Annotated in this window: 50 protein-coding genes, 1 tRNA gene and 1 riboswitch (2 of these 52 cut by a window edge); of the genes, 27 read left to right on the top strand and 24 right to left on the bottom strand. The window is 73.0% G+C overall.

Going from position 1 to position 56172, the window contains the following annotated elements; all coding sequences use genetic code 11:
- From ACFYW3_RS02715 to ACFYW3_RS02695, 5 genes are all read left to right on the top strand, one after another.
- Positions 1-466, top strand: partial view of an acyl-ACP desaturase gene (locus ACFYW3_RS02715; protein ID WP_351751395.1) — the 3' portion only. Its footprint begins 506 nt before the window's first position; 466 of the gene's 972 nt are visible here — the last part of the coding sequence; the start codon falls outside the window, past its left edge; the stop codon is at positions 464-466.
- A gap of 72 nt (positions 467-538) precedes the next feature.
- On the top strand, positions 539-838 hold the full coding sequence (locus ACFYW3_RS02710; protein ID WP_351751397.1) for a hypothetical protein: 300 nt from the start codon (positions 539-541) through the stop codon (positions 836-838).
- A complete protein-coding gene (locus tag ACFYW3_RS02705; RefSeq protein ID WP_389385317.1) occupies positions 831-1961 on the top strand; it encodes a putative T7SS-secreted protein in 1131 nt (376 codons plus the stop codon). Before ACFYW3_RS02710 ends, ACFYW3_RS02705 begins: the two co-directional genes overlap by 8 nt.
- Positions 1958-2578, top strand: a complete 621-nt coding sequence (locus ACFYW3_RS02700; RefSeq protein ID WP_351751400.1) for a hypothetical protein — start codon at positions 1958-1960, stop codon at positions 2576-2578. The genes ACFYW3_RS02705 and ACFYW3_RS02700 overlap by 4 nt, the downstream gene beginning before the upstream one ends.
- Positions 2575-3162, top strand: a complete 588-nt coding sequence (locus tag ACFYW3_RS02695; RefSeq protein ID WP_389385316.1) for a hypothetical protein — start codon at positions 2575-2577, stop codon at positions 3160-3162. The genes ACFYW3_RS02700 and ACFYW3_RS02695 overlap by 4 nt, the downstream gene beginning before the upstream one ends.
- Here ACFYW3_RS02695 and ACFYW3_RS02690 read toward each other — a convergent pair whose 3' ends face one another.
- The 3 genes from ACFYW3_RS02690 to ligD all read right to left on the bottom strand — a co-directional run bounded on the left by ACFYW3_RS02690 (position 3163) and on the right by ligD (position 5056).
- Positions 3163-3420, bottom strand: a complete 258-nt coding sequence (locus ACFYW3_RS02690; RefSeq protein WP_389385315.1) for a WhiB family transcriptional regulator — start codon at positions 3418-3420, stop codon at positions 3163-3165.
- 71 nt (positions 3421-3491) lie between these two features.
- Complete coding sequence (locus tag ACFYW3_RS02685; RefSeq protein WP_389385314.1) at positions 3492-4001, bottom strand: HAD domain-containing protein; 510 nt, start codon at positions 3999-4001, stop codon at positions 3492-3494.
- A gap of 35 nt (positions 4002-4036) precedes the next feature.
- Positions 4037-5056, bottom strand: a complete 1020-nt coding sequence (ligD, locus tag ACFYW3_RS02680; RefSeq protein ID WP_351751406.1) for a non-homologous end-joining DNA ligase — start codon at positions 5054-5056, stop codon at positions 4037-4039.
- 75 nt (positions 5057-5131) lie between these two features.
- Between ligD and ACFYW3_RS02675 the strand changes: the two genes are divergently transcribed.
- Entirely contained in the window at positions 5132-6250 is a 1119-nt protein-coding gene (locus tag ACFYW3_RS02675; protein WP_389385313.1) for an ATP-dependent DNA ligase, read from the top strand.
- A 28-nt stretch (positions 6251-6278) separates the two neighbouring features.
- Here ACFYW3_RS02675 and ACFYW3_RS02670 read toward each other — a convergent pair whose 3' ends face one another.
- A complete protein-coding gene (locus ACFYW3_RS02670) occupies positions 6279-7670 on the bottom strand; it encodes an NAD(P)/FAD-dependent oxidoreductase (protein ID WP_389385312.1) in 1392 nt (463 codons plus the stop codon).
- A gap of 280 nt (positions 7671-7950) precedes the next feature.
- On the bottom strand, positions 7951-8958 hold the full coding sequence (locus ACFYW3_RS02665) for an NAD(P)/FAD-dependent oxidoreductase (RefSeq protein WP_351751409.1): 1008 nt from the start codon (positions 8956-8958) through the stop codon (positions 7951-7953).
- A 191-nt stretch (positions 8959-9149) separates the two neighbouring features.
- On the opposite strand from ACFYW3_RS02665, the gene ACFYW3_RS02660 reads away from it, so the two are divergent.
- Complete coding sequence (locus tag ACFYW3_RS02660; RefSeq protein WP_389385311.1) at positions 9150-9713, top strand: NUDIX hydrolase; 564 nt, start codon at positions 9150-9152, stop codon at positions 9711-9713.
- Positions 9714-9910: 197 nt separating this feature from the next.
- On the opposite strand, the gene ACFYW3_RS02655 is transcribed toward ACFYW3_RS02660, so the two are convergent.
- The 3 genes from ACFYW3_RS02655 to ACFYW3_RS02645 form a co-directional block, all read right to left on the bottom strand.
- Entirely contained in the window at positions 9911-12019 is a 2109-nt protein-coding gene (locus ACFYW3_RS02655; RefSeq protein WP_389385310.1) for an MDR family MFS transporter, read from the bottom strand.
- Between the two features lie 86 nt (positions 12020-12105).
- Entirely contained in the window at positions 12106-13455 is a 1350-nt protein-coding gene (locus ACFYW3_RS02650; RefSeq protein ID WP_389385309.1) for a 6-phospho-beta-glucosidase, read from the bottom strand.
- Positions 13456-13593: 138 nt separating this feature from the next.
- Positions 13594-14649 (bottom strand): helix-turn-helix domain-containing protein, encoded by a 1056-nt coding sequence (locus ACFYW3_RS02645; RefSeq protein ID WP_389385308.1) that lies wholly within the window; start codon positions 14647-14649, stop codon positions 13594-13596.
- Positions 14650-14803: 154 nt separating this feature from the next.
- On the opposite strand from ACFYW3_RS02645, the gene ACFYW3_RS02640 reads away from it, so the two are divergent.
- The 3 genes from ACFYW3_RS02640 to ACFYW3_RS02630 all read left to right on the top strand — a co-directional run bounded on the left by ACFYW3_RS02640 (position 14804) and on the right by ACFYW3_RS02630 (position 17272).
- Positions 14804-15472 carry a helix-turn-helix transcriptional regulator gene (locus ACFYW3_RS02640; protein WP_351751415.1) on the top strand — a complete coding sequence of 223 codons (669 nt, stop codon included), beginning with the start codon at positions 14804-14806 and terminating at the stop codon, positions 15470-15472.
- Positions 15473-15536: 64 nt separating this feature from the next.
- On the top strand, positions 15537-16094 hold the full coding sequence (locus ACFYW3_RS02635; protein WP_389385307.1) for a toxin-antitoxin system, toxin component: 558 nt from the start codon (positions 15537-15539) through the stop codon (positions 16092-16094).
- A complete protein-coding gene (locus ACFYW3_RS02630; RefSeq protein WP_351751417.1) occupies positions 16091-17272 on the top strand; it encodes an MAB_1171c family putative transporter in 1182 nt (393 codons plus the stop codon). Before ACFYW3_RS02635 ends, ACFYW3_RS02630 begins: the two co-directional genes overlap by 4 nt.
- Before the next feature lie 219 nt (positions 17273-17491).
- Here ACFYW3_RS02630 and ACFYW3_RS02625 read toward each other — a convergent pair whose 3' ends face one another.
- Together ACFYW3_RS02625 and ACFYW3_RS02620 are read right to left on the bottom strand one after the other, a co-directional pair.
- A complete protein-coding gene (locus ACFYW3_RS02625) occupies positions 17492-18268 on the bottom strand; it encodes a hypothetical protein (RefSeq protein WP_351763848.1) in 777 nt (258 codons plus the stop codon).
- Between the two features lie 45 nt (positions 18269-18313).
- A complete protein-coding gene (locus ACFYW3_RS02620) occupies positions 18314-18910 on the bottom strand; it encodes a hypothetical protein (protein WP_389385306.1) in 597 nt (198 codons plus the stop codon).
- A 317-nt stretch (positions 18911-19227) separates the two neighbouring features.
- On the opposite strand from ACFYW3_RS02620, the gene ACFYW3_RS02615 reads away from it, so the two are divergent.
- Positions 19228-20538, top strand: a complete 1311-nt coding sequence (locus ACFYW3_RS02615) for a sensor domain-containing protein (protein WP_351763735.1) — start codon at positions 19228-19230, stop codon at positions 20536-20538.
- Entirely contained in the window at positions 20526-21194 is a 669-nt protein-coding gene (locus tag ACFYW3_RS02610; RefSeq protein ID WP_351763733.1) for a response regulator transcription factor, read from the top strand. The genes ACFYW3_RS02615 and ACFYW3_RS02610 overlap by 13 nt, the downstream gene beginning before the upstream one ends.
- Here ACFYW3_RS02610 and ACFYW3_RS02605 read toward each other — a convergent pair.
- The 3 genes from ACFYW3_RS02605 to ACFYW3_RS02595 form a co-directional block, all read right to left on the bottom strand.
- Entirely contained in the window at positions 21112-22422 is a 1311-nt protein-coding gene (locus tag ACFYW3_RS02605) for a glycosyltransferase 87 family protein (protein WP_389385305.1), read from the bottom strand. The genes ACFYW3_RS02610 and ACFYW3_RS02605 overlap by 83 nt on opposite strands.
- A 156-nt stretch (positions 22423-22578) precedes the next feature.
- Complete coding sequence (gene metG / locus ACFYW3_RS02600) at positions 22579-24294, bottom strand: methionine--tRNA ligase (protein WP_351763680.1); 1716 nt, start codon at positions 24292-24294, stop codon at positions 22579-22581.
- Between the two features lie 293 nt (positions 24295-24587).
- Entirely contained in the window at positions 24588-26567 is a 1980-nt protein-coding gene (locus ACFYW3_RS02595; RefSeq protein ID WP_389385304.1) for a hypothetical protein, read from the bottom strand.
- A gap of 335 nt (positions 26568-26902) precedes the next feature.
- Between ACFYW3_RS02595 and ACFYW3_RS02590 the strand changes: the two genes are divergently transcribed.
- Both ACFYW3_RS02590 and ACFYW3_RS02585 read left to right on the top strand, forming a co-directional pair.
- Positions 26903-27424 carry a sigma-70 family RNA polymerase sigma factor gene (locus ACFYW3_RS02590; RefSeq protein WP_351763676.1) on the top strand — a complete coding sequence of 174 codons (522 nt, stop codon included), beginning with the start codon at positions 26903-26905 and terminating at the stop codon, positions 27422-27424.
- The gene (locus tag ACFYW3_RS02585; RefSeq protein WP_389385303.1) at positions 27421-29262 is read left to right on the top strand and encodes a hypothetical protein; all 1842 of its coding nucleotides are present in this window, start codon (positions 27421-27423) and stop codon (positions 29260-29262) included. The genes ACFYW3_RS02590 and ACFYW3_RS02585 overlap by 4 nt, the downstream gene beginning before the upstream one ends.
- Positions 29263-29305: 43 nt before the next feature.
- On the opposite strand, the gene ACFYW3_RS02580 is transcribed toward ACFYW3_RS02585, so the two are convergent.
- From ACFYW3_RS02580 to ACFYW3_RS02570, 3 genes are all read right to left on the bottom strand, one after another.
- Positions 29306-31039, bottom strand: coding sequence for a protein kinase (locus ACFYW3_RS02580; RefSeq protein WP_389385302.1), 1734 nt, complete (start codon positions 31037-31039; stop codon positions 29306-29308).
- A 46-nt stretch (positions 31040-31085) separates the two neighbouring features.
- Positions 31086-31173 (bottom strand) — tRNA-Leu (locus tag ACFYW3_RS02575).
- A 206-nt stretch (positions 31174-31379) separates the two neighbouring features.
- The gene (locus ACFYW3_RS02570; RefSeq protein ID WP_266950531.1) at positions 31380-32321 is read right to left on the bottom strand and encodes a beta-ketoacyl-ACP synthase III; all 942 of its coding nucleotides are present in this window, start codon (positions 32319-32321) and stop codon (positions 31380-31382) included.
- Between the two features lie 202 nt (positions 32322-32523).
- Between ACFYW3_RS02570 and fdhD the strand changes: the two genes are divergently transcribed.
- Positions 32524-33351: a formate dehydrogenase accessory sulfurtransferase FdhD gene (gene fdhD / locus ACFYW3_RS02565; RefSeq protein ID WP_389385301.1), complete on the top strand. Its 828-nt coding sequence runs from the start codon at positions 32524-32526 to the stop codon at positions 33349-33351.
- A gap of 119 nt (positions 33352-33470) precedes the next feature.
- On the opposite strand, the gene ACFYW3_RS02560 is transcribed toward fdhD, so the two are convergent.
- On the bottom strand, positions 33471-33896 hold the full coding sequence (locus ACFYW3_RS02560; RefSeq protein ID WP_351761297.1) for a (2Fe-2S) ferredoxin domain-containing protein: 426 nt from the start codon (positions 33894-33896) through the stop codon (positions 33471-33473).
- A 9-nt stretch (positions 33897-33905) separates the two neighbouring features.
- A complete protein-coding gene (locus ACFYW3_RS02555) occupies positions 33906-34946 on the bottom strand; it encodes a bile acid:sodium symporter family protein (protein WP_351761294.1) in 1041 nt (346 codons plus the stop codon).
- 190 nt (positions 34947-35136) lie between these two features.
- Here ACFYW3_RS02555 and ACFYW3_RS02550 point away from each other — a divergent pair, with 190 nt between their 5' ends.
- From ACFYW3_RS02550 to ACFYW3_RS02520, 7 genes are all read left to right on the top strand, one after another.
- Complete coding sequence (locus ACFYW3_RS02550) at positions 35137-35988, top strand: LysR substrate-binding domain-containing protein (protein WP_351761309.1); 852 nt, start codon at positions 35137-35139, stop codon at positions 35986-35988.
- 482 nt (positions 35989-36470) lie between these two features.
- On the top strand, positions 36471-38294 hold the full coding sequence (locus ACFYW3_RS02545) for a long-chain fatty acid--CoA ligase (RefSeq protein ID WP_351761291.1): 1824 nt from the start codon (positions 36471-36473) through the stop codon (positions 38292-38294).
- Positions 38295-38416: 122 nt separating this feature from the next.
- Entirely contained in the window at positions 38417-39685 is a 1269-nt protein-coding gene (locus ACFYW3_RS02540; RefSeq protein WP_389385300.1) for an ABC transporter substrate-binding protein, read from the top strand.
- Positions 39686-39694: 9 nt separating this feature from the next.
- The gene (locus ACFYW3_RS02535) at positions 39695-42616 is read left to right on the top strand and encodes an ATP-binding cassette domain-containing protein (RefSeq protein ID WP_389385299.1); all 2922 of its coding nucleotides are present in this window, start codon (positions 39695-39697) and stop codon (positions 42614-42616) included.
- The gene (locus ACFYW3_RS02530) at positions 42613-43386 is read left to right on the top strand and encodes an ABC transporter ATP-binding protein (protein WP_389385298.1); all 774 of its coding nucleotides are present in this window, start codon (positions 42613-42615) and stop codon (positions 43384-43386) included. Before ACFYW3_RS02535 ends, ACFYW3_RS02530 begins: the two co-directional genes overlap by 4 nt.
- A gap of 121 nt (positions 43387-43507) precedes the next feature.
- Positions 43508-44356: an aldo/keto reductase gene (locus tag ACFYW3_RS02525; protein WP_351761278.1), complete on the top strand. Its 849-nt coding sequence runs from the start codon at positions 43508-43510 to the stop codon at positions 44354-44356.
- Between the two features lie 19 nt (positions 44357-44375).
- A complete protein-coding gene (locus tag ACFYW3_RS02520) occupies positions 44376-44801 on the top strand; it encodes an RICIN domain-containing protein (protein ID WP_351761275.1) in 426 nt (141 codons plus the stop codon).
- A gap of 81 nt (positions 44802-44882) precedes the next feature.
- Here the strand turns inward: ACFYW3_RS02520 and ACFYW3_RS02515 are convergent, their stop codons facing one another.
- Positions 44883-45635, bottom strand: coding sequence for a class I SAM-dependent methyltransferase (locus ACFYW3_RS02515; RefSeq protein WP_389385297.1), 753 nt, complete (start codon positions 45633-45635; stop codon positions 44883-44885).
- Positions 45635-45940: a 4a-hydroxytetrahydrobiopterin dehydratase gene (locus ACFYW3_RS02510; RefSeq protein WP_351761269.1), complete on the bottom strand. Its 306-nt coding sequence runs from the start codon at positions 45938-45940 to the stop codon at positions 45635-45637. The genes ACFYW3_RS02515 and ACFYW3_RS02510 overlap by 1 nt, the downstream gene beginning before the upstream one ends.
- A gap of 178 nt (positions 45941-46118) precedes the next feature.
- Between ACFYW3_RS02510 and ACFYW3_RS02505 the strand changes: the two genes are divergently transcribed.
- Positions 46119-46907: a helix-turn-helix domain-containing protein gene (locus ACFYW3_RS02505; RefSeq protein ID WP_389385296.1), complete on the top strand. Its 789-nt coding sequence runs from the start codon at positions 46119-46121 to the stop codon at positions 46905-46907.
- Here ACFYW3_RS02505 and ACFYW3_RS02500 read toward each other — a convergent pair.
- A complete protein-coding gene (locus tag ACFYW3_RS02500) occupies positions 46893-47318 on the bottom strand; it encodes a hypothetical protein (RefSeq protein ID WP_351761263.1) in 426 nt (141 codons plus the stop codon). The genes ACFYW3_RS02505 and ACFYW3_RS02500 overlap by 15 nt on opposite strands.
- 387 nt (positions 47319-47705) lie before the next feature.
- On the opposite strand from ACFYW3_RS02500, the gene ACFYW3_RS02495 reads away from it, so the two are divergent.
- Positions 47706-48737 carry a hypothetical protein gene (locus tag ACFYW3_RS02495; RefSeq protein ID WP_351761260.1) on the top strand — a complete coding sequence of 344 codons (1032 nt, stop codon included), beginning with the start codon at positions 47706-47708 and terminating at the stop codon, positions 48735-48737.
- A 361-nt stretch (positions 48738-49098) separates the two neighbouring features.
- Positions 49099-50532 carry an NAD(P)/FAD-dependent oxidoreductase gene (locus ACFYW3_RS02490; protein WP_389385295.1) on the top strand — a complete coding sequence of 478 codons (1434 nt, stop codon included), beginning with the start codon at positions 49099-49101 and terminating at the stop codon, positions 50530-50532.
- Positions 50533-50673: 141 nt separating this feature from the next.
- Here ACFYW3_RS02490 and ACFYW3_RS02485 read toward each other — a convergent pair whose 3' ends face one another.
- Positions 50674-51480, bottom strand: coding sequence for a bifunctional 5,10-methylenetetrahydrofolate dehydrogenase/5,10-methenyltetrahydrofolate cyclohydrolase (locus ACFYW3_RS02485; RefSeq protein WP_389385294.1), 807 nt, complete (start codon positions 51478-51480; stop codon positions 50674-50676).
- A 28-nt stretch (positions 51481-51508) separates the two neighbouring features.
- Positions 51509-51604: riboswitch (ZMP/ZTP riboswitch) on the bottom strand.
- A 79-nt stretch (positions 51605-51683) separates the two neighbouring features.
- Between ACFYW3_RS02485 and ACFYW3_RS02480 the strand changes: the two genes are divergently transcribed.
- Together ACFYW3_RS02480 and ACFYW3_RS02475 are read left to right on the top strand one after the other, a co-directional pair.
- On the top strand, positions 51684-52445 hold the full coding sequence (locus tag ACFYW3_RS02480; protein WP_351761253.1) for a methyltransferase domain-containing protein: 762 nt from the start codon (positions 51684-51686) through the stop codon (positions 52443-52445).
- 225 nt (positions 52446-52670) lie between these two features.
- Entirely contained in the window at positions 52671-54245 is a 1575-nt protein-coding gene (locus ACFYW3_RS02475; protein ID WP_351761250.1) for an RNA polymerase sigma factor, read from the top strand.
- A gap of 82 nt (positions 54246-54327) precedes the next feature.
- Here the strand turns inward: ACFYW3_RS02475 and ACFYW3_RS02470 are convergent, their stop codons facing one another.
- Together ACFYW3_RS02470 and ACFYW3_RS02465 are read right to left on the bottom strand one after the other, a co-directional pair.
- Positions 54328-55695 carry an amino acid permease gene (locus ACFYW3_RS02470; protein ID WP_389385293.1) on the bottom strand — a complete coding sequence of 456 codons (1368 nt, stop codon included), beginning with the start codon at positions 55693-55695 and terminating at the stop codon, positions 54328-54330.
- A gap of 74 nt (positions 55696-55769) precedes the next feature.
- Positions 55770-56172, bottom strand: the end of a protein-coding gene (locus ACFYW3_RS02465; RefSeq protein WP_389385613.1) for a phage holin family protein. It continues 1718 nt past the right edge of the window; the window shows 403 of its 2121 coding nt (coding positions 1719-2121); its start codon lies beyond the right edge, outside the window; it ends in the stop codon at positions 55770-55772.

The following is a 56172-nucleotide window of genomic DNA, read 5'->3' as shown; positions in this document are numbered from 1 at the left end:
CCAGGAGCTCGCGACCCGCATCTCCCACCGGAACACCGGCCACCAGTCCGGTGACCCGGTCTGCGACCGGATGCTGGCCCGCATCGCGCAGGACGAGAACCTGCACATGATCTTCTACCGCAACCTGCTGGGCGCCGCCTTCGAGCTGGCCCCGGACCTGACGATGCAGGCCGTACGGGACGTCGTGGTCGGTTTCCGGATGCCCGGGCACGGCATGCCCGGCTTCGAGCGGATGGCCGCGCAGATGGCGATCGGCGGGGTCTACAACCTGCGGATCCACCACGACGACGTACTGAGCCCCGTGATCCGATTCCTGAAGATCATGGACATCGACGGTCTCGGCCCCGACGGACAGAAGGCACAGGAAGAGCTCGGGCTCTTCATGGGCGGCCTGGACAGCGAGGCCCGCAAGTTCGACGAGCGCCTGGCCGCCCGCGCGGCGCGCATCGCGGCCCGCAAGGGCTGACCGATTTCCGCTCGCTCGGGCGAGTGACGCCGATTGCCCTGGCAGAGCACCGCTCTGCCAGGGTTTCGCGTCATGACCTTGCTCCAGGTGGAAATCGACCAGCTGACCCGTCTGACCCGGGCACTGGACTCCTCTCTGGTCTCCCTGCGGGAGGCGCGGAAAGCCCTGGACCACGTCCGGGCCGACCAACTGGGCACCCGCGACCTCGACGCCGCCTGCGACGACTTCCAGGAGAAATGGGCGTACGGCACGCGCGAGCTGACCAAACGCGTCAAGAACGTACGGGCGGGCGTGGACCGCAGCGCCGCCGAGTACGCGGAGCTGGACAAAGCCATCCGCGACGCCTTCCGCCAGGCCGCGGCCCGTGGCTGACCACCCCGCGCTGGGCTTCGACCCCGCCCCCGGACAGCCCGCCTCCGTTCTTGCCCTGGCCAAGAAGCTCAGCACCTCCGCGACCTCCCTCGGGGAAGCCGGGCGGGTCGTCGGAGCCCTGGTCTCGCACAGCGCGAGCTGGCAGGGCGAAGCCGCCACCGCTTTCCGTGCCTCCCTGTCGAGCGAACTCCCCCGCTACCTCAACGCGGCCCACACCTCCCTGACGGACGCCGCCCGACAGCTCAACTCCTGGCACGACACCCTGGTCGCCCACCGCGCCCTGGCGGCCCGCTACGAATCCCAGGCCGCCGCCGCCACGACCGACGAGGCCCGCGCCGACGCCCGCCGCCTGGCACACGAACTCGCCTCCGACCACACGGCATCGGCCCGCGCCATCGCCAAGACCCTGAACTCGGCGGCCGCCAAACTGGCCCCGACCGAACCGGGCATGTTGGCGTCACTGTGGAACAAGATCACGGAAGACCCGGGCGACGCCCTGTCGAACGCGTCGGCGATCCTGGGCGCGGTGGGTGCGGGTGTGGCCCTGTTCTGCCCGCCGGCCGGCCTCGCCGTGATGCTTGTCGCCGGAGGTCTCTCGCTGGCCGCCCTCGGAACGCACCTCGCGGACCCGAGGTTCCGAAAGCCCCTGACCGACGGCTTCACCAAAGGGAAGTTCGACGCGGACTTCTGGAAGAGCAGCGTGACGTTGCTGGGCGACAGCCTGGGCGCCGTACCGGGCGTGGCCGCCGTCGCGACCGGCGCCAAGGCCGGCACGGTCGCCGCCCGCGCCGCGATGGCCGTCCCCGAAGCCAGCGCCCTCTCCGGCCTCTCCCCGGGCGCAGGCACATTCGCCCGCACCACGTGGACCGCGGCCGAGGACCTCAGGCAGGTGGAGAATCCCCTTTCCACCTGGGCCCTGCGCTCGTCGACTCCCGAGGTCAGGGAGCGGGTCGGCGTCGGTGTGGCGGCGGTGGGTGCGGTGACCGCCGGAGTTGGCTACGCGACGGACAACGAGACGGTCAACCAGGGTTCCACGGCAGTCGACGGCGCCCGGGCCGCGATCGAGGACGGCCCCTCCGCAGCCGCGAAGTCAGCCCACTTCTGGACGGCGATCAGGTCATGACGAGCGACACCGACATGCCGCCCCTGTGGTTCCGGTTGCCTCCCGGCTTCCATGACATCGGGCCCGGCGACCGGACCCTGCTCGACGCCATGGCAGAGGCCCTGAACAGCCCCGATGCGCAGAGGGAACTCGGGCAGCTCATGGATGGACTGCGCGAACTCACCGACCACCAGGTGGTGCACACTGCCATCGGTCTGCATCCGGACGAGACCAACGGGGTCGCCACGTCCCTGTTCTCCCTGACCGCGAAGCCGTCTCCGGATCCTCATCCGCGGCTGGACGTGGCACGGGCCGCACTCGCGATCACTCGATCTGGTGTGTGGAGCAGTTCGGCCGGCCGAGCCATCGATCTCCCCTCGTCGCTCCCCTGCTGTCTGATCACCGGCACCATCGCGTTGCCCGACACGGGGCAGGAGATGTTTCAAGCGAGAGTGGTGACAACCCACGCGTGCGCGTCGTACGTGCTCGTCTTGGACATCACGAGCGCGGCGACCCACTACGCCGAGGCATACGGCGACATCCTCGAAGCGATCGCCCACACCCTCACCTTCTCGGACCCCACACCGAGCAGTTCGAGTGGACCGCAGACCTCACGCCTCCTGGAGGTGCTCTCGTGACGCATCTGCTGACCAAGGTCGCATGGGACCATCCGCCCACTGCCGCCGGTTACGGGCGGTTGGTGACACGACGAACCAAGTGGGCTGCCTTGCTGGGCGGCTCGATGCTCGTCTCCGTCGTGTGTCTCTGGTTCGGGCTGATCCCCCAGGCGAGGCTCGCGTTCATCGCCGTCATCCTGGTCGTGGTGCCCTACCTCCCGGTGGTACTCATCGCCTACCTCCGGCGCCACCGCGTCGCCGCAGTGCTTCGGTCCTATCCATGGCGCGAGCACGCTTGCTCGTATGCGCCTCGTGCCACCGGTGTTCAGGCGACCATCAGGATCCCGTTCTCGGAAACGTACTCGTCCGCCTACCGCCTCATCCCGTTTCCCATGGATCTGGCCACCATCGAGAACAGCCATCCGGATCGGATCTGGTTCGCGGGCGACCCCCGTTTCGGTGGGGTCGTATCTCCCGTCGGCGGCCACTACCCGGTCCGCGCCGTACCCGCCAAGGTGCCCGCCGACGGCTGGCTCGGTGGGGATGACGTGCTGGCTTCGCGGGTGGGGTTGCGGCGGCGGAGTGGGAAGGGGACGCAGACCTGATCAGTGGCGGGGGCGGAGGGCGAGGCGTTCGGATTCCGAGAGGCCGCCCCAGACTCCGAAGCGTTCGTCGTTCGCCAGGGCGTACTCCAGGCATGCGACCCGCCCCTCGCACGCCCCGCACAGCCGCTTCGCGTCGCGCAGCGAGGAGCCCGGCTCCGGGAAGAAGAAGCCCGGGCCCGTCTGGGCGCACAGGGCGAGTTCGTACCAGGCGGGGGCGGCTACTGCGGTGGTCGGCCGTTCACTCGTGTTCATCGACATGACGGAGATACTCATCGCCACCGATGGACGTCCGATCAACGCCTGATCAACACCGGTGCATCATGCATGATCTACGGGTGGTCGCGCACCCATCGCGCCAGCGTGGCGAAGTCCCGGTCGGTCAGCCCCGTACGGGGGTCGACACGGTGCAGCAGGGTGGGAGCCGGGTGGTGTGCGGCCACCCACGCCCGGTCCGCGGGGGTGATCTCGTCGTCGACCCAGAGGAAGGGGCGTCCGCTCGCCCATTCCACCAGGGTGCGGGTCTTCCAGTGGATCCCGGCCCGCTCGTCCTCCTCGGTCGTATCCGGCCAGGCCACGACGGGCAGTTCCGGAAGACCGATGCGTGGCGCGACGTACTCGTTCGCTTCGCCCATCCACGTCGTCGCCCACACCAGGTCGCACCTCAGCGCCGTGAGCCGCGCCCCGTGTCCGGGGTCGAGCCTGGCCAGGAGGGGGTTGCCTCCGGGGTCGCCTTCGTTCCCCCGCGGTACGGGAGCCTCGCGGTATCCGGTGCCGCCGAACGGGATGAGTGGACCGTCGACGTCGAGGAAGAGCAGGGTACGCCCCGTGGTGCCGGTCATCCTCGTACCGTATCCGGCGGCACGGGGCCGAGCGGTCAGTCCTCGTGCTTGGCCCGGCTGGGCTGGACGCGCTTGGGCTCGCCCGGCATCTTCGGGTAGTCGGGCGGGTAGGGCATGTCTCCCATCCCGTGCTCGTGTTCCTGCCGGTCCGCGAGTTCGAGCACGGCGTCCAGTACGAAGGCGTGCTCGTCCATGTCGGCGTGCAGGTCTCCGAGTTCGGCGAAGCGCGCCGGCATGGTGACGATGTCGAAGTCGCGCGGCTCCGCGTCGTCCACCTCGTCCCAGCGCAGCGGGGCCGAGACCGGGGCGTGCGGGCGCGGGCGGACGGAGTAGGCGGAGGCGATGGTCCGGTCACGGGCGGTCTGGTTGTAGTCGACGAAGATCCGCTCGCCGCGTTCCTCCTTCCACCAGGCCGTGGTGACCTTGCCCGGCATCCGTCGCTCCAGTTCCCGTCCGAGCGCGATGGCGCAGCGTCGGACCTCCGTGAACGTCCAGCGCGGGGCGATCGGTACGAAGACGTGCAGCCCGCGCCCGCCCGAGGTCTTGGGCCAGCCCCGCAGCCCCAGTTCCTCCAGCAGCGCGCGCAACTCGTGGGCGGCGGCGACCGCGTGGTGATAGTCGGTGCCCGGTTGTGGGTCCAGGTCGATGCGCAGTTCGTCCGGCCGGTCGGTGTCCTCGCGGCGCACCGGCCAGGGGTGGAAGGTGAGGCAGCCCAGATTGGCGGCCCACAGGACGGCGGCCGGCTCGGTCGGGCAGATCTCGTCGGCCGTACGGCCGCTGGGGAAGGCGATGTGGGCCGTCGGGATCCAGTCGGGCAGGTTCTTCGGGGCCCGTTTCTGGAAGAAGGACTCACCCTCCACCCCGTCCGGAAACCGCTCCAAGGTGGTGGGGCGGTCGCGCAGCGCGCGAGTGATCCCGGGGGCGACGGCGAGGTAGTACTCGGCGACGTCCCGCTTGGTGAGGCCGCGCTCCGGAAAGTAGACCTTGTCGGGGCTGGACAGCCGGACCGTCCGCCCTCCCGCTTCCAGCTCGATGGCATTGCCCGCAGCACCCATGTGCGCCACGTTAGGCGGGCCCGGCCGGGTGCGCATACCGGGCGGGTCCGGACGTACCACCGCAGAATCGAAGACATGGATCTGCCGGTGATGCCCCCTGTGAAACCGATGCTCGCCAAGTCCGTTGCCAAGATCCCGCCCGGCATGCAGTACGAGGCCAAGTGGGACGGTTTCCGGGCCATCGTGCACCGCGACGGTGACGAGGTCGAGATCGGCAGCCGCACCGGGAAGAGCCTGACCAGGTATTTCCCCGAGCTGGTGACGGCTCTCAGGGAGAATCTGCCGGAGCGCTGCGTCGTGGACGGCGAGATCGTGATCATCCACGATGCGCGGCTCGACTTCGACCGGCTGACCGAGCGGATCCATCCGGCCGCGTCCCGCGTGAAACTGCTCGCGGAAACCACCCCGGCCGGTTTCGTCGCCTTCGATCTGCTCGCGCTCGACGACCGGGCCCTCCTGGACACCCCGCTCTCCGAACGCCGTGAGACCCTCGCCCACGTCCTTTCCACCGCTCGGCCCCCCGTCCACCTCGCGCCCGCGACCACCGACCTCGCGCAGGCGCGGGAGTGGTTCGAGCTGTTCGAGGGCGCCGGGCTCGACGGGGTGATCGCCAAACCCCTCGATCTCCCCTACCGGCCGGACGCCCGCCTCATGTTCAAGATCAAGCACGAGCGTACGGCCGACGTCGTCCTCGCGGGTTTCCGTTTCCACAAGAGCGGTCCGATTGTCGGATCGCTGCTCCTGGGCCTGTACGACGGCCACGGCGCCCTCCAACACGTCGGCGTGTGCGCCGCCTTCCCCATGAAGCGCCGCGCCGAGCTCATCGACGAACTCGAACCGCTGCGCATGCCGGACCCCGAAAGCCACCCCTGGGCGGCGTGGGCCGAGGAGTCCGCGCACGAGAGCGCCCGGTTGCCCGGCGCGCAGAGCCGGTGGACCGGCAAGAAGGACCTGTCCTGGGTGCCGCTGCGCCCGGAGCGCGTCTGCGAGGTGAAGTACGACCACATGGAGGGGGATCGGTTCCGGCACACCGCGCAGTTCCGCCGCTGGCGGCCCGACCGGACCCCGCAGAGCTGTACGTACGCCCAGTTGGAGGAGGTCGTGCGCTACGACCTCGCCGAGGTGCTTGGAACCGGAACACCTCCTGCGGGGAGCGGGACCGGCACTGGCACTGGCACTGGCACCGGAGACTGACGCCGCTCCGTCCTTCCCGACCCCGCCCTCACCCCGCCGTCAGCCTCTCCCATGCGGCGCGATCCGGCCCGACCTCGTTCGGCGCGTAGTCCGGCCGTTCCGCCAGCCAGCGCGCCACCCGTGCCCTGATCTCGGGGTCCGCGTAGGCCCGTTCCGGCGGATCGGCCAGGTGACGCACGCGGGCCCGGGCCCGCATCACCTCCGGGTCCTCCAGCGCGCAGTCGAACAGCGCGGCCACCTCGCGCGCCGTCCCCGTACGACCCGCCCTGGTCGCGAACCGCTCGCCGATGGCCGCGTCGGCCAATACCTGGAAGTCGAACCACGGCTTCAGCGTCCGAACCGCCCAGGCGTGGTAGTCGGCGGCGAACCGGTACGATCCCGGGTCCTGGTGCGCCGTACGCGCCACCCGGCTCGCGGCCCACAGGGCGAGCGAAGTCCCCTGCCCCAGAGTCGGGTTGGTGTGGGTGAGGGCGTCCCCGACGGGTACCAGCCCGCTCACCACCGGCCCCTGCTCGTCGGCCGGCGCGGACCAGCGGTTGTCCAGGCTCGCGGCGGCCAGGACGTCGGACAGCGGTTCGCCGCCCAGGCCCAGCCACGCGGCGCCGGGCGGGAAGGCGCGCGCGGCGGCCTCGAACACCTCGGGATCGCGCAGCGCGGCGCGCGTGGGGTCCCCCGTGTGCACGAACAGCGTGACGGCGAAGACCCTGTTGTCGGCGGGGAAGACGGCGCACCCGGCGAACGCGCCGCCGGTGACCGCCCAGGGGCGGCGCGGGCCTTCGTCCATGCCGTCGGGCAACCGGTACCAGCGGCAGAAGTACGCCAACCCCGTACGGTGCCGTTCCACGGGGACGGGGCGGCAGCCCGCCTCGGCCAGGAGGCGTTCGACGCCGCCCCGCCGCCCGCCGGCGTCGACCACGAGATCCCCGGAGAACCTCCCGGTCGGCACGGTCACCCCCGTGACCCGGATCCCTTCGGGCCCGGCCACCGTGGTCAGCCCGATGGCCGGCTCTCCGTGACGTGCGACCACCCCGGTCTCGGCGCGCACGGCGGTGGCCAGCGCGCTCTCCAGGACGATGCGCCGGGCCTGGAGCATGACGAGGTCCTCGTCGCCGGGGCGCGTGGGCGGGCGGGCGTCGAACCAGTCGAGCTCGTGTCGTTCTCGGGCCCCGAGGCGCAGCATCTCAGCGTGGACGTCGGGCAGTTCGAGGCGCAGTACGTTCCGTGCGGCGCCGAGCAGCGCGTGCGGTTGGGTGGCCTGGGGCACGGCCGGGCGGTGCCAGCCGAAGAAGTCGCGGTCGAGCGCGGTACCGGGGGCACGGGTGTCCCGTTCGAAGAGTTCCACGGTGTGGCCGCGCCGGGCGGCGAGCAGCGCGGTCGACTGCCCTCCGATGCCTCCGCCGATGATCAGGACATGTGCCATTGCGCCCCCCTGAGCCAAGGAACCGTACGACGATCACACGGATCAGAGCCTGCACGGCCGGCTGGTGTCCGAAACCCGCACACATGTCCCCATGAGACCGCCCGATCACGCGGACGACCGGAACAGGTGCGCGCGGAACACGCGGACGACCGGAACAGGTGCACGCGGAACACGCGGACGGCTGGGACAGGTGCACGCGGAACACGCGGGCGACCGGAACAGGTGTGCGCGGAACACGCGGGCGCCCCGGACGGTCGTGGCCTCGCGGCCGGGGCGAAGGTCAGCCGGCGTCCCCCCGCCCGGCGCGCAGCGCACGGCGGGTCTCCTCCTCGATCAGGTCGGTGTTGATGGCGACCGCCGCCCGAACCCCTTGCGCGGCGGCGCCCGCCACCTGCTCCATCGGGGCCGTCACGTTGCCCGCCGCCCACACACCGGGCAGCGCCGTCGCCCCCGTCTGCGGATCCGAGTCCACACAGGTGCCGACCACCCGGCCGTCCCGCTCGACCGTGGCCACCGGCAGCCCCAGGCCGGTCAACACCCCGGACCGGGCGGTGAACCTCGGGGCCACCACCAACGCCCGACAGGCCACCGACCGGCCATCCGCCAGCACGACTCCGGCGAGCCGATCGTCCGTACCCACGTCCAGGCCCGTCACCTCGCCCTCGACCACCTCGACCCCCCGGGCCGCGAGCAGTTCGCGCTCCTCCGGTCCCGGCGCCCAGGTGTGGGTCAGCAGCGTCACCCGGTCACTCCACTGGCGCCAGAGCCCCGCCTGGTGCACGGCGAGGGGCCCGGTGGCCAGCACCGCGAGGGGCAGGTCGCGCACTTCCCAGCCGTGGCAGTACGGGCAGTGCAGCACGTCCCGCCCCCAACGGTCCCGGAGCCCCGGCAGGGGCGGCAGCTCGTCCAGCAGCCCGGTCGCGACCAGGAGCCGGCCCGCCCGTACGACCGAGCCGTCCCCGCAGCGGACCAGGAATCCCCCGCCCGGTACGCGGTCGGCGGCGACGACGGTGCCGGCGGCCCCGGACCGGATCCGAGCCCCGTACCCGAGCACCTCCGCCCGCCCGAGGGCCAACAGCTCGGCGGGGCTCGCGCCGTCGTGACCGAGGTACCCGTGCAGGTGCGCGGCGGGGGCGTTGCGCGGGCTGCCGGAGTCGAGCACCAGCACCGAACGCCGGGCCCTGGCCAGGGTCAGCGCCCCGGCGAGCCCGGCGGCCCCGCCACCCACGACCACGATGTCCGCGACATCCGCGTCGTCCGCCACACCGAGCTCACCCGTCGTACTCATCGCATCCATCACACCAGTCGCATCCGTCGTACCAGCCGCATCCGTCGTACTCATCGCACCCATCACACCCATCACATCCGGTCCATCCGCCACGCCCGTCTCGGGACTCGCGCCCGTCCGTTGCGGGTCCCGAGCGTCACCCCGACGCGCCCCGCTTGACAAACGTTCTTGCCGAATCGGCAAATGGAGCCATGGCCCCCGCACCCGCCGAATCCACCGGACCGACCGGACCGACCGGACCCACCGGACCCACCGGACCCACCGGACCCACCGACCCCGCAGCATCCGCCACCGAGCCCTGGGTACGCGCCGCTCCCCGGCCGAACGCCGTCGTGGGCGTCGGCCTCGTCGTGATCGACGCCGACGGCCGGGTCCTGCTCGGCCTGGCCCACGACGGCCGCTGGGAGCTGCCCGGCGGCAAGGTGGACCCCGGGGAGGGCTTCGAACGGGCCGCGGCCCGGGAACTCGCCGAGGAGACGAGCCTGCTCGCGGAACCCGAGGACATCTACGTCCTGGCCGTCCACATCGACTCCGCGGCCGGCGTGACGCGACTGACCGCGGCCGCCGTCACCCACACCGCCCAGGGCACACCGGCGGTCACCGAGCCCGAAAAGATCGCCCGATGGGCCTGGTTCGCCCCCACCGAGATCCCGACGGACCTCTACGTCCCCTCGGTGACGGTCCTGCGCACCTGCCTCCCCGAAGCACATGACCTGCCCGACGTCTCGACGTACGACTACACGACGCACGAGTAGGCGAGCGTACGACGAGGCGACGTACGACCACGCGACGTAACCACACGACCTACAACCACGCGACGTGACCACACGACCTACAACCACGCGACGTGACCACGCGACGTACAACCACGCGACGTACGACGAGGCGACACCCGACCCCACCGACCGCTCGGCAACGGAGCACCCGCCCGGATCGGCGACAGGCCCTTCGGTCAGGTCGCCGCCCCCGCGGTCGGCCTCGGCCTCGGCGCGAAGTTGCCGTCGCCCAGGTCCTCCGCCAGCAGCCGCTTGGCGATCGCGTCCGCGGCCGCCCGCAGTTCCGCGCTGCGCGGCCGGCCCCGGTCCTTCTCCAGTTGGTCGCCGAGCCAGTCGCCCCAGGCGCGTGAGATGACGCCCGCCTCCCGCTCCCCCGCCGGGGTCAGCGAAACGAAGTCGTTCTCCCGGGTCAGGTACCCCTCGTCCACCATCCGTTCGAAGACCGGCAGCAGCACTTCCGGCGGGAGCGAGCGCCGCGCCGCGACCAGGCCGAGGCTCGCGTACCCGACCGTCCGGATCAGCAGGTCCACCTGCATCACCGCCCACACCCCCGCGATGTCCAGGCGGGTGTCCGAGGCGTCGACGATCCCGCGCGCCGTGTCCGCCCCCATGTTCCGTACGAGTTTGCCGACGGCGAGCTCCAGCAGCTTCGCCGAGTCCCCTGAGGCCGTGGCCGGCGAGCCGAAGCCGTCGCCCATGTCGGTCGAGCCCGCCCGGGCGCTGTCGCGCAGCCGGACCTGCTTGAGGAAGAGGGCGACGACGAACCCGAACAGCGCGACGGGCACGGTCCACAGGAACACCGTGTGCAGGGCGTGCGCGTACGCCTCGATGATCGGCTCGGCCGTCGCCGGGTCCAGCCCGTGCACCCCCGCGGGGCTCTGCGCGGCCTCGGCCACCTGCGCCGGGTCCGCCCCCGTGGCTCGCGCGGCCTCCGGGATCGCGGCCTCCAGCTCGGGTCCCAGGGTGTTCGCGTAGATGGTGCCGAAGACGGCGGTGCCGAACGCGCTTCCGAGCGTGCGGAAGAAGGTGACGCCGGAGGTGGCCGTGCCGAGGTCCGCGTAGTCGACGGTGTTCTGCACGGCGATCGTCAGGACCTGCATGGACAGGCCGATGCCGGTGCCGAGCACGAACATGTACAGCGATTCCAGCCAGGAGGCGGTGCCCGGCTCCATCCGTGAGAGCAGGTACAGGCCCAGTGCCATGACGGCGCAGCCCACGATGGGGAAGATCCGGTAGCGGCCGGTCTTGCTGACGGTGTTTCCGCTGAAGACGGAGGCGATCAGCAGGCCGATGACCAGGGGCAGGGTGCGGACGCCCGAGATCATGGCGGAGTCCCCGTCCACGTACTGGAGGTACGTCGGCAGGAAAGTCATCGCGCCGAGCATCGCGAACCCGACGACGAAGCTCAGCACGGAGCACACCGCGAAGACGGGGTTGCGGAAGAGCCGCATCGGCAGCATCGGCTCCGCGGCCCGCGTCTCGACCAGGCAGAAGAGAGCCAGTGCGAGGAGACCGCCCGCGAACAGGCCGATGATGACGCCCGAGGTCCAGGGGTACTCGTTGCCGCCCCAACTGGTGGCCAGGATCAGCGCGCTCGCCCCGATGGCGATCAGGGCGATGCCCAGGTAGTCGATGACGGGCTTGCCCTCGGCGCGTACCGACGGGATGGTGCGGGCGGCCGCGATGACGACGAGGATCGCGATGGGGACGTTGACGTAGAAGCACCAGCGCCAGGTCAGCTGGTCGGTGAACAGGCCGCCGAGCAGTGGTCCGATGACGGTGGCGACACCGAAGACGGCGCCGATCATGCCCTGGTATTTTCCGCGCTCGCGCAGCGGGACCACGTCGGCGATCAGCGCCATCGCCGTGACCATCAGGCCGCCGGCGCCGATGCCCTGTACGCCGCGCCACACGATCAGCAGGGTCATGTTGCTCGCGAGACCGCACAGGAAGGAACCCGTGATGAAGATGACGGCGGAGAGCTGGAAGATCAGTTTTCGGCCGAAGAGGTCGCCGAACTTGCCGACCAGTACGGTCGAGACCGTCTCCAGCAGCAGGTACGAGGTGACCACCCACGACATGTGGTCGCCGCCGCCGAGGTCGGCCACGATCGTGGGCAGGGCGGTGCCCACGATCGTCTGGTCGAGCGCGGCCAGCAGCACGCCCAGCATGATCGTGCCGAAGACGACGTTGCGCTGCCGCCGGTCGAGCACGGGGGGCGCCGCGGCTACGGCGGGGGCAGTGGTCACATCTCGCACTCTCACAGCGCGCCCGGCACGGCGCATGCGGCGCTGAGCCGTACGGCTGACCTCGACGCGTCACGGTGCGAGCCGCCGGAGTACGACCCGCCGGGCTCACCCCCGGCGCCCCGTCAGCGCAGGTAGGCCAGCCCCGGGTGCTCCGCCGCGTACCCGTCGAGGAGGCGGCGGGCCACGCCCACCGAGTCCACGAGCGGGTGCAGGGCGAAGGCCTTGACGGCGCTCGCCCGCGAGCCGCTCGCCGCCGCGGCGAGGACCTCCCGCTCCACCGCCTTGACCGAGGTCACCAGCCCCACCGCGTGCAGCGGCAGGGGGGTGACGCCCACCGGGTGGGCCCCGTTGGCGTCGACCAGGCAGGGCACCTCGATGACCGCCTCGGCGTCGAGCACGGACAGGGTGGAGCCGTTACGGACGTTGAGGATCAGGGTGGCGCGTTCGTCCCGGGCGATGGCCCGCATCAGCGCGAGAGCGACCTTCTCGTAGCCGCCGGACTCCAGATCGCTCTCGTCGCGGTCGCCGACGCCCGCGGCCTCGCGGTTCTCGGCCATGTACGTGGCCTCGCGTTCGGCCCGGGTGCGGTCCCAGGCCGCGAGTGCCGCGCCGGCGGGCCGTCCGGGCAGGGCCGCCTCGGCGTAGAACCCGCGTTGCCGGTCGCGCAGGAAGGCCCCGCGGGTCTGCTCGACCTCCTGGTAGGCGCGTACGGTGTCGCGGTTGAAGTAGTAGTAGTGGAGGTACTCGTTCGGGATCGCGCCGAGCGAGCGCAGCCATGCGGCGCCGAAGAGCCGGCCCTCCTCGAAGGACTCCAGGGCCGCGTCGTCCGCCAGCAGGCGGGGCAGTTCGTCGCGTCCGCCGACGCGCAGCCCGCGGACCCATCCCAGGTGGTTGAGGCCCACGTAGTCGATCCACGCCTCCTCGGGTCGGGCCCCGAGCAGGCGTGCGATGCGCCGGCCGAGCCCCACCGGGGAGTCGCAGATGCCGATCACCCGGTGTCCGAGTTCCTCGGCCATCGCCTCGGTCACCAGGCCGGCCGGATTGGTGAAGTTGATGACCCAGGCCTCGGGGGCGATCCGTGCGATCCTGCGCGCGATCTCGCGTACCACCGGCACGGTCCGCAGGCCGTACGCGATCCCGCCCGCGCCCACGGTCTCCTGCCCCAGCACTCCCTCGGCCAGGGCGATCCGCTCGTCGACGGCGCGGCCGTCGAGGCCTCCGACGCGAAGGGCCGAGAAGACGAAGTCGGCTCCTCGCAGGGCCTCGTCGAGGTCCGTGGTGGTGACGACGTTCGGCGCGTCCGGTACTCCGGCGGCCTGGTCCGCGAGCACCCGCGCCATGGCGGTGAGCCGGCCGGAATCCTCGTCGTACAGGGTCACGTGGGTCACCCGGCCCTCGGCGTGGTCGCCGAGCAGGGCTCCGTGGACGAGCGGTACGCGGAATCCGCCCCCGCCGAGGATGGTCAGCCGCACGCTTCTACCGCCCTTCGCCAGCGCCACGATCGGCGACACGAATGCGGAGGCGCGTCCCGCGCGTCCCCGATCCGCGGCATCCGGGACGCGGCACACGATCAAGGACCCCAGTGTCCCCCGCCGGCGCCCCGCCGGGTATCACCGCGGCGGGGACGGCACGGCGCGCAGGCGCGCCCCCTGCTGGTAGGGGGACGTCGCCACGCCGCGGATCGGGCCGGTCGGCAGTCCCTGTGGCGCCGACAGGACGAGGGTGATCCGGGTCAGCCCCATCCCCTCCAGCATGCGGCTCGTTTCGGCCACCATCCGGCAGCGCACCAGACCCCAGCCGGGGTCCGGGTGGCGCACGGTCCGTACGGCCCCGTCCAGTTCGGCGGCGGCCGACCCGTGGGTGCTCAGCCAGTGGGGGACGCCGTACCGGTAGGCGGCCTCCATGAACGGGTCGCGGGCCACCTCCTGGCGGATGCTGCACAGCCCCTCGTCGTCGGGGGCGGCGGCCAGGGCGTTGGCGAACTGGGCCAGGAGCGGGACGCACCAGGCCGGTTCGTGGTCCTCCAGCACGGCGGCGGCGTCCGGGTGGAACAGGACGAAACGCAGGAAGTTGTCGTCCGGCAGGGCCGTGGGGTGCGGACGCACGGACTGGAAGAGCCGGTCGAAGGCGGAGTTGGTCAGGGCCACGTCCCAGCGGTGGTCCACCAGGAAGCTCGGGTAGGGCACGGCCTCCATGAGGGCCGCGTAGTCGCACAGGTAGTCGCGTTGGGCGGGGTCCTCGGGCAGCCGGTTCTCCTCGGCCGCGCGCCAGGTGGGGGGCGGGTCCCGGTCGACCATGACCCGGAACAGCCAGAAGCACTGCCGCTCGCTCATCTCCAGGGATTCGGCCAGGGCGAGCAGCTTCCGGTCGGGCCACTCCTTGACCAGGCCGCGTTCCCAGTTTCCGTACGCGCGCACGCTGATGCCCAGCCGTGCGGCGATGTCCTCCTGGCTCAATCCGAGTTCTTCGCGGCGCCGGCGCAAAATCTCCTTGCGTCGCTCCGACCGCACTGCGCCACGGGCGGATTCATCGTCCGCCAGGCGCTCCTCACCGGCTCGGGCGAGGCCATCGGACGGGCCCACCGCTGCGAGATGTAGCACCGAGAGCTCCCCCTCCTCACGGTCTGGATCTTCATTTCCGTGTGGCGATCCTGCTACCGACTTCATTCGAGTGTCAACTATTGTGGCAATTCCAGCCTCTTGGCAGCTCATTCCCGCCACAGCTGTGGCAAGTTCTGGCCCTGCCGCGAGAGACCGGATAGATTCCCTGAGGCCGACTCACGTGCCTGTACCGACCTCGCGCGATCTAGGAGAACCACTGGTGACAGACGGCTTCCCGGCTCCCGTCGCGGTGGCCAACGTGTCTCTGGCAGCCACCGTCACGCGGGTAGCCGAACTCGCGGGCAAAATGGGACGCGACCTGAACCAGGTCTTCGACCTGCGCAAGCTCTCGGACGCCTCCGGCGTTCCCACGGACGTGGTCAAGACCCTCCTCGACGGCCGGCGCGCCGGCGAACCCGATCTCCAGACCCGCTTCCTCCAGCGACTGGACCTGCTGCGGCGCACCCGCGTGAAACCCAACGGCCGCCGCTACACTCAGCAGGAGATCGCGGACGGCGCGGGCATGTCCCGACAGCAGGCGGGAGCCTTGATCAACGGCGACCGGCGGCCCACCATGGAGCACTGCGACGCCATCCAGCGCTTCTTCGGGGTACACGCGGGCTTCCTCACCGCCCACGACGCCGATGCCCTGACCGACGCGCTCCAGCGGACCGAACAGCAGTTGCTCCAGGACTTCGCCGGACGCGAACGGCAAAACGTACCGGCCGAAACCGCTTCGACGGGCGATCCGCTGGCAAGACTCCTGCAGAACCACGGAGTGCGGGGCATCGCCTGGCGCGCCGCCCAACTGCCCAGCGACAAGCACCGGGACAAAGTGACCGAATGGCTGGACATGCTCCTGGAAAGCGTCAAACCGAACGAATCATGACCCAGTCGAAAGTCTGGATCTGATCCTTGAGTCCTGATCCGGATCCGCGCCGACGGGGAGAACGGTGAGCATAGGCAGAGAGCAGCGGCGGTTGTGCGGGGAACTCGTGGCCGGCCTCAAGCTGACCACCCCCGTGGAACCTGTGGACCTCTACGCCGCCCTCTGCGAGGGCATGAGCAGACACCGCGGCCGCCCGGTGCAGTTCCGGATGGTCCCGTTCCCCCAGGGGACGGCGAGCGGTCTGTGGCTCGACATGGCCGACCGCGATCTCGTGGTCATCGAGGAACGCACGGCGCCGGACCACCAACTGGTGATCCTCGGCCACGAGCTGTGGCACATGAAGGCCGGGCACTGCAGTCACCACGTCGACGGAGCCGCCGTCGCCGCCCGCATGTTGACCGACGAAGCCGACCTGGGCGAGACGGTTCGCCGGGTCGCCGCGCGCACCCGCGCCGACGACCAGGAGGAGACCGACGCGGAATCCTTCGGCCTCCTTCTCGGCAGCCGGTGCCGGACGTGGCTGGCCGGGTCCTCCGGCCAGCGCGCACCCGCGCAGCGCGACCAGTTGGCGGGCCGTATCGAGACCTCCCTCGGCTACCGGGGGCACAGGAACGAGCATTGAACGGACAGGACTACTACATACCGGCCGTCGCGATGGCGATCTCCCTCGTCTTCAAACTGCCGGCACTGCGGACCAACTGGCGTGACCCACTGCTGCGCTCGGTCTGCTTCCTGCTGCTCCTGGCCGGATCCGTCTTCACCTTCGCCGCCCCGCCCACCATCGGGGCCGTCAACCGGTGGACGGGAATCACCAACTTCTCCGCCCCCTGGGTCTACTCCCTGATGACGGCCTTCAGCGCTTCCTGCCTGGTCCTCCTCCTCAACTGGCGGGGCGGACCGGCGCAGGAGATCCGGCGCGTCTCCCGCCTGTGGATCACGGGCTACGCCCTCGTGGTCGCCGTCATCATGATCCTGTTCGCCCTCGGTTCCACCCCCGTGGAACGGCTGCGGGACTTCGACACCCACTACGCGAACACCCCGTACATCAACGCGATGATCGCCCTCTACCTGGTGGCGCACTTCGTGGCCGCCATGACCATGGTGACGATGTGCTGGCGCTGGTCCCTCCAGGTGCACGGCTGGCTGCGCAGCGGCCTGGTCATCATCGTGTGCGGGTACGCGCTCAGCCTCACCTACGACGCCGCCAAGATGTCCGCGGTCGTGGCCCGCTGGACCGGACACGACCTCGACGACCTGAGCACCTACGTGGCCCCGCCGCTCGCCGCCGTGGGCGCGCTGATCAGCGCCGTCGGGTTCGTGGTACCGCTGCTCTGTCAGCGCGTGTCGGACAGCCTGCACGCCTGGTCGACGTACCGCCGCCTGGGCACGCTCTGGCACGAGGTCCAGCGCGCCGCGCCCGCCGGCGTCCCCGGCGTGCGGATGTCCTGGTGGTCACCGGCCGAGATCCGGGTGATCCAGCGCGAGTCGGACATCCACGACGGTTTCCTGCGCCTGGGACCCTGCTTCGACCGGCGGCACCGGGACCTCGCCTACGAACGGGCCCGCGCGGGCGGGGAGGACGAGGTGACGGCGCGCGCCGTGGCCGACGCCGCGATGGTCGCGGCGGCCGTACGCGCCGACGTCGGCGACGAGGGCGCCTGCGCCGGCGACGAGGGCGAACGGGTGCTGATCACCGCCGAAGGAGCCCGTGACCTCGTACGGATCTCCCACGCGCTGCGGCACTCCCCCGTGGTGGCGGCGACGCTCCGGCAAGCCGCCCTGTCCGGAACCGGCCCGTAGGCCGGCCCCGGACGCGCCCGACGAGACGGCCTGCGGCCACAGCACTAGGGCCTGTCGTCAAAGTGTCGTCCGCCTCGCGACGCCTGGCACGCACTCTCGCCGCACCGGGCGAAAGCCCAAGTACGTCCAGTACGCGGGCTTCCGCCCGGCACGCCGAGAGCACGCACCAGACGCCGCGAGGCCGCCCTTCGGGCGACGACGCCACTGTGACGACAGGCCCTAGCGGGAAGCCGCCACCGACAGCGCGGGGAAGAGGTCCTGGAAGGGCCCGGCGGAGTCGGTCCCGTCTCGGCCGTAGGGCGCGTCGAAGCTCCACACCATGAACAGCAGCATCACGATCAGCGCGCTGAACAGTCCCGCCAGCAGCAACTCCCGCCCGGAGCGGCGGATCTGGAGGGTGAAGATCAGCCCGACCGTGACCACCCCACCGACCAGCAGACCGAACCACACGACGCCCGGCAGCGTGGACTCGTCGCTCTGCAGACGCGAGTGGCGGGCGTCGTCGGCGGTCGCGATGTGGTCGAGCAGCGGCTGATAGGCCTGTGCCTGGAGTTCGGTGGTCGGGCTCTGGTGGGTGACGTCGCCGCGCAGCGTGCCGAGCAGCCGCGCGCCCTCGGCGGAGGCGGCCTCGCCCGAGGTCAGGAGCGGCCAGTCCACGGCGACGGTGTGGGCGACGTACGCGTTCACCTCGCCCCGGATCCGGTCGCGGACCGGGGCCGGGTAGACGTCGGCGCGCTGGGTCACCTCGTACAGCGACTGGGCCTCGCGGCGCACGCTGTCCTCGGCGGTGCCGCGCGCCTCCCAGACGCCCGCGATGGCCAGGCCCAGGACGATCGCGTAGACCACGCCGACCATCATCGTCATGTACTCGATGACGTCGGGGGTCTCGCTGGTGTCCTCGTCGGCGGCGACCCGGCGGTGCCGGATCGTGGTGATGGTGAGGACGAGGGCGCAGACGAGCGCCATGGCGATGGCCAGGACCAGCCATTCGGACACGAGGAATCTCCCGTTCGGGGGTCGGTGGGAAGGGGGGCAACAGCACTAGCCGCGGCCCTTGGAGCGGGGGCGCAGCGCGGCGGCGGCGAGCACGGCCGGGGTTCCCACGACGACCATGAGCATCATGGCGGACAGGCCGTCGGGGCCCCGGCGTTCGGACGCCGAGGGGTGGTACGGGCGCGTACGGAAGGCACTGGTGAACTCCGTGGCCGTCCTCGCCCGGACCGGAACGGGCGCGGCCGCGGGTTCGTCGGGGGCCGCGGGCGGGACGGCGGCGGGCGCCCCCGGCCGGGCCACGGCGGCCGGCGACCCGGCGGGGAGCGCGGGGGCGGCGCGCGGGCGCTCGGGGGCGGCGGGGAGGCCCGGGGCCCGGCCCGGGTGGTGCGCGGTCGGCCCGGCGCCGGGCAGGGTCACCCGTACGGGCGGCCGGACGGCGGGCGGCACGACGGCCGGCACGGACGGCGGTCGGACGGCGGGGGGTTCACCGGCGGGCGGCCGGATGTGCACGGACCCTCCCGGTACGCACACGTCCACCCGGGCGCCCCGCCCGTGGCCGTCCCCGGCGACGGCCACGTGCCCGTGCAGCGGACAGAGGGCGCCCACCAGGCCCGCCCCGGCGACGTACTGCCATGCGGTCACCACGCGGCACGACCTCCCGATCCGTTCGTCAGCCAAGACCAGCGGCAGCGGGTCACGGCTGAAGAAACGATCACGGCGCGGCTTCGACACGCGGCAGACAGGTCAAGATCTTGTACGAAAGGTCACCTCGGGCTTCGGCGGCCCGGCCCGCCCTCACCCGCCCCGGCTCATCCCGTCTCGGCGTCCACCTCGGCGTCCACCTCGGCGTCGACCGATGATCGGCGGACCGATTCCGGCAGCCCGGCGGGGCGGTCCCGGTGTCGGGCCCGGCCGTGTGACACGTCCCGGGGACCGGCGGAGCGGTCGCATAGGCTGCCTGTATGTCCGCTTCCGCCGCCCTCCCGGAGCCGCCCCGGGAACCGCCCGTCGCCGTGTGGAGCGTGCTGCGGCGGCCGGGCCGGTTCCTCATGTCCTGGTGGCCCTGGCGCTGTTGGGGATACCTCGGCACCGGATCCGTCCTGGGCTACGCCGTGTTGCTCGCCCTGCTCGGGCTGGTCGGTCTGGGGCTGCTGCTCGCCGTCGTCGGCGTCGGGCTGCTGCTGCTGACCGCGGCCGCGACGCTGGGCGTGCCGCTCGGGCGCCTGGAGCGGCGGCGGCTGCGGTGGGTGGAACCGGCGCCGGTCGCCGACCCGCACGCCCCGCTCGCCGGCGCCCGGATGTCCGCCCGGCTGCGCACCCGACTGCGGGAACGGTCCACCTGGCGGGAGTTCGGGTACGCCGTGCTGCTCGGGCCCGTCTTCGGGGCGGCCGGCTTCGGGGTGCTCGCACTGCTCGCGTTCTCCCTGATCCTCGTCGCGACCCCGGTGTTCGTGTGGGCCGTCGCCCCGGACCACGTCATGCTGATCCCCGGCCGGGCGGTGTCCGGCCCGCTGGAGGCCCTTGGCGGCACCGCCGTCGGACTGTTCGGGCTGGCCGTGTCCGGGTACGCCGGGGCGCTGCTCGCCGGGGCGCAGGTGAAGACCGTACGGCTGCTCCTCGGCCCGCGCGAGGAGGACGCCCGGGTGTGGGAACTGACCCGCTCGCGGGTCCGTCTCGTCGACGCCTTCGAGGCAGAACGGCGGCGCATCGAAAGGGACCTGCACGACGGGGCGCAACAGCAGTTGGTGGCCCTGAGCATGACGCTGGGGCTCGCCGAGATGGAGCTGCGCGAGGTCCCGGGGGCCGCCGACGCCGCCGCGCTCGTGGCCCGGGGGCGCGGCGAGGCGCGGCTGGCCCTGGAGCAACTGCGCGACCTCGTACGGGGAATCCACCCTCGGGTGCTCACCGACCACGGTCTGGCCGCCGCCGTCGCCGAGGTCGCGCAACGTCACCCGGCGGCCGTGACGGTGGACCTGGACCTGCCCCGGCTGCCCGAATCCGTCGAGATCACCGCGTACTTCACGGTCACCGAGGCCCTGACGAACGCGGCCAAGCACAGCGGGGCCGCGCACATCGGCATCGCCGGTAGGGTCGAGGCGGACCGGCTCACTCTCACCATCACCGACGACGGCCGCGGCGGGGCCGATCCCGGCGCGGGAGCGGGCCTGGCGGGTCTCGCGGACAGGGTGGCGATGTTGCAGGGCAGGCTGGTGGTGTCCAGTCCGGTGGGTGGACCGACCGAACTCCGGGTGGAGGTGCCGTGCTCCGGCTGATCCTCGCCGAGGACTCCGTGCTCCTGCGGGCCGGTCTCACCGAGTTGTTGACCCGCGGCGGCCATCAGGTGCTCGCCGCCGTCGGCGACGCCGATCAGTTGGTGCGGGCCGTGGAGGCGGAGCGGCCCGACGTGGTCGTCACGGACGTGCGGATGCCCCCCGACTTCCGGGACGAGGGGCTGCGGGCCGCGCTCGAACTGCGTTCCCGGGACGCCTCGTTGCCGGTTCTGGTGCTGTCCCAGTACGTGGCGACCGCGTACGCGACCCGGCTCCTCACCGGCGGCGGGCGCGGGCACGGCATCGGTGGGCTGGGCTACCTGCTCAAGGACCGGGTCGGCGAGGTCGGCGAGTTCCTCGACGCGCTGGAGCGGGTCGCCGGCGGGCAGACCGTCCTCGACCCCGAGGTGGTGCGGGTCCTGCTGAGCGCCCGGACGGCGGACCTGCCGCTGTCGCGCCTCACCCCGCGCGAGCGCGAGGTCCTGGCCCTGATGGCGGAGGGGCTCAACAACCAGGCGCTGGCGGCCCGGCTGTTCGTGACCGAGGCGGCCGTCGTCAAACACGCGAGCAGCATCTTCATGAAGCTGGACCTGGACCCGACGGAGGGGAACCGACGGGTCCTGGCCGTACTGGCCCACCTGCGGGGCGTACAGGCCTGACCGCGCCCGGCGCCCCCGCGCCCGGGCAGCCGCCGGTACGGGTCGGGGGCGGCGATGCCTGACCGGCCACCGACGGCCGCCCGGAGCCCGCGACGACGAGGGAGCGGGACGGGAGGGTCATCGAGCGGGCCCACAGGGAGAGCACCAACGGCAGCGCCAGGTACCCGAAGCGGCCCGCCGGAGCCAGCAGGAAGGCCGCGGTGAAGCCGATCGCGAGGCGGTCGGCGGCGGCCCGCAGCGTCCGGGGCGGCCGCGTCACCAGCGAGGCGGCCACCGCGAGGCCGCCCGCCGCGAGCAGAGCCATCGTCAGATACCAGCCCCATGGGCCGAGTTCGGCGAGCAGACGACCCGGCAGGGGGCTGCTCGCCGGGGTCGGCACCTCGGCCCGGCCCGTCGGGAAGGCGAACACCTGCCCCCACATCTGCGCCGGTTGGAGCAGCGCGCTCGGCAGCACCAGCGCGGCCGTCCCCAAGGCCGCCACCAGGGCGCAGCGCACCGCGGCCCGCCGGCCCCGAGCGGCCGCGAGGACGGCGACCGCCACCGCCACGGCGGGCAGCGCCGTCCACTTCAGCGCGCACGCCCCCGCGAGGGCCGCCCCGGCGAGCACGGGCCGGCCGGCCACGGCAGCCGCCAGGGCCAGACAGCACAGCCCGGTCAGCGGCAGGTCGACACCGCTCACGACCAGCGGCAGCGCAAGGACCGGCGAGGCCACCAGCACGGGCAGCAGGGCCCCGGACTCCGCGCCCAGCACCCGGCGCCCCGCCCACCACCCGCCGAACAGGGCCGCCGCGCACCACGGGCGGGCGTCGCCCGTCGGGCCGGGCAGCACGCTCGGGACGCCGAAGGCCGCCATGCCCGGCAGGTACGGGGTGTAGTCCTCGACCCGCACGGGCCGGTCCACGTACATCCGCCCGGAGTCCAGGAGGAGGCGCCCGGACCGCTCGATGACCGTCACCTCGCTCTGCCCCTGCCCGGTCAGCACCAGCCACAGCAGCGGGACGGCCACGGCGCCCGTCAGGGCGACCGCGACGGCGGCCCCCGGCCGGCGGGCGGCGAGGCAGGCCGCGCCGAGGTAGCCGACGGCGGCGCACCAGCCCCAGAGCCGGTGCGGGGCGAGGGTGGAGAACAGCGGGAAGCCCAGGGCCCACGTGGCCGCGAGCAGCCACAGGGCGGTCATCCGGGGCGCGGTCCACCAGGAGGCGGGGGAAGGGGGCGGGGAAGGGGTCATGGGTCCATTGGAGCCGCGCGCCCCCGGTGGGGTCCGCACGCCCAAGTGGACACTTCGGGGTGGGGTTTCCCCTACCCTCCCCCGACCCGCGCCGGACACGGGTGAGGGGCGCGACCCTCACGGGTCGCGCCCCTCACTCGGGTGAAGAGGTGGGCCTCAGGCCTCCGGAGAGCCGCCGAAACGCTCCCGGTACGACTCCAGGTCCTCTTCGGTGATCTTCGCGAAGAGCACCGGCGGCACCGTGAACGGCGTGCCGGCCGGAACCGCGTCCAGCGACCTGGCCTGCTCCGGGGTCACCCACGTCGCCGTGTCCTCGGCGAGCGTGAACGCGGAGCGCATGGCGCGCGCCGAGGACGGGATGAACGGCTCGGAGACCACCGAGTAGAGGTGGATGAGGTTCATCGCGGTCCGCAGGGTGAGCGCCGCGCCCTCGGGGTCGGTCTTGATCTCCAGCCAGGGGGCCTTCTCCTCCAGGTAGGAGTTTCCGGCCGACCACAGGGCGCGCAGCGCCGCCGCGGCCTTGCGGTACTGGAGGGTCTCCATGTGGCCCTCGTACTCGGTGAGCAGTTCGGCGATCTGCCCGCCCAGCTTCGCCTCTGCCTCGCCGGCCGCGTTGCCCGCGGGGACCTCGTCGCCGAAGCGCTTGCGCGAGAAGGACAGCACGCGGTTGACGAAGTTGCCGAGGGTGTCGGCGAGGTCCTTGTTGACCGTGGCGGTGAAGTGCTCCCACGTGAAGGACGAGTCGTCCGACTCGGGCGCGTTGGCGATGAGGAAGTAGCGCCAGTAGTCGGCCGGGAGGATCTCCAGCGCGTGGTCGGTGAAGACGCCGCGCTTCTGCGAGGTGGAGAACTTGCCGCCGTAGTACGTCAGCCAGTTGAAGGCCTTGACGTAGTCGACCTTCTTCCACGGCTCGCGGGTGCCGAGTTCGGTGGCCGGGAACATCACCGTGTGGAACGGGACGTTGTCCTTGGCCATGAACTGGGTGTACCGGACGTCCTCGGCCTCGTACCACCACGCCTTGTAGTCGCGGTTGGCCGGATCGGCGTCCGCCCACTCCTTTGTGGAGGCGATGTACTCGATCGGCGCGTCGAACCAGACGTAGAAGACCTTGCCCTCGGCCGCCAGCTCGGGCCAGGTGTCGGCGGGGACGGGAACGCCCCAGTCGAGGTCACGGGTGATGGCGCGGTCGTGCAGGCCCTCGGTCAGCCACTTGCGGGCGATCGAGGAGGCCAGCTGCGGCCACTCCTCCTCGTGCTCCGCCACCCAGGCCTCGACCTCGACCTGGAGCTTGGACTGGAGGAGGAAGAGGTGCTTCGTCTCGCGGACCTCCAGCTCGGTGGAGCCGGAGATCGCGGAGCGGGGCTCGATCAGGTCCGTGGGGTCCAGGACGCGGGTGCAGTTCTCGCACTGGTCGCCGCGGGCCTTGTCGTAGCCGCAGTGGGGGCAGGTGCCCTCGACGTAGCGGTCCGGCAGGAAGCGGCCGTCGACCGGCGAGTACACCTGCCGGATCGCCCGCTCCTCGATGAAGCCGTTCTCCTGGAGCCGCCGCGCGAAGTGCTGGGTGATCTCGGCGTTCTGCCGCGAGGAGCTGCGGCCGAAGTAGTCGAAGGACAGCTCGAAGCCGTCATAGATCGCCTTCTGGGCGTCGTGCGCCTGCGCACAGAACTCGGAGACCGAGATGCCGGCCGCCTTGGCGGCGAGTTCGGCGGGGGTGCCGTGCTCGTCGGTGGCGCAGATGTAGAGGACGTCGTGGCCGCGCTGGCGGAGGTACCGGGAGTACACATCCGCCGGAAGCATCGACCCGACCATGTTGCCCAGGTGCTTGATCCCGTTGATGTAGGGAAGCGCGCTGGTGATCAGGTGTCGAGCCATCCTCGGATGCTCCATTCGTTTCATTTGTACGGATTTACGCGTGACGACCCGTCGTGACGGATCGTGATGCTGTTCATCGTATCGAACCGCCGAAAGGCGCCGTCCCGCATTTTCCACGGGTGGACCGAACACAAAAGCGAGGACAGTGACCTCTCCGTCACGGCCCTCGCGATGGGGCCATGCTACAGCCGGAGGGCCGGGGCCCCGACCGGCGGCCGCGGGGTGGACGGCCGCACGCCGCGGGGTGGACGGCCGCACCCGAGAGGGCCGGGGGCGGCGTCCGGCCCGGGCGTTCAGTCCCGGCCGCCGGCCGCCCCGTCGAGCGCGGTGATCCCGGCGCCGCTCGCCAGCCTCCCGGTCAGCGTGACCGCGGCGCCCCGGACACCGGCCGGCGCGGCGAGGCTGCGTCCCTTGCTCTCCGCGCGGACCGCGCCGGTCGCGGTGATCGACGTGACCTCCCGGCTGCCGGCGGCGAGCTGGTACCAGCGGCCGGCCGGGGAGCGCCAGCGGGTGCCCGCGAGAAGGTGCTGCCCGAAGCGTCCGCAGGCGGCGGTGGCCCGCGCCCGCGCCACGTCCTGGGGCGGGCCCGCGGGCGGTCGCAGTTGGACGAGCACGTCCCCGGGGCCGGCCCGGCCGGAGGCTCGGGTGCAGGACCAGACGGCCCGGCCGCCTCCGTCGGGGAGCTCCGAGTCGGCGAAGTCCCAGATGTTGACGGCGCGCACCCCGGCGCCGGGGAGTTCCCGCAACCGGCAGGCGACCGGCGCCCAGGCGGCCCGGGCGGCCGTTCCGGTGGCCTCGCGCGGCTGGCGTGCGGAGACCGCGCCGGGTCCGGTGGGCAGTGGTGTGTAGGTGAGGTGCACGGGGGTGAGCGCGCCCAGGTCGGCGAGGACGAAGGCGTGCTTCTCCACGATGCGGGCGGACGAGGTCAGTTCCAGTGCGGGCCAGTTGTCGCAGGCGCCCTCGGCGCGGGGCACCGCGGTGGGCGCGGTGACCCCGTCGGCGGCGACGTCCAGGGGTTTCGCCGGGTCCCCGGCCCGCGTCAGGTCGCGGGTGCCCGCCTTGGCGATCCACGGTGCGAGCAGGTACCGGGCGGCCGTCCCGGTGCGGCCGAGGCTGAGCGCGGCGGCCGTGGTGACCCCGGACTCGTCGGTACGGGCGAACGCGAGCTCCCGGGCTCGCGGCCCTTCGGCGGCTTCGGCGTAGCGGACGACCCGGTCCGCGTCGAACAGGAGCACCACGGCCCGGCCGTCACTGTCCCCCGCGTACAGCAACTGGGGAGGGCGGGCCGGCGGGTCCGTGGGCGTCCCCGGCGCGGCCGTCACCGGCACCTCGCGCGGTCGGGCCGCCCACGTGCCCAGGGCCCGGGCGAGCAGGGCCCGGTCGGCGGCGCGGGCGCCCCGCGCGGGCCAGGCGGTGAAGTCGACCCGGGCGGTGTCGGCCCAGGCCTCGGCCGGCACCCTGACCAGCCGGGCGGGATCCAGGGCGCCGGCCGCCACCGGCCCGGCGAGCGGCCGGGCGTCGGGGGCCCTCGACGCGGTGTGGGCCGCCAGGAGCCCGCCGACGACGGCGAGCGCGGCCGTCGCGGCCCATACGGCCCGGACCCTGCGGCGGCGACGCAGCAGGTCCGTGGGGCGGGCGCTGACCACGCTGGCGTCGAACTCCGGGTTCCGCAAGGCCCCCGGGAGCGCCTCCCCCGCGCGGGGCCCGCCGTCCGGGTCGGCGGTGTCCGCGTCGCCCACGTCCTCCACGGGCACCGCCACCGCCTTCCGGACGGCGTCCGCCGCGTCGCCGGCGCCGGCCGCGCGGAGCAGTCGTACGACGCTCTCCTCGGGCAGGCCGTCCAGCCGGTGCAGCACGAACGCGGCCCGCACCGGTGCGGACGCCCCGGCCAGCAGGCGGGCGGTCTCGTCGATCCCGCCGGCCGGGGGCCACAGGCGCAGCCCCCAGACGAAGGGCGGGGCGGGTGGCCAGGAGAGCCGGGCCAGGGCGGCGCGGGTCCGGCCGGCCCGGGCGAGGGAGGCGCGCAGGACGCGCACCCGCACGTCCTCCAGCGGGGCGCCGGGGCCGCCCGGCCCGTCGGCCCCGGTGCCCCCTCCCCCGGTGTGCGGGAGCGCGCGCTGCACGACCTTGTGCGCCAGCAGTACGCGCGCGTGCCGCCCCGAAGTCCCGGGGAGCGTCACGTAGGCGAGCCGTACCAGTCGGGGGTACTGCTCGACGATGGCCGCCTCGGCCTGCTCGACTGCGGTGGTACCGAATCGCTGTGATGTGCCCACGCTCCGACAAACGAGTGAATCTTGGGATGGTCACACGCGGTGCGCCGTCGACGCGGCGCCGGAGGGACCGGAGGGACAGGCAGGCGAACGGCATATGCGTATGCGCCGGTTGCGGGGCGGCTCGATCGAAGTTGGTCGCAAGTCGATCACCACTGTGCCGATTGCTTCCAGCTTTCTTCTCTACGCCCTCCGAGTGCGCCCGCGCTGACACGCTGGCGGTGCGAGCGCCCAGGGGATGAGGGCTCAGGGGATGGGGTGGAGCGGTGAACGATGGCGGACCGGAGGAGCCCGGCGGTGCCGTGGGACTGCCGAGCCGGCGACGGCAGCCGACTCCGATGACCCAGTGGGATCCGCCCGCGCGGCTGTCGTTCTGGGCCTTCCACACCAACCGGCGGCCCGCCTACATGCGGTTCGCCTACCTCCAACTGGGCTCCGACGCCGCCGCCGAGGACGCGGTCGACGCCACCTTCGACACGCTCATGGGCGACTGGCTCCGCATGCTGCACATGGACCGCCTCGACGCCTACGCCTGGACCGTCCTCAAACAACGGATCGTCGATCGGCAGCACCGGCGCGTCCCGTGCCCCCGGCCGATGGACATCAGCGCCTTCGAGGCGGCGCTCAAGGAAGCCCACTGCGATCAGTACGAGGTACTGACCGACACCATCCGCTTCTACTCGGCCGTCTCCCGGCTCGCCGAGCGACAGCGCGACACCGTGATCCTGCGCTACGGGCTCCAGTGCACTCCCGGCGAGGCCGCCTCGGTGATGGGGGTCGACGAGGCCACGGTCCGCTCGCAGCTCGGCCAGGCGCACCGTCGACTCGCCCGGCTGCTCGACGCGTCCGTCGAGTCATGAGGCCGCGCGAGAGCCGGGACCGCGACGGAACCCCTCGCTCCCTGGCCGAGTTCCTGGCCCGGGCGGGCGTCCCCGACCGCTATCCGCACTACGACCTCGGCGCGGCCGAGGCCCGGCTGCTGCGCTTGCCGCGCACGCCCGCCGGCCGCGCGCGGCGCGGTTCCCCCACGGGCTGGAGCGATCCGGCCCGGGACGTGCCGCTCGACGCGGAACGGGCACGGCGCGACCTGAAGTCGGCCTGCCTGGGCGCGGTATGCGATCCGAACGCGGAGGCCCGGCTCGCCTCCTTCGCCCGCGGCGGGCACACCGACCTGGCCGGCGCGGTGGTCTTCGGCTGCCTGCTGCACCTGTCCGGTCTCCGCGAAGGAGCCCGGTTCTGGTGGCAGTTCGCGGCCGGTTCCGGGCGGGCCCGTACCGCTGCGGCCGCCTACTGCCTCTTCCTCGACCACTCCCGGCGCGGCGAGCACCACGACGCCCGCGTATGGGCACGGGAGCTGGGCCGCCGCGGGTACCGGCCCGCCGGCCGGCGGGAGCTGCGCGAGGTCCGGCTGTGCGCGCAGGCGGCCGTCCTGCGCTACGTGGACCAGCTCGACGATCCCGACCTGGGGCCGGTGCCGCTGCCCAAGCCGGGGCTGACGGCCGTGCTGGCGGCGTTCCACCCCTCGCCGGCGGCGCCCGCACCGGCCGCCCCGGGCGTGGGCCCGCCACCCCGGCCGCCCCTGACCGGGGTCCCCCGTACCGGCGGATCCCTCGGCGCCGCGGCCGAGGCCCTCGCGCAGGCCCGCCGCGCGCTGGCCGTCGTACGCGTCCTGGAGCGTCGACCGCTGGGCGTACGGACCTCCCAACTGGGGCGCGAATCGGGCCTGGCCGAAGCCGAGCTCGCGCCACTGCTGTCGATGCTGTGCGAGGAGGGGTACGCCTGTCGGCCCGGTGCGGGGGTCTACGGCCGCGGACCGGCCCTGGACCGGCTCGCCGCCCCGGGCCTGGCGGGTCTCGGGGGCCTCGCGGGGCAGCTCCGGCGCGCCCTGGCGCGGGACGGCGTGCAGGCCGCCGTCCCCCTCGGCCGGTACCCGCACGCGGAGGTCGCCGTCCCGCGGTCGGCGGACGGGACCGGCACTCCGCCGGGGTGGCGGTGGCCGGACTTCCGCGCCGGCGCGCCCGCCGCCGGCATCGGGCCGTGCCCGTTCACCGGGCTCGACCACGAACTCGGCGCGGATCACGTGGCGTGGCGCCGGCCGGCCGCGCCGGCACCGCCGGCCGTCGTCACCGACGGCCGCGTCCTGTTCCATGCCCTCGACCCGATGGCGCCGGGTGTCCCGGTCTTCGACCTGCGCGCCTGCTCACCCGGGGCCGTCTGCCCGGTCGCGCCGATCGAGAGCGACGGGGCCGCCGGTTGCCTCGCGCTGTCCCTGCCCGGGCCGCACGCGCACCGGCTGCGGCGCGCCGGCGACGCACTGCGCCGCACGGCGGTCCCGGTGCTCCTGGCCCTCCTCCTGTCGGGCGCGCTCCCGGCGGACGCTCCCGCCGTGCGGGTGGACGTCACGGGCGCGGCGAACGCTCCGAGTCCCCCGGTCCCGCCGGCCTCGCCCGCCGGGATCACCCCGGAGACCCTGCGCCACCTGCGGAAGCTCTTTCGTACCCCGGTCGGCGGTGGCGCCGGCGCGGACGGCCCCCATCTGGTCAGCGACCCGGTCGCGGCGGCCGCGTACCTCTTCGCCGCCGTGCCGGAGGACGCCGAACGGCCGCGGCTGGCGCTCCCCCACACCTTCGCACCGCTCACCCCGGGCAGCCTGACCACGCCGGGAGGGCTGGTGGTCCTGGGGACGGACGAGACCTGACGGGACTCAGGCCGGGGGGGGGACGGACGAAACCTGACGGGACTCACGCCGGGGGGACGAAGGAGTCCAGCGCCGCGTCGAAGTGGCTCCGCGCCTCTCCGAGCCGTCCCACCGGGGCGGAGACCCAGACGTCGTACATGCCGCCGTTCTCGTCCCAGCAGAGGTCGAAGGTGTGGCGGGGGCCCTCCGCCGCGGTGAATCCGTTCCAGGTGAACTCCCACAGCGCGGCGGGCAGTCCGTTGTGGGTGGTCCGCACGACCGTGTTGTCCCGATAGCCGGGATTGGTGTCGGGGCCGCCCGCGTCGGAGGCCCGCATCGCCGCGGGCGGCCCGCCGGCGACCGGCGGTGTCGACTTGATGCCGATGCGGAAGGCCCCGTCCGGGGAGACGTAGAAGACCCGCTGGTCATCGGTGGTGCGCCGGTACCCCTCGGGCACGGCGAGACTGAACCCCTCCCGATCGACGACGGTGCGGTAGCCGGCGGGCGCGGGCTTGGTGGGTGCGGGCGTGGTGAGCACGGGTTTGGTGGGCACGGAACGCTCGGACCGCGGGGTCAGCGACCCCCCGGGGGTGGCGGGCGCCGTGGGCGAGGGGACGGCGTTCGCGGGGCTCGGGGAGGCCACGGCCCCGGCCGCGGAGCCGGGCGCCCCGGCCGGGGCCGTGGCAGCGGGGCCGGCCGTGTCGGTCCGCCCCCGCGACCCGCCGTCCAGCAGCGAGGTCACGGTCACCGTGGCGACGACCGCCAGGACGACCAGGGCCACGACCAACCCGATCCGCAGCGCCGGGCGGGCGGGGGCGGCGGTGGGGCCGGCCGGCCGGACCACGTGCTCGGTCGGGGAATAGCCGGGCGGGGCGGCGGTGCCGGGCGCCCCCCTCCGGCCCGAGGTCCCGGCGGGCGGGGTCGGGGCGGCGGCCCGATCGAGCAGGGGCACCGTGCCGGTGGCCACGTACGCCGACAGCAACCGCTTCGTCTCGGCGGCGTCCAACCGTCGCCCCGGATCCCGGTCCAGCAGGCCGCGGATGACCGGCAGCAGCGGCCCCGCCTTCGCCGGCGGGCGGATCTCGTCGTGGACGACGGCGTGCAACACCCCGCCGAGGGAGTCCCGGTGGAAGGGCGATTCCCCGGTCAGGGCGGCGCACAGCAGGGCGCCCAGGGACCACAGGTCGGATTCGGGTCCCGCCGCGGCGCCCTGCATGCGTTCGGGCGAGGTGTACTCGGGTGAGCCCACGAAGGCGCCGGTCTCGCTGATGGTCGTGGCGCCGGCCAGGTGGGCGATGCCGAAGTCGGTCAGGACCACCCGGTCGGTACCGGCCTCCATCAGGACGTTGGCGGGCTTGACGTCCCGGTGGAGCACCCCGCGCGCATGGGCCGCGGTCAGGGCGCCGAGCAGGGCGAGCCCGGTGCGGGCGGTCTCGGCGGGGTCCAGCGGGCCCGCGGCGGCGAGCCGGTCCGCGAGGGACCCACCGTCGACGAGTTCCATCACGATGTACGGCCGCCCGTCGTCCTCCACCACGTCGTGGACGACGACCACGTGCGGATGCCGGACCTGTGCGACGGTGCGCGCCTCGCGCAGGGCACCGGCGGCTTCCGTCCCGTCCCCGACGTGGAGTTCCTTGACGGCGACCGACCGCCCGAGCAGCTCGTCGGTCGCGCGCCAGACGGTCCCCATCCCGCCCCTGCCCAACCGCTCCTCAAGCCGGTAACGCCCGGCGACCACAGCCCTGTTGCGCGGATCGTGCTGCGACACGTTTCTCCCCCTCGCCCCGTTCAGGGCCATGATGCCGCACAACGCGAAAAGCCCCACCGAAGTGGGGCTTTCGTGCTGGTGTCCGAGGGGGGACTTGAACCCCCACGCCCGATAAAGGGCACTAGCACCTCAAGCTAGCGCGTCTGCCATTCCGCCACCCGGACCAGGTGGTCGGCCCCGGTTTCCCGCGGCGACATGGACAACAATAGCAGGGGATCGACGTGGTTCCGACCAGGTATTCGGCTCCGGTGGAATCCGACGCGCCGCTCTGACCTGCGGGCATACCCCGCAGGGCCTGGCGAGACGGACCGTCTCGCAAGTGGCCCGGGGGTGGACGGCCCCGCGTCTCCCGCGCCTCGGTCCCGGCCGGCTACGGGCAGTGGATGACCTGACCCGCGTACGAGAGGTTGCCGCCGAAGCCGAAGAGCAGGACCGGGGCGCCGGAGGGGATCTCGCCGCGCTGGACCAGCTTGGACAGGGCCATCGGAATACTGGCGGCCGAGGTGTTGCCGGAGTCGACGACGTCGCGGGCGACCACGGCGTTGACGGCTCCGATCTTCGCGGCGAGCGGTTCGATGATCCGCAGGTTCGCCTGGTGCAGGACGACGCCGGCCAGGTCCTCGGGGGTGATCCCGCTGTTCTCGCAGACCTTGCGGGCGAGGGCGGGCAGCCGGCTGGTGGTCCACCGGTAGACGGCCTGACCCTCCTGCGCGAAGACCGGGGGCGAGCCCTCGATCCGCACGGCGTGACCCATCTCGGGCACCGAGCCCCACAGCACCGGGCCGATGCCGGGCTGCTCGCTCGCCTCGACCACGGCGGCGCCGGCGCCGTCACCGGTCAGCACACAGGTGGTGCGGTCGCTCCAGTCGGTGATCTCGGTCATCTTGTCGGCGCCGATCACCAGGGCACGGGTGGCGGCGCCGGCGCGGATCGCGTGGTCGGCGGCGGCCAGGGTGTGGGTGAAGCCGGAGCAGACGACGTTGATGTCCATGACGGCGGGGCCGCCGCCCATGCCCAGTTTGGCCGCGACACGGGCGGCCATGTTGGGGGAACGGTCGATCGCGGTGGACGTGGCCACGAGGACGAGGTCGATGTCGTCGGGGGTGAGTCCGGCGTTCGCGAGGGCCTTGCCCGCGGCCTGGAAGGCCAGCTCGTCGACCGGCTCCTCGGGTCCCGCCATGTGGCGCGTCTTGATGCCGACCCGGGATCGGATCCACTCGTCGTTGGTGTCGACCATGGCCGCGAGGTCCTCGTTGGTGATCACTTTCGCGGGCTGGTAGTGCCCTAGCGCCACCACGCGTGAACCGGTCATGGGCGGGAATCCCCTCGTCGACAGTCAGGATCACCCAGCTTCGCCTGCTACCGGTCGGTACGTGTGCGCGTGACCCGACAGGATTAAGGCACCTGAATTTGGAGAATTCCGAGGATCCTCCTGCCGGGGGCGTCCGCGACGGCGGATCCGCGAGAATGGGCCCGTCAGGTGCACGACGAGGAACGAACGGTGGACTGATCACATGGGACGGGTCACCGAACGCCGTCGCGTCGTCCGGATCCGCGGCGGCGTGGCGGGGGCCCGCCCGGACACGCTGGTGGCCGAGGAGCCGCTGGAGATCCGGCTGAACGGCAAACCGCTGGCCATCACGATGCGCACGCCGGGCGACGATTTCGCGCTGGCGGTGGGCTTCCTGGTGAGCGAGGGCGTGCTGGCGCGCACCTCGGACGTCCAGGCCGTCACCTACTGCGAGGGGGCGACCTCGGACGGTTCGAACACCTACAACGTGGTGAACGTGCAGCTCGCGGCCGGGGTGCCGGTGCCGGACATCACACTGGAGCGCAACGTCTACACGACGTCCTCCTGCGGGCTGTGCGGGAAGGCGAGCCTGGACGCGGTGCGTACGGCGAGCCGGTTCCCGGGGATCGACGCCGACCCGGTCCGGGTGAGCGCGGAGCTGCTCTCCCTGCTGCCGGACCGGCTGCGCGCGGCCCAGAAGGTCTTCGACCGTACGGGAGGGCTCCACGCGGCGGGCCTGTTCTCCGCGGAGGGAGAGCTGCTCGACCTCCGGGAGGACGTGGGGCGGCACAACGCCGTGGACAAGATCGTCGGGCGGGCGTTGCAGGCCGGTCGGTTGCCGCTGACCGGTTCGGTGCTGCTGGTGTCGGGGCGGGCCTCGTTCGAGCTGGCGCAGAAGGCGGTGATGTCGGGGGTACCGGTCCTCGCGGCGGTCTCGGCGCCGTCCTCGCTGGCGGTGGACCTGGCGGTGGAGACGGGGCTGACGCTGGTGGGCTTCCTGCGCGGCCCGGACATGAACATCTACGCGGGCGAGCAGCGCGTGAGTCTGTAGCGGCGCGTCACCCGTCGCGGCCCCGGGCCCCCGCCGTCAACTCCCCCACCCCGGTCAACACCCCCGCCGTCAACTCCCCCACCTCGGTCAACGCCTTCGCCCGTCAACGTCCCCGGCCTTCAACGTCCCCGGCGGCCGCGTCGGGTCGGGGTCGGCTTCGGCTCCGGGGGGTCGATGCGGTGCAGGTCGAGGGTCGCCGGGATCGGGTTGGTCCCCGGGCCGCCGGCCTCGGCCCACGCGATGATCTCGTCGGTCGCGGTGTCGTCCAGGGCCCAGCCGAACCAGGCCGCGCGGGCGCCCTTGCGGCGGGCCTCGCTCGTGGGTTGGACCACGATGACGTTGGCCTGGGCGCAGGGGCCGAGGCAGTCGCTGGTACGGACGGCGAGGCGGCCCCCGGAGGCGGCGGCGGCCTCGCGCAGCCGGGCGAGTTGGCCCGCGTGGTCGGAGCCGGGGTTCTTGCGGGGGTCCCCGCAGCAGCAGCCCCGGCAGACCACCAGGGTGCAGGGTCGTTCGGCGTGGGCGGCGAGGGGGCGTATCCAGGTCACCGCCGCACGTTACCGGGCCCGCGGCGCGGGGTGTCGGCCCGGCCGGGAGACCTCCGCCACACGGTCGGCGGGGAGTTCGGGGGTCGCGTCACGGGCGCGTCGACGGGCCAGTACCGCACAGACCATCAGCTGCATCTGGTGGAACAGCATGAGCGGGAGCACGGCGAGGCTCGCGTGGGCGCCGAACAGCACGCCGGCCATGGGGAGTCCGGCGGCGAGGCTCTTCTTCGACCCGGCGAACTGGATGGCGATCCGGTCCTCGCGGCCGAATCCGAGGCGCTTCGCCCCGTACCAGGTGACCAGGAGCATCACCGCGAGGAGCACGGCCTCCACCGTCATCAGGGCGCCCAGCCGCAGGACGCTGACCTGGTGCCAGATGCCGGCGACCATGCCCGCGCTGAAGGCGGTGTAGACGACGAGCAGGATCGAGCCCCGGTCCACGCGACCCAGCACTTTCTTGTGGCGCTGGAGGAAACCGCCGAGCCGGGGTCGCAGCAATTGCCCGAGGACGAAGGGCAGCAGGAGCTGGAGGGCGATCTTCCACAGGGAGTCGGGGGAGAAGCCGCCCGCGCCGTTGCCCAGCAGCGCGGCGGCGAGCAGGGGGGTCAGGAAGATGCCGGCGAGGCTGGAGAAGGATCCGGCGCAGATCGCGGCGGGCACGTTGCCCCGGGCGAGCGAGGTGAAGGCGATGGAGGACTGGATCGTGGAGGGGACCAGGCAGAGGAAGAGCAGGCCGCTGTAAAGCGGGGGCGTCAGGACGCTCGGGACGAGGGCGCGGGCCGCCAGGCCGAGCAGCGGGAAGAGCACGAAGGTGCAGGCGAGCACGGTCAGGTGGAGCCGCCAGTGGCGCAGCCCGTCGAAGGCCTCGCGGGTGGAGAGCCGGGCCCCGTAGAGGAAGAAGAGCAGGGCCACGGCCGCGGTGGTGGCGCCCTGCGCGACGCCGGCGGCCTGACCGCGGGCGGGCACCAGGGCGGCGAGGCCGACGGTGCCCAGCAGGGCCAGGACGTACGGGTCCAGGGGCAGCCAGGAGGGTGGGTGGGGGCGTCGCATGCGCGCGGTGCTCATTCGCTCTCGGGGCCTGACCGCCTCGGGGCTCGGCGGGTCGCGGCGGAACGTCGGAAGGGGGCTCGGCGCGGGATCCCCGGCCTCCTTCATCGTCGGGTACCGAACGGTGATCGGGAAACCCGCACACCGAACTGACTGTCATCGCGAACGGCGATAGCCTGGGGCCATGAACGGCATGTACGACCCGGTTCAGTTGCGCACGTTCCTCACGGTGGCGCAGACACTCAGCTTCACGCAGGCCGCGGGACGGCTCGGCGTACGGCAGTCCACGGTCAGCCAGCACGTGCGGCGGCTGGAGGACGCAACCGGCAGGCCGCTCTTCGTCCGGGACACGCACAGCGTGGAGCTGACGGAGGACGGCGAGGCGCTGCTGGGTTTCGCCCGCACGATCCTGGAGGCGCACGAGCGGGCGGCGGCCTTCTTCTCCGGGACCCGGCTGCGGGGGCGGCTGCGGTTCGGGGCGTCGGAGGATTTCGTGTTGACGCGGCTGCCGGAGGTGCTGGAGGGGTTCCGGCACGAGCACCCCGAGGTGGACCTGGAGCTCTCGGTCGAGTTGTCGGGGACCTTGCACGAGCGGCTGGACGCGGGGCGGCTGGACCTCGTGCTGGCCAAGCGGCGCGGCCGGGGGGACGAGCGGGGTCGGCTGGTGTGGCGGGACCGGATGGTGTGGATCGGGGCGGAGGGACTGCGGGTGGACCCCGAGCGTCCCGTTCCGCTGATCGTCTTCCCGCCGCCGGGAATCACCCGGGCGCGGGCCCTGGAGGTCCTGGAGCGGGACGGGCGGGCCTGGCGGATCGCGTGTACGAGCGGCAGCCTGAGCGGTCTGATCGCGGCGGCCCGGGCGGGGCTCGGCGTGATGGCGCACACCCGCGGGCTGATCCCGCCGGGCCTGGTGCGGGTGGGCGGGCTGCCGGAACTGGGGCCGGTGGAGTTCGCGTTGCTCCAGGGGCAGCGGTCGACCCCGGCCGCGGAGGCGCTGGCGGCCGCGATCCTCTCGGGCGGCGACCGGCTGAGCCGGCCGGCCTGACCCCCGCGGACAGGGGCCGAGGTCCTCGCGGACACGGGCCGGAGTCCTGCGGACACGGCCGGGGGCCCTGCGGACACGGCCGGGGACCCTGCGGACGGGGGCCCTGCGAACGCGGGCCGGCGGTCCTGCGAACACGGGTCGGGCGCCCTGCGGACACGAGTCGGCGGCCCTGCGGACGCGGGCCGGCGGTCCTGCGGACACGGGTCGGGGGCGGGCCGGGGAGCCTGCGGGCACCGGCCGGGGCGGGGTGGTCGCGGTGCGGGGCTCGCGCAGATGTCGTGGAGATCCTCGCCCGTTCCTCCGTCGATCACCCATCGATCACCCATCGATCACCCGTCGATCTCCACGAGCCTCGCGCCCACGGCGCTGACCAGTGGTGATGGCTTCGCATCGGTTGTTCGGACCACCTCCCGCGGGGCCCCCGGGTGGGGTACCGTCACCGGCGCCGTGCGGAGCGAAACTGCGCGGAGAGGAGCGGGCCCTTGCGCGAATTCACCGTCCCACCCGTGGTCACCGACGTGCCGGTCGGCGGTCTGGCCGACGTCGTCTTCCAACATGCCCGGCAGGATCCGGACCGGGTGGTGCTCGGCCGCAAGACGGGCGGGGTCTGGCGGGACGTCACCTCCGGGGAACTCGCCGACGAGGTGCTGGCGCTCGCGAAGGGGCTGTTGGCCCAGGGCATCAGGTTCGGGGATCGGGTGGGCGTGATGTCCCGGACCCGGTACGAGTGGACGCTGTTCGACTTCGCGCTGTGGGCGATCGGCGCCCAGCCGGTGCCGGTCTACCCGAGTTCGTCGGCCGAGCAGGTGCACTGGATCCTGTACGACTCCTCGTGCACCGGCTGTGTCGTGGAGAACGAGGACCAGGCCATGACGGTGGGCTCCGTCATCGAACGCCTCCCCGACCTGCGCAGGCTCTGGCAGCTCGACGCGGGTGCGGTGGCGGAACTGGTCGAGGGCGGGCACGGGGTCGCGGAGGACGTGGTGCACCGCCACCGCCGCGCGGTGACGCCCGACGCGACCGCCACGGTCATCTACACCTCGGGGACCACGGGTCGCCCCAAGGGCTGCGTGTTGACGCACGCGAACTTCATGTTCGAGGCGGACACCATGGTCGACCGCTGGGAGTCGGTCTTCCGCGCCGGCCCGGGCGAGCAGCCCTCGACGCTGCTGTTCCTGCCCCTCGCGCACGTCTTCGGTCGGATGGTGGAGGTCGCCGCCGTCCGTGCCCGGGTGAAGCTCGGCCACCAGCCGGTGCTGGCGGCGGCCGAACTGCTTCCGGACCTGGCCGCGTTCCGGCCGACCTTCGTACTGGGGGTGCCGTACGTCTTCGAGAAGGTGTTCGCGGCGGCGCGACGCAAGGCGGAGGCCGAGGGGCGTACGGGCCCCTTCGACCGGGCGGTGGAAACGGCGGTGCGCTACGCCGAGGCCCGCGAACAGAAGGCCTTCGGCACCGGGCCGGGCCCGTCGGCCGCACTGCGCGTGGAGCACCAGGTCTTCGAGAAGCTGGTGTACGGGAAGGTCCGCGAGGCGATGGGCGGGCGGGTGCGGCACGCGATGTCGGGCGGGTCGGCGATGTCGCGTCGGCTGGGGCTGTTCTTCGACGGCGCCGGGATCACCGTGTACGAGGGGTACGGGCTGACGGAGTCCTCCGCCGCAGCCACGGCGAATCCGCCGGGGGCGACGAAGTACGGGACGGTGGGACCGCCCATCCCGGGCGGTTCGGTGCACATCGCGGACGACGGGGAGGTCTGGCTGCACGGGGGGCACGTCTTCTCCGGGTACCTCAACGATCCGCGCGGCACGCAGGAGGTGCTGCGCGGCGGCTGGCTGGCGACCGGGGACCTGGGGCGGCTCGACGCGGACGGGTACCTGACGATCACCGGGCGCAAGAAGGAGATCCTGGTGACGTCGAACGGGAAGAGCGTCTCCCCGACGGCGCTGGAGGAGCGGGTGCGCTCGCATCCCCTGGTGTCGCAGTGCGTCCTGGTCGGCAACGACCGGCCCTACATCGCGGCGCTGGTGACCCTGGACATGGAGGGGGTCGCGCACTGGCTGTCCATGCGGGGGCTGCCCCAGCAGGCGGCTGCGCGGGTGATACACGACCCGGAGCTGTCGGCGGAGGTGCGCCGTGCGGTGGTGGCCGCCAACACCCTGGTGTCGCAGGCGGAGGCGATCCGTACGTTCCGGGTGCTGGCCGAGCAGTTCACCGAGGAACGCGGTCTGTTGACACCGTCGTTGAAGTTGAAGCGGCGGGCGATCGAGCAGGCCTACGCCACGGAGGTGGCTGCCCTGTACCAGGGCTGACGGGTCGGGGTGATCCCGATCGACATGATCTGACGATCCGTCATTTCACTTGGTCGGCAATATTGACGGTGCGTCAGGTCACGCACAGAATGCGGGGATTCCGACCGGAGGGGATTCCACACATGCTGCGACCCATCCACGCCCTCGCCGCCGCGGCGGCGGCCCTCGCGCTCGTCACCGCCTGCAACTCGGCCTCGACCAACGGCACCTCGCCTGGCCGGACCGGGGACGCGCCGGGCACCACCCGCGGGGTCACCGCCGACTCGATCAAGGTCGGTGGCATCGTGTCGATGACCAGCGCGAGTGGGTACAGCAAGAAGGACACCGACCTCGGCGCGAAGGCCCGTTACCTGCGCGCCAACGCGGAGGGCGGCGTCAACGGCCGCACGATCGACTACATCGGCGCCGAGGACGACGGCCAGGACCCCGGCAAGAACACGGCCGCCGCCCGCAAGCTCGTCCAGCAGGACGAGGTCTTCGCGGTCTCCCCGATGAGCTCCGTCACCTTCTCCGGCGCGGACTTCCTCCAGCGCGAGAAGGTGCCCACCTTCGGCTGGGGCACCCTCCCCTCCTTCTGCGGACCGGAGTACATCTACGGGTTCAACGGCTGCCTGGTCCCCACCCCCGGCGGCACCATCAACCAGACCTGGCCCGAGGGCGTCGCCCGGATCCTCGGCGGGGCGGCCGGCAAGTCGGTCGCGATCATCGCCAATGACAGCGACGCCGGGAAGTTCGGCGTGGCGACCTTCCGGCAGGGATTCGGCAGCGCCGGGTTCACGGTGTCCTACGCGAAGGCGTCGGTGCCCGGCACCGCCGTGCCGAACGACTGGTCCGCGTACGTGAAGGAGATCCTGGCGAGCAACGGCGGCAAGGCCCCCGACGCCGTCGTCTCCGTCATGCAGACCCCCAACAACATCGGCCTGTTCACCGCGCTCAAGCGCGCCGGCTACCGGGGCGTGCTCACCGACCCCACCGACTACGACCCGGGGCTGCTCGCGAAGGACGCCACCCGGCAGGCGCTGGACGGGGTGTACGTCCTCCTGCAGTTCGAGCCGTTCGAGTCGCGGAACCCGGCGATGGCCCGGTTCAAGGCCGACATCAAGGCGGCGGCCGGCGGGCAGGATCTGCCGCTGAACATGCACATGATGACCGGGTACATGTCCGCGGACCTGTTCCTCTCCATCGCGGGCAAGGCCGGCAGGAACCTCACCCCGGAGACCTTCCAGAGCGCCGCGCGGACCTTCTCCGACACCGGCACGCTGGTCGGCGACCGGGCGGAGCCCAAGGGGCAGAAGAACAGCTTCGGCTGCGGGGCGCTCGTCCGGCTGCGGGACGGCGCGTACGAGGTCGCCGTCCCGTTCGCGTGCCACGAACCCATCCCCTTCAAGTAGGCCCGCGGCATGGGTGACCTGCTCGTCTTCGTGCTGAGCGGCCTGGTCTCCGGCGCCCTGTACGCGCTGCTGGCCACCGGGCTGGTGCTGTCGTACTCGGCGTCCGGACTCTTCAACTTCGCGCACGGGGCCACCGCCTACCTGTGCGCGCTCACCTTCTACGAGCTGCACTCCGGACTGGGCTGGCCGGCCGTCCCCGCGGCGCTCCTGGTGGTGCTCGGCGTGGCGCCCGGGATCGGCTGGGGGCTGGACCGGCTGATGTTCCGGCGGCTCGCCCGGGTCGGGGAGACCGCGCGGATCGTGGCGACCATCGGGCTGCTGGTGGCGCTGCCGGCGGCCGGACTGTGGGCGGTGGAGCTGCTCGGCGACGCGGGGGCGCCGGTGAAGCCCGCCGAGAACCAGTTCGGGCTTCCCGGGGTGGGGCCGAGCCCCGCACGGTCCTGGCAGCTCGCCGAGGGCGTGGGCGTCGACTCCGATCAGCTGATCACCTGGGTGGTGACGGCCCTGGTGGCAGTGGCCCTGTGGGTGTTGATGCGACACACCCGCCTGGGGCTGACGCTGCGGGCCGCCGTCGACAACCGCTCGCTGACCGAACTGCGCGGGATCAGCGCCGACCGGCTGTCCTCGGTCGCGTGGATGATCGCCTCCGGGCTGGCGGGGCTCGCCGGGGTGCTGGCGACCCCGCTCCTGGGCCTGTCCGCGCACGACTTCACCCTGTTCCTGTTCGTGTCGGCGACGGCCGCCGTGATCGGACGGTTCGCGTCGGTCCCCCTGGCGTTCGCGGGCGGGCTGGGGCTGGGGGTGTTGCAGAACCTGGTCGCCGGCTACGCCTCCTTCGCCGAGGGGATCACCGGGTTCCGGACGGCCGTGCCGTTCCTGATCCTGTTCGGCGGGCTGCTGGTGCTGACCCGGCGGGCGCGGGCCACCGGAACGGTCGTGGCCGACGCCCCGCCCGTGGACCACCTGGCCGGGGCCTCGTGGGCGCGGCGGTGGGGGGTGTGGGCGGTGGGCGCGGGCCTGCTGTGCGTGGCCTTCTACACCGTGACGACCCCGTTCTGGAGCGGGCTCCTCACCCAGGGGTTGGCCATCGCCCTGGTGTTCATGTCCTTCACCGTGGTCACCGGGCTCGGCGCGATGGTGTCGTTGGCGCAGGCGACCTTCGTGACCGGGGCGGCGTTGGTGGCCGGGCTGTTGATGAGCCGGGGGTGGCCGTTCGTGGCGGCGTTGGCGGTGGGGACGTGCGTGGCCGCCGTCCTGGGCGCCCTGGTCGCGCTGCCGGCGCTGCGGCTGGGGGGACGGTCCCTGGCCCTGGCGACACTGGCGTTGGCGTTCCTCGCCGACCAGGTGTTGTTCCAGTTGCGGTGGTTGCGCAACGGGGACTCCGGCTGGTCGATCCCTCGGCCGGTCGTCGGCCCGGTGGACCTGTCCGACGACCGGGCGATGGGGGTGACCCTGGTGGTGCTCGTCGCGGTCGTGGCCGCCGCGCTGGGCGCGCTGCGCGACTCCCCCTCGGGCCGGGCGATGCTGGCCGTGCGGTCGGCCCCGGCGGCGGCGATGGCGTCCGGGGTGTCCGTGCTGCGGACGAAGTTGCTGCTGTTCACGCTGTCGGCCGGGCTCGCGGGGTTCGGGGGCGTCATGTACGCCTCGTACAACACCCGGATCACGGCCACGGACTTCACGGCGATGACGGGGTTGGTGTGGCTGGCCGTGGTGGTGGCGGCGGGGGTGCGGCGGCCGCAGTACGCGGTGGTGGCGGGGCTGGTGTTCGCGGTCGCCCCCCAGGTGATGGCGCACTGGGTGACGACCTCGGCGCACCTGCCGGTGATCCTGTTCGGGTTGGCGGGGCTGGCGCTGGCCAATGACCCCGACGGCTACTGCGCCGCCGTGCCGGTACGGCTGGCCAGACGGCGCGCCGGGCGCTCCGCCGATACGGGAGCCTCCGCCGGGGCCGGGGTCGGGTCGGGGACCGAGGCCGGAGCCGGGTCTGGGACCGAGGCCGGGGTCGGGTCTGGGACCGGGGCCGGGGTCGGGGCCGGGTCGGGGACCGAGGCCGGGGCCGGGTCGGGGGCGGGGGCCGGGGTCGCGCCCCGGGCCGCTTCGGGGGCTCCGCCCCCGGACGCCCGCGCCTCGAACGCCGGCGGGACCGACCGGGCGGGGGGTGGCGTCGAGCGCGCGAGGACGGCGGCGGTGCCCGGGCCCCGCGCCACGCTCGCCGGCGGGGCCGACCCGGCCGGGCGCCCCGTCGCCCTGGAGCTGCGGGGGGTACGGGCCGGGTACGACGGCGGGGCGGTGTTGCACGGGGTGGACCTCGTCGTGCGGCAGGGCGAGATCCTCGCCCTGCTCGGGCCCAACGGGGCCGGGAAGAGCACCGCGTGCCGGGTCGCGGCCGGGGTGCTGCCCGCCGGTGACGGCCGGGTCCTCGTGGCCGGGCGGGACGTGACGCGGGAGGGGGCCGTGCGCCGTGCGCGGGGCGGGGTGCTGCTCGCTCCCGAGGGTCGGGGGATCTTCCCCTCGCTCGACGTCGAGGAGAACCTGGCGCTCCACCTGCGGGACCCGGCCGAGCGGGACGCCGTGTTCGGGCGCTTCCCGCGGCTGCGGGAGCGGCGCCGGGTGCCCGCCGGCGCGTTGTCGGGCGGGGAGCAGCAGTTGCTGGCGCTGGCTCCGCTGTTGCAGCGCCCCCCACGGGTGTTGATCGCCGACGAGCCCTCGCTGGGACTCGCGCCGCGCGTGGTGGACGAGGTGTACGAGCTGCTCGTCGAGCTCCGGGCCGCCGGGACCGCGCTGCTGTTGGTGGAGGAGAGGGCGACCGAGATCCTCGGGACCGCGGACACGGTCGCCTACCTGTCCCAGGGGCAGGTGTCCTGGTGCGGCCCGCGCGCCGAGGTGGAGACCGACCGGCTGACCGAGGCCTACCTGGGGATGGTCCGATGACGGCGCCGTACGTGCTGGAGGCGGTCGGGGTCGGTGTGCGCTTCGGCGGGGTCCGGGCGCTGGCCGGGGTGGACCTCGGGGTCCGGGCCGGGGAGGTGTGCGGTCTGATCGGCCCGAACGGGGCCGGCAAGACCACGCTGTTCGACGTGCTGTCCGGGATCCGCCGACCCGATCGGGGGCGGATGCTGCTCGACGGGGTGGACGTGACCCGCCGCTCCCCGGTCTGGCGGGCCCGGCACGGGGTGCGCCGGACCTTCCAGCGGCAGCAGCTCTTCGGGCAGCTCAGCGTGGCCGACAACGTGCTCGTCGCCCAGGAGTGGCGCGGTGGTGGGGGCGGTCCGGTCGCTGACCTGGTCGCCGCTCCGGCCCGCCGGCGCCGGGAGCGGGAGCGTCGCGAGCGGGCCGCGCGGGTGCTGGAGGGTTGCGGGATCGGTGAGCTGGGGGACGTGTACGCGGGCGGGCTGCCGGTGGGTCGGGCCCGCATGGTGGAGCTGGCCCGCGCGGTGGCCGACCGGCCGAGGGTGCTGTTGTTGGACGAGCCGGCGTCGGGGATGTCGGCGCCCGAGCGGGAGCGGCTCGCGACGGTCGTGCGGCGGCTCGCCGAGGTGGAGGGGTGCGCGGTGTTGCTGGTCGAGCACAACGTGGCCTTCGTGATGGAGCTCTGCGCGCGGGTCGTCGTACTGGACCTCGGGACCGTGCTCGCCCAGGGGACTGCGGCCGAGGTGCGGGCGGACCCGCGGGTGCGGCAGGCCTATCTGGGAGCCTCCTGAATAACCACCCATTTGGCGGGAATGCGCGCCGCGAGTGGCCGGTTATGGCCCCTCGCAGGCCACGGCGCGTACCGCCGTGTCCGCATCCGTACCCGTACCCGACGACGAGGAACGACCCGACGTGAACCAGGTCCCCGGCATCAAGCTCAACAACGGCACCCTTATGCCCCAGCTCGGCTACGGCGTCTGGCAGGTCCCCGACGACGAGGCGGAGCAGGCCGTCACCACCGCCCTGGAGGCCGGCTACCGCAGCATCGACACGGCCGCGATCTACGGCAACGAGGAGGGCACCGGCCGGGCCATCGCGGGCGCCGGGGTGCCGCGCGAGGAGCTGTTCGTCACCACCAAGCTGTGGAACGGCCCGGACCGGGTCTGGGGCCGCGACGAGGTCCTGCGCGCCTTCGACGCATCGCTCTCCCGGCTGGGCCTCGACCACGTCGACCTGTACCTGATCCACTGGCCGCGCCCCATGCGGGACGACGTCCTCGCCACCTGGAAGGCCTTCGAGGAGATCGCCGCGAGCGGTCGCGCCAAGGCGGTCGGCGTGTCGAACTTCCGCCCGGAGGACCTGGAGCGGATCCGGACCGTGAGCGACCTGGTCCCGGCCGTCAACCAGATCGAGCTGCACCCCCTCTTCCCGCAGAGCGCGCTGCGCGCCCTGCACGCCGACCTCGGCATCGCCACCGAGGCCTGGTCCCCGCTCGGCCAGGGCAAGGAGCTGCTCACGCTTCCCGCCGTCACCGCGGTCGCCGCCAAGCACGATCGCACCGCCGCGCAGGTGGTGCTGCGCTGGCACCTCCAGCTCGGCAACGTCGTGATCCCCAAGTCCGTGACGCCCGCGCGCATCCGCGAGAATCTGGATGTCCTCGGCTTCGAACTGGATGCCGACGACATCGCCGTGCTGGACGCCCTGGGCGCCGGCACGGCGGGCCGGCGGCTCGGGCCCGACCCGGCCGTCTTCGACATGTGAGCGAGCCGAGGGTGTGCGGGTGAACGTTCCTGACGGGGTCTACCGACTCCGCAACGTGGGCAGCGGTCTGTTGCTCCAGGTGGAGAGCGGGAACCGGGTGCGGGTGGGGCCGGACGGCCCGCCCGCGCCCGCGTCCGCAGACCGGTGGGAGATCTCGCCGGTGTACGGCGGCGGTGGGATCTTCCACGTGGTGAGCGTGCACAACGGCAAGCGGCTGGACGTCGCGAACGCGTCGGTGGACAGCGGGACCCGGGTGCAGGTGTGGAAGGCCAACGCGTTCGGCGCCCAGGAGTGGATCGTCGAGGAGCACCTGGACGCCCCCGGTGTGGTCTCCCTGATCGCCGTCATCAGCGGGCTCCCGCTGGAGGCCGACGAGGAGGGGCGGGCCCGCCAGTGCGAGGACACCGACTCCCCGGCCCAGTGGTGGCGCCTGGAACCCGCCTGACCCGCTCTGTCGCCGCCGAGCGGCAGGTGGGGCGCGCTCCTCCCGCCCCTCCACCGCCGCCGATCCGCCGGCAGGCCGCCGTCAGTCGCGCACGAAGGCGGCCAGGCGGTACGTCGGGTCCGCGCGCGGCACGTCCCGGTCGGGCAGCGCCTCCAGCCGGGTCGCGACCTCCTCGACGGTGGCGCCCCGGGGTGCGACGCGGGAGGCGTACCGTCCCGCGCGCAGCGCCTCGGCCGCGCCGCGCGGGGTGACGCCCTGGCCGAAGCCCGTGAACAGGGTCTCCCCGCACGGCCGCAGACCCGCCTGCGCGGCGTACCCCGTCACCTGCGCCGAGGCGTCCGCCGGGGTCGGCGTGAGGTGCGGTGCGAGCACCCCGTCGATGTCGCCGCCGACGTCGTGCGCGGAGTCCTTGTCCACGGTGGTGACGAACACCCCGCCCGGGCGCAGCGTCCGCGCCACCTCCGCGATCAGTCGCGGCACCACCCCGGGCTCCCGCAGCAGATGCAGGAGCCACACCGCGCTCACGGCGTCCAACGAGCGGGACCGCACGGGCAGCCCGGTCCCGGAGGCGATCACCACCGGGACCCCGCGCCGCGCCGCCATCGCCGCCATGCCGTACGAGGCGTCCGCGCCCAGCACCCGCAGCCCGGGGCGCCGCAGCCGGGCGGTGACGATGCCCGTACCGCAGCCCAGGTCGAGCAGGGTGCGCGCGGGGGCCGGGACGAGGCCGAGGACCGCGGCCGCCGCGGCCTCGGCGCGCGGGGCGCCGCCCCGGGTGGCGTCGTATGCCTCGGCCTCGGCGTCGTAGTCGAGCAGGGAACCCGGTATCGGCATCAGCTCGCTCCGTGGGCGGGCGCCAGGGCCTCCAGTCGCTCGGCGAGGGCGAAGTCGGTCTCGGTCACGGCGTCGCCCGCGCTGTGGGTGTTCACCGACACGCGGACCGTGTCGTAGCCCAGGGTGAGGTCCGAGTGGTGGTTCAACTCGTCCTGCACCGCCGCGATGTGGGCGACGAGGGCGCTCGCCGCGAAGTGGCTGCCCAGCCGGTAGGTGCGCAGGATCCGGTCGTCCTCGAAGGCCCAGCCCGGGAGTTCCCGCAACCGGTCCTCGATCTCCTTCTGGGAAAGCGGCTCGCCCGACATCCACACACTCCTTCACGACTCGGTCGGCTCCATCGCCTGACGTGGGGTCAAGGTTCGCACAGCGCGGGCCCGCGGGAAGGTCTCGCGCGCGGCGGTGCGCGCCGGCGCGTCCGCTCGTCTTCGCCGCGGGACACCGGCCGCGCCCGGCGGCTGGTGGCCGCTGGGCTACCGTCGGACCATGACGACGGTGAGTGTGGGCGCGATGCTGCGCACCTGGCGGGAGCGGCGCGGGATCAGTCAGTTGGAGCTGGCGGGTCGCGCCGACTCCTCGTCGCGGCACATCAGTTTCGTGGAGACCGGCCGTTCCCGGCCGAGCGAGGAGATGGTGCTGCGGCTCGCGGAACACCTGGACATCCCGGTGCGGGAGCGCAACGCCCTGTTGCTGGCGGCCGGCTACGCGCCCCGCTACCCGCACACCCCGCTCGACGACCCGTCGATGGAGGTCCTTCGGGACTCGCTGGAGCGGCTGTTGGCGGGCTACGAGCCGTATCCGGCGCTGGTCGTGGACGCCACCTACCAGGTGATCGCCGCGAACCGGGGCATCGCGCTGCTGCTGGACGGGGTGCCCGAGCACCTGCTGGCGCCGCCGCTGAACGCGATGCGGCTGACCCTGCATCCGCAGGGCCTGGCCGGGCGGATCCTCAACCTGCGGGAGTGGCGCGGGCACCTGTTGGAGCAGATGGAGCGACAGATCGCACTGTCGCGCTCGGAGCCGCTGCGCGCGCTGTACGAGGAGGTGGCGGCCTACCCCGTGGCGGAGCGGGCCGATCACGGGGAGCCGCGGGAGGCGGTCGCGAACATCGCTCTGCCGCTGCGGATCGAGCACGACGGCCACGCCCTGTCCTTCGTGTCGTCCATCTCCACCTTCAACACGCCGATGGACGTGACCGTCGCCGAGCTGGCCATCGAGACCCTGCTGCCCGCCGACCCGGCGACGGTGAAGTACCTGCGCTCACTGGTCCCCTGAGGCCACAGCGCGCAGCGCGAGCCACTGGGCGAGCGCGAACCCGGCGACGACGAGCCCCTGTGCCGGGATCCACACCGCGCCCGCGACGGTCGGGGTGAACCACAGGAGTGCCGAGGCCAGGCTCAGGGCAGCCCAGAGGCAGTTGGTCTCGATGACGAGACGGACGGGGAGGACCGGCGGCCGGCGTCGGGCGGCCAGCCACCCGACGCCCGCCCCGTACAGGGCGAGGATCGCTCCGAGGACGAGCAGGGTCGTGGAGCCGACGCCCAGGAGTCGGCCGAGCGGCGCGGAGAAGGCGAGGTAGGCGAGCCCGTTGCCGGCGGTGACCAGCGCGTCGAGCGCGAGGAACCGGCGCAGCACGGCCTGCGGCTCGGTGGTGCGGACGATGCCGGCGAGCAGGGTTGCGGACATGTCGAATCAGCCTCCGTCGAGGATGGGACGCGTGGAGTGGCGGGACATCGGATCCCGGGGCCGAGTGCGCGGCCCCGGGATCCGATGCCCCCACTGTGCCGACGGTCCGGGACGGGGTCGATTACCCCGGGGGTAAGGGCCCTGCGCCCCGGGGGCGCGTCCGGACCGTCGTGGTGCGCTCGTGCGAGGGCAGTCCTCCGTCGCGAACGGGCGCGCCTGTCCCGGCGAGACCGTCGGGGGTGCGCGGAGGCCGCGGATGCCCATCTTCTTTGAGATGGGGTGAAGGAAAGGTGGGGGTTTCGCTGGTTCGGCGCGGGGGTGAGGGCTAGGCTGCGGGCAGCCCGAACGCCCGAGCGACATCCCGAGCGACATACGGAGAGTTTCCCGGTGCGAGCCGCCGCCCGACCCGATCCGGCCACGATCCGGGACCGCGTCGCGAAGCTGGCGCGGCAGCGCGGACAGGACCCGGCCGACGTGCTGTCCGACGAGCGGCTCGGCCGGCTCTCCGGGGTCGAACCGGACCTGGTCCCCGGGGTCTTGGCCGGTGAAGCACCCGAAGTCCCCCTGACCCGGCGGGTACACCGTCGCTTCCGGTGTCTGCGCGAGACGCGGCGTGACAAGCACGGCCGGGAGTGGTCGCTGGCCGCGATAGCCGAGGACTTCGGGGCGCCCGGCGCTTCCCTGGGCCCCCTCAACGCGGGTACGGGACTGCCCGGGTTGGGGCACGCGGCCGGGATCCAGCGGTTCTTCGGGGTCTTCGCGGGCTTCCTGCTGGCCGACAACAAGAGTGCGGTGGAACGGGCCCTGGCCACCGCGCCCGCAGGGGCGGGCGCCCCGGACGACCTGGACCGTCTGTCCTTCGTCACCGGCATCACCCCCGAGGCCATCCGCCTCACCCTCGACGGCCGGCCGGCGCGGCTCCCGCTGCGGGAACAGGTCCGGGAGCGCTTCGAGCACCTGCGCCGCACGCGCCCCCGGGAGGACGGGCGGCCGTACTCCCTGACGGCCATCGCGCGTTCCTTCGACGCGTCGGGGCAGTCGCTGACCCGCCTCGTGCAGGGCGAGGGCCTGCCCAATCTGGCCGCGGCCGCCGGGATCCAGCGGTTCTACGGGGTGGAGGGCGGATTCCTGCTGGCCGATGACACCGAGGCGCTGACCGCGGCCCTCGCCGGGATCGAGCGGGAGTGGGAGTCGGCCCCGCCCGAGGCCGAGAACCCGATGCTCGCCGTCCTGCGAGCGCACGACGTACGCAGCATCGTCACCCGCGCCGGACGGCTCTCCCCCGCGGGCTGGAAGTCCCTGGCCGACCACCTGGACGAGCTGCTCGCGCGGGAGGGCCGTCTCGATGCCGGCCCCTCCGAGGACCCGGGACCCGCCGACCCGGGCCCGGCACGGGGCCCCGGGGGCGGCACGCCGTGAGGGCCACCCGGGCTCCGTGCGGCACGGGCCCCGGCTCCGGCCCGGCCGGCGCGAGCGGCCCCCGGGGCGCGTGCCGCGGCGCACCGCACCCCGACCCCGCGCCGAACCCCCGCCCCGCCCCGGACCCGCCTCGACGTACGAACCGCGCCCCTCCCCCGCGCGGTTCGCCTGTCCGTGGCGATCGAGCGGGTCAACCTCCTGATCGGCGGGGCCCGTTGAACGGGCGTCTGCCGCTCCCGACCCGGTGGCCCGAGCACACCACTTCACTTGTGTCGCCGTCTCCCGTGCGGCCCCGACAGAGAGCCACCACACGATGACCCAGCCTTCCGCACCCCGTCATGCCGTCGTCATCGGGGGCAGCATGTCCGGCCTTCTGACGGCAGCCGTCCTCGCCGAACACGCCTCGGTCACGATCATCGACGCCGACGCGCTGCCGGACGGCCCGGCTCCGCGCCGGGGCCTGCCGCAGGCCCGCCACGTGCACGTCCTGTGGTCGGGCGGGGCGCGCGCCATCGAGGAGATACTGCCGGGCGTCATCGGGGAGTGGACGGCCGCGGGCGCCCTGCGTCGCAGCCTGCCGGGCGAGCTCGTCACCAAGGCCGCGCAGGGCTGGCTGCCGCGGTGCGGGGAGAAGCAGTTCAGCATCTCGTGCAGCCGCGACCTCCTCGACTCGGTGGTCCGCGCCAAGGTCCTCGGCCTCAAGGAGGTGAACACGCTCCAGGAGAGCCGGGTACGGGGCCTGGAGGGCACGGCGGCCCGGATCACCGGGGTCCGCGTCGACACCCCGGAGGAGGAGAACCGGCTGATCACCGCGGACCTCGTCGTCGACGCGAGCGGTCGCGGCTCCCGGAGCCGGACCTGGCTCCAGGAACTGGGGGTGGGCGAGATCGAGCAGGCGGAGGTCGACTCCGGTCTGGTCTACGCGACCCGGATCTTCGAGGCGCCCGCCGGAAGCCACGCGATGGGCTTCCCCATCGTCAACGTGCAGTCCGATCCGCGGGTGCCCGTGCCCGGTCGCACCGCGACGATCGTACCGATCGAGAACGGCCAGTGGCAGGTCACCCTCTCGGGCACCCGCGGCGGCCGGCCGACCGTCGACCCGGACGCGTTCATCCCGTTCGCCATGGAAGCGCGGGACCCGGTCGTCGGCGAGTTGCTGGAGGGGAAGAGGCCGCTCACCGAGGTGTCCGTGACCCAGGGCACCGCCAACCGCCGTGTCTTCTTCGAGAAGGCCGACCTGCCCGAGGGCTTCTTCGCCGTCGGGGACGCCGTCGCCACCTTCAACCCGCTGTACGGACAGGGCATGTCCGTCGCCGCACGCGGACTGCTGGCCGTACGCGACCTGCTGCGCGCCCGGGGGCTCGCCACGCCCTCCGTGGGCCGTGCGGCGCAGCGCGCGCTCGCCCCGCAGGTCTCCACCGCCTGGGAGCTGGCCACCTCGCAGGACATCCTCTACCCCGGCGCGACGGCGACCGGCATGAGGTCCAGGCCGGGCTCGGCGCTGGTGACGCGGTACGTGAGCCGGCTGATGACCGGTGCCACCACACAGGAGCAGCTCACGGGCGCGTTCCTCCAGGTCATCACCATGACCAGCCCGCCCGCCCACTGGTTCCGCCCGGACGTGCTCTGGCGCGTGCTGCGGGCCTCCGGGGAGGGCGCCCACAAGGCGGCGCCGCTCACCGCGGCCGAGCGGACCGTGGGCGGGCTGGACCGGCCCGGGGGGCCGGGCTCCGAGGACGGCCGGACCGGGGGCGACCCGAGCGGCGCCCCCGCCGACCCGGACGGCCGGCCCTGAGGGCTGCCGGGCCTGAGGGCTGCCGGGCCGGACGGAACCGGGCCGGGCGGGACCGTACGCGGCCGCCCGCCGGGGAAACGGAACGCCCCGGGCCGAAGGGGGCCGGGGCGTTCGTCGTGCGGGATCGGGCGCGAGGCCGGGTCAGAGCTCCGCGAGGTCCAGCCCGGCCTGCGCGGCGGCGGCCCGCACGGTCTGCTCCAGGAGCACCGCGATGGTCATCGGGCCGACGCCACCGGGGACCGGGGTGATCAGTGAGGCGCGGGCGGCGGCCGACTCGAAGTGGACGTCGCCGACGTTGCCCGCGTTGTAGCCGGCGTCCAGGACGTCTGCCTGGCGCACGATCGAGGGCAGGTCCACGGTGCGGGAGTGACAGTAGGTGACGGTCGCGTTGCGCTCCAGCAGCAGCATTCCGGCGGGCTTGCCCAGGATCGCGCTGCGGCCGACGACCACGGCGTGCTTGCCGGTCAGGTCCACGTCGTACGCCTCCAGGAGGCGCATGATGCCGCCGGGGGTGCAGGAGACGAAGCCCGGCAGGCCGAAGCCCATCGCGGCGAAGGAGTGCATCGTCACACCGTCGACGTCCTTGCCGGGGGCGATGGCCTCGAAGGCGGCTCGCTCGTCGATGTGGTGCGGCACCGGGTGCTGGAGCAGGATGCCGCTGATCTCCGGGTCCTCGGAGAGCGCGGTGAGGGCGGCCACCAGTTCCCCGGTGGTCGTCTCGGCGGGAAGCTCGACGTGGCGGGACGTGATCCCGGCCTTGGCACAACGGTTCTGCTTCATCCGTACGTAGGTCACCGACGCCGGGTCCTCGCCGACCAGCACGGTCGCCAGACAAGGGGCGGTGCCGGTGCGTTCGGTGATCTTCGCGGCGTGGACGGCGGTCTGCTCCGAGATGCGGCGGGCGACGGCGGTGCCGTCCATGAGCCGGGCGGTCTGGGCAGTCGTCATGGGGTCTCCTGGGCGTCGCTGCGGAATCGCGGTTCGCCCAGGCGCGCGGCAGTCGACGTACCCACCGGTACGCCGGGCCGCTCCCCGGTGGTGATCCACCCGAACGCCAGTCACGGCCCGCCGCCCACTGTAGACGACGCCCGCGCGCGGCGGGCCGCCGATACCCGGTGGAGGACCGGCTGCCGGCCTGCGACGATCGGGGGATGACGCGTACTTTCGACCATCTTGTCGCCGAGGCCGAGTCCGTTTCCGTGGACGGTTGGGACTTCTCCTGGCTCGACGGCCGCGCCACCGAACAGCGCCCCTCGTGGGGCTACCAGAAGCTCCTCGGCGAACGGCTGTCCCGGGTCTCCTCCGTCCTCGACGTCCAGACCGGTGGCGGCGAGGTGCTCGCCGGGGCCGGCGCCCTGCCGCCGCTGACGGTGGCGACCGAGTCCTGGCCGCCGAACGTCGCCAAGGCGACCCGGCTCCTGCACCCGCTGGGCGCGGTGGTGGTCGCCGACTCCGACGAGCCGCCGCTGCCCTTCGGGGACGAGGCCTTCGAGCTGGTCAGCAGCCGGCATCCGGTGACCGTCTGGTGGGACGAGATCGCCCGCGTGCTGACACCGGGCGGCACGTACTTCTCGCAGCAGGTCGGTCCGGCCAGCGTCTTCGAGCTGGTGGAGTACTTCCTGGGCCCGCAGCCGGAGGAGGTCCGGCGCGGCCGGCACCCCGACGACGCGGTCGCCGACGCCCGGAAGGCGGGCCTGGAAATCGTCGATCTGCGCTCCGAGCGACTGCGGACGGAGTTCAACGACATCGGAGCCGTGATCTACTTTCTACGGAAGGTGATCTGGATGGTGCCGGGCTTCACGGTCGGGCACTACCGGGACCGGTTGCGCGAGCTCCACGAACGGATCGAACGCGAAGGCCCGTTCGTCGCGCACACCGCCCGCTTCCTCGTCGAGGCCCGCAAAACGGGCTGAGCGGGAGGGCGCGGGAGGGCGGACGGATCCACGTCGGATCGGTTGCGTCGCCACAGCGTGGCGCAGGTCACTCAATTCAGCGCGTAACGAATCGACTCGGGCATGCGATGAACCGACAGGTGTCCTCGCGCGGCCCCGGAATACAGACCCCCCTCGGGTCTGTTTCCCGAGTTCGCGCGATGATGTCCCGCTCACCCCTTATCTGTTCGCAACGAGAGGCTCCTTGTGTCGCTCAGCCCGTCCCGTACGTTCCCTCCGGAGATCGCCGAATCGGAGGCCCTCGTCGCGCTCGTCGAGCGCGGCCGCGAGCAGGGTCACATCAACGGTGATGACGTGCGCCAGGCCTTCGAGGCCGGCCGCATCCCGGTGGACCAGTGGAAGCGGGTCCTGCGCAGCCTGAACCAGGTCCTGGACGAGGAGGGTGTCGCCCTCCACGTCAGCGCCGCCCCCGCCACCAAGGCCGCTGCGAAGAAGCCGCGCAAGGCTGCCGCCCCGGCCCGTACCGTGACCAAGAAGGCCGCCGCCGCGCCGCGCCCCATCGGCGCGCGCAAGACGGCGGTCCCCGCCACCGCCGCGGCGATATCCGCACCGTCGGCCTCCGGGACCGAGGAGGAGGCGGGGGCCGAGGCCGCCGCCGAGCCGAAGAAGCGGACGGTCAAGAAGACCGCCGCGAAGAAGGCGACGGCCACCAAGAAGACCGCCGCCACGAAGAAGGGCGCCAAGGACGGCGACGAGGGCGAGACCCCCGCGGCCGAGGGCGAGGACTGGGCGGCCGAGGACCTGGCCGACGAGGCCGAGGAGGAGACTCCGAAGGTCGGCGGGACCCAGGGCTTCGTGCTGTCCGACGACGACGAGGACGACGCCCCGGCGCAGACCGTCATGGTCGCCGGTGCCACCGCGGACCCCGTCAAGGACTACCTCAAGCTGATCGGCAAGGTGCCGCTGCTCAACGCCGAGCAGGAGGTCGAGCTCGCCAAGCGCATCGAGGCGGGTCTCTTCTCCGAGTACAAGCTCGAAGAGGAGGAGGACCACAAGCCCACGTTCAAGCGTGAGCTGGAGATCCTCGTCGAGGACGGTCGCCGGGCCAAGAACCACCTGCTGGAGGCCAACCTCCGCCTCGTGGTCTCCCTCGCCAAGCGCTACACGGGCCGCGGCATGCTCTTCCTGGACCTGATCCAGGAGGGCAACGTCGGTCTGATCCGCGCGGTGGAGAAGTTCGACTACACCAAGGGCTTCAAGTTCTCCACGTACGCGACCTGGTGGATCCGGCAGGCGATCACGCGTGCCATGGCCGACCAGTCGCGCACGATCCGCATCCCCGTCCACATGGTCGAGATCATCAACAAGCTGGCCCGTGTCCAGCGGCAGATGCTCCAGGACCTCGGTCGGGAGCCCACTCCGGAGGAGCTGGGCAAGGAACTCGACATGACCCCCGAGAAGGTCATCGAGGTCCAGAAGTACGGCCGCGAGCCGATCTCCCTGCACACCCCCCTGGGTGAGGAGGGCGACAGCGAGTTCGGTGACCTCATCGAGGACTCCGAGGCGGTCGTGCCGGCGGACGCGGTGTCCTTCACCTTCCTCCAGGAGCAGTTGCAGTCGATCCTGGGGACGCTCTCCGAGCGTGAGGCGGGCGTGGTCTCCATGCGGTACGGCCTCAACGACGGCCAGCCGAAGACCCTGGACGAGATCGGCCGCGTGTACGGGGTCACCCGTGAGCGCATCCGTCAGATCGAGTCGAAGACGATGTCGAAGCTGCGTCACCCGTCGCGTTCGCAGGTGCTGCGCGACTACCTCGACTAGAAGCGGGCACGGGGGCCCGGGGCGGTCGGCAGACCGCCCCGGGCCCCCGTGGCGTGTACGGGCGGGGCGGTCCGCCCGCCGGTCAGGCGGCGGTGGCGCGCTGCCTGCGGGCGGACATGACGGCGTAGACGACCACGCCCACGAAGAGGAACAGTACGCCCTGGTACACGGCCGCGTACCCGGAGCCGGCCACGAGCCACATCGAGAAGGCGAAGGCCGCGCAGGCCAGGACGGTGTCACGGACCAGCCGGCCGCGGTGGACGCGCTCGGACTGCCCGGAGACCAGGAAGTAGATCTGGGCGGCGCTGGAGAGCAGGTACGGGACGGTCGCCGTGAAGGTGGTGACCAGCACCAGGATCTCGAAGACCCCCTCGGTGCCCGCGGTGTAGTTGTAGACGGTCAGGGCCGAGGCCAGGACGACGGTGACGAGGACCCCGACGATCGGGACCCCGCGCCTCTTGGTCTCGAAGACCTTCGGGAAGAGCCCGTCCTTGGCCGCGGCGTACGGGGTCTGCGCGCTGAGCAGGGTCCAGCCGTTGAGGGCGCCGACCATCGAGATCACCGCGGCGCAGGCGACGAGGGTGCCGCCCCAGGTTCCGCCGAACATGGCGTCGACGGCGTCGCTGAACGGGGCCTCGGAGGTGACGAGCGTGGCGTGCGCGACCAGGCCGAAGACGGACAGGGTGCCGAGCAGGTAGACGGTGGCGGCGCCGCTGGTGCCCAGGATGGTGGCACGGCCGACGTTGCGGGCCGGGTCGCGGACCTCGCCGGCGCTGACGGCGGCCGACTCGACCCCGAGGTAGCTGAAGAGCAGGATCGCCGCGGCGGCGGAGATCGCGCCGACGGCGCTCTGGTCGGTGGCCTGGAAGGGGCCGAGGTTGGCCGGGTCGAAGAAGAACAGCCCGCCGACGGCCACCAGGAGCAGCGGGGCGAACTTCAGCACGGTGGAGACCAGTTGGACGGCGCCCACGTAGCGGGTGCCCGCGAGGTTGGCGAGGGCGGGCAGCCACTGGACGGCGAGTGCTCCCAGACACATGGACCACTTGTGCTCGCCCACGGCGGGGAAGAGCACCGTGAGGTAGCCGACGGCGGCGACCGCGAGGGCCGCGTTGGAGACCCAGGTGGTGATCCAGTAGCTCCAGGCCGCGAGGAAGCCGGCGAAGTCCCCGAAGGCCGCGCGGGCGTAGACGTACGGACCGCCGGTCTGCGGGTTACGTTCGGCGAGCCGGCCGAAGACGAGCGCGAGGGCGATGGCGCCGACGGTGAGCACGGCGAAGGCGACGAGGCTGATCGTGCCGAAGGGGGCCACCGCGGCGGGGAGGAGGAAGATCCCGCCACCGATGATGTTGCCCATGACCAGGCAGGTCGCGATCGGCAGGCCGAAGCGGCGGGCGTGCGGGCTCGCCTGTTCGTCGGTGGGGACGGGGGCGGGGAGGGGGGTGGGGCTCACGGGTGACGCGCCTCTGGTGTTTCACATGCTGGACAGTTCGACATATCGTCGGGCACTGCCGAGGACGCACCAAATCAGCGGGTTTCGTCCTGTACGGACACCTCTACGGAAGGAAGGGTTCCGCTCAGGTCGGGCTTCGGCCGGTGATCCTGCGGTGCGGCGGCCGTGGACGGCGCGCTCAACGGGACCTGCGGGCCGTCCGCCTCGCGGAGCCAGCGGCGCAGCACCCCGTGCACCGCTTCGGCGCCCACCAGCGCGGTCCCCGGCTCCGACAGTTCGGTGGGCCACATCAGGAACGGGCGTCCCTGCTCACCGCCCAGGCCGCCGTGCGAGCCGATCTGCTCCTCGAAGGCGTGCACGGTCCCGTCGGCCGGGTCGAACGCCGAGTTGACCATGATGTCCGCCACGTGCGGGAAGGAGTCGGTCCGGCGGACGGCTTCGGCCGCGCCCGGCCCGAAGTCCGCCAGCAGCCGCTCC

Source organism: Streptomyces sp. NPDC002602 (genome assembly GCF_042889445.1).
GTDB lineage: Bacteria > Actinomycetota > Actinomycetes > Streptomycetales > Streptomycetaceae > Streptomyces.
This window is presented reverse-complemented; position numbering and strand designations above follow the sequence as displayed.

What these genes read in the sequence shown, in the direction of transcription:
- ACFYW3_RS02615 (WP_351763735.1), top strand. Translation starts at nt 19,228, where the DNA reads ATGTCCGCTTCCGCCGCCCTCCCGGAGCCGCCCCGGGAACCGCCCGTC.
- ACFYW3_RS02580 (WP_389385302.1), bottom strand. Translation starts at nt 31,039, where the DNA reads ATGGCCCTGAACGGGGCGAGGGGGAGAAACGTGTCGCAGCACGATCCG.
- ACFYW3_RS02665 (WP_351751409.1), bottom strand. Translation starts at nt 8,958, where the DNA reads ATGAGTACGACGGGTGAGCTCGGTGTGGCGGACGACGCGGATGTCGCG.
- ACFYW3_RS02700 (WP_351751400.1), top strand. Translation starts at nt 1,958, where the DNA reads ATGACGAGCGACACCGACATGCCGCCCCTGTGGTTCCGGTTGCCTCCC.
- ACFYW3_RS02645 (WP_389385308.1), bottom strand. Translation starts at nt 14,649, where the DNA reads ATGAAGTCGGTAGCAGGATCGCCACACGGAAATGAAGATCCAGACCGT.
- ACFYW3_RS02555 (WP_351761294.1), bottom strand. Translation starts at nt 34,946, where the DNA reads ATGCGACGCCCCCACCCACCCTCCTGGCTGCCCCTGGACCCGTACGTC.
- ACFYW3_RS02540 (WP_389385300.1), top strand. Translation starts at nt 38,417, where the DNA reads ATGCTGCGACCCATCCACGCCCTCGCCGCCGCGGCGGCGGCCCTCGCG.
- ACFYW3_RS02675 (WP_389385313.1), top strand. Translation starts at nt 5,132, where the DNA reads ATGGATCTGCCGGTGATGCCCCCTGTGAAACCGATGCTCGCCAAGTCC.
- ACFYW3_RS02485 (WP_389385294.1), bottom strand. Translation starts at nt 51,480, where the DNA reads ATGACGACTGCCCAGACCGCCCGGCTCATGGACGGCACCGCCGTCGCC.
- ACFYW3_RS02655 (WP_389385310.1), bottom strand. Translation starts at nt 12,019, where the DNA reads ATGCGCCGTGCCGGGCGCGCTGTGAGAGTGCGAGATGTGACCACTGCC.
- ACFYW3_RS02690 (WP_389385315.1), bottom strand. Translation starts at nt 3,420, where the DNA reads ATGTCGATGAACACGAGTGAACGGCCGACCACCGCAGTAGCCGCCCCC.
- ACFYW3_RS02510 (WP_351761269.1), bottom strand. Translation starts at nt 45,940, where the DNA reads ATGTCGGGCGAGCCGCTTTCCCAGAAGGAGATCGAGGACCGGTTGCGG.
- ACFYW3_RS02480 (WP_351761253.1), top strand. Translation starts at nt 51,684, where the DNA reads ATGACGCGTACTTTCGACCATCTTGTCGCCGAGGCCGAGTCCGTTTCC.
- ACFYW3_RS02590 (WP_351763676.1), top strand. Translation starts at nt 26,903, where the DNA reads ATGACCCAGTGGGATCCGCCCGCGCGGCTGTCGTTCTGGGCCTTCCAC.
- ACFYW3_RS02585 (WP_389385303.1), top strand. Translation starts at nt 27,421, where the DNA reads ATGAGGCCGCGCGAGAGCCGGGACCGCGACGGAACCCCTCGCTCCCTG.
- ACFYW3_RS02530 (WP_389385298.1), top strand. Translation starts at nt 42,613, where the DNA reads ATGACGGCGCCGTACGTGCTGGAGGCGGTCGGGGTCGGTGTGCGCTTC.
- ACFYW3_RS02670 (WP_389385312.1), bottom strand. Translation starts at nt 7,670, where the DNA reads ATGGCACATGTCCTGATCATCGGCGGAGGCATCGGAGGGCAGTCGACC.
- ACFYW3_RS02605 (WP_389385305.1), bottom strand. Translation starts at nt 22,422, where the DNA reads ATGACCCCTTCCCCGCCCCCTTCCCCCGCCTCCTGGTGGACCGCGCCC.
- ACFYW3_RS02490 (WP_389385295.1), top strand. Translation starts at nt 49,099, where the DNA reads ATGTCCGGCCTTCTGACGGCAGCCGTCCTCGCCGAACACGCCTCGGTC.
- ACFYW3_RS02515 (WP_389385297.1), bottom strand. Translation starts at nt 45,635, where the DNA reads ATGCCGATACCGGGTTCCCTGCTCGACTACGACGCCGAGGCCGAGGCA.
- ACFYW3_RS02500 (WP_351761263.1), bottom strand. Translation starts at nt 47,318, where the DNA reads ATGTCCGCAACCCTGCTCGCCGGCATCGTCCGCACCACCGAGCCGCAG.
- ligD (WP_351751406.1), bottom strand. Translation starts at nt 5,056, where the DNA reads ATGGGTGCTGCGGGCAATGCCATCGAGCTGGAAGCGGGAGGGCGGACG.
- ACFYW3_RS02710 (WP_351751397.1), top strand. Translation starts at nt 539, where the DNA reads ATGACCTTGCTCCAGGTGGAAATCGACCAGCTGACCCGTCTGACCCGG.
- ACFYW3_RS02685 (WP_389385314.1), bottom strand. Translation starts at nt 4,001, where the DNA reads ATGACCGGCACCACGGGGCGTACCCTGCTCTTCCTCGACGTCGACGGT.
- fdhD (WP_389385301.1), top strand. Translation starts at nt 32,524, where the DNA reads ATGGGACGGGTCACCGAACGCCGTCGCGTCGTCCGGATCCGCGGCGGC.
- ACFYW3_RS02505 (WP_389385296.1), top strand. Translation starts at nt 46,119, where the DNA reads ATGACGACGGTGAGTGTGGGCGCGATGCTGCGCACCTGGCGGGAGCGG.
- ACFYW3_RS02550 (WP_351761309.1), top strand. Translation starts at nt 35,137, where the DNA reads ATGTACGACCCGGTTCAGTTGCGCACGTTCCTCACGGTGGCGCAGACA.
- ACFYW3_RS02535 (WP_389385299.1), top strand. Translation starts at nt 39,695, where the DNA reads ATGGGTGACCTGCTCGTCTTCGTGCTGAGCGGCCTGGTCTCCGGCGCC.
- metG (WP_351763680.1), bottom strand. Translation starts at nt 24,294, where the DNA reads ATGGCTCGACACCTGATCACCAGCGCGCTTCCCTACATCAACGGGATC.
- ACFYW3_RS02570 (WP_266950531.1), bottom strand. Translation starts at nt 32,321, where the DNA reads ATGACCGGTTCACGCGTGGTGGCGCTAGGGCACTACCAGCCCGCGAAA.
- ACFYW3_RS02660 (WP_389385311.1), top strand. Translation starts at nt 9,150, where the DNA reads ATGGCCCCCGCACCCGCCGAATCCACCGGACCGACCGGACCGACCGGA.